The sequence below is a fragment of the Pseudomonas sp. lyk4-TYG-107 genome, assembly GCF_030209055.1.
GTDB lineage: Bacteria > Pseudomonadota > Gammaproteobacteria > Pseudomonadales > Pseudomonadaceae > Aquipseudomonas > Aquipseudomonas putida_A.
Window position 1 is genome coordinate 1 of the sequence record NZ_JARVST010000040.1, and the last position, 55293, is coordinate 55293.

A 55293-nucleotide genomic window follows, 5' to 3' on the forward strand; every position below is an offset into this window, starting at 1 on the left:
GGCACAGAGTGGCGGTGACGAACGGTGGCAGTAAGACAGTTGCTCCCACATTTGATCAGCGGCGGGCACGTACCCTGTGGGAGCGGGCTTGCTCGCGAAGGGGCCGGAACAGGCGCCATAAAAGATCGCAGGCAACAAAAAAGCCCGCAGACAATCACTTGTCTGCGGGCTTCTGTGTTTCAGGCCTAAGGCTTACGCCCGGCGCTCATGCATCCGCGCCAGTTGCCGCTCGAGCATCGACGGATACGGCTCCATCAACCGCTCGACACAGCAAGCCCCCTCAGGGCTGGCGATCGGGCGGATCCGCGCACGCTGGCGAATCAGCGCATCGTCTCCGATCTTGCGCTCGACCAGCAGCAGGTTGCGACTGTGTTGCGACAGGGCCAGGGCATCCTGAGCCGAATCGGTCAGCAGCAGGTCGATCTGGCTCAGGCCGAACAACTCGTCGCCCAGGGTCAGGCCCAGTTGCAATTGCAGGGTGATGCCGCTGTCGGCGACTTCGATCTGCAACTGATGGCCCAGCGCCCGCAGCAACTCGCCGCAGCAGATGGCGTTGGTCAGGTAGTCGTCACCGCTGTCTTCGGTGTGGAACAGCATCAGTGTGCTGCCATCGTTCAGGGTTTCGATTTCGCCCTGATACAGCGAAGCGGCCTGATCGAGACAATCGCGATAGCGCTCCAGCAACTCTTCCAGACGGGCGCGCGGCAGGCGCCGCAGTTGCTCTTGCGAACCCAGCTGGATCGCCAGCACCGCGCTGTGCTGCGGCACGCTTGGTGTCGCTTTACGCGGCGCCGGAACAGCTTCGGTCAGCGACTCGTCGCGCAGATCGGCAAACGGATCTTCGTCGTCATCATCGTCTTCAACGGTGCTGACCACGTGGCGCGGCGCCGGTTTTTGCGCGGCCATCGGGCGGGCTTCGTCAAAGCTCGGGTCACGCAGGTTGCGCACTTCGAACTCTGGCTCATCCTCTTCCTCGAACTCGGGTTCCGGCTCAGGTTCAGGCGCAGGCTCCGGAGCGTAGTTGGCGTGCAGCTGACGCGCCAGATCGCCGATTTCGTCCTGACGATCTATGCCCGGCGTGTGTTCGTCGATGCGCCGCAGCCAGACGCGCAATTGCAGCAACGGCGTCGATAGATAGCGCCCCATGCGCAGGCTCAGGGCCAGCGACAAGGCCAGCAGGATCGCACTGAGAATGCCCATGCTCTGCAGGCTGATGGTCATCGGCTGCTGGAACTGATCCATGTCCAGGCTGATGCGCAGTTGCCCGGCAGTCACGTCCTGGAAGGTGATCTTGCTCTCGTACATGCCCTCGGCTTCGCCCAGCAGGCTGTGCTTGGGGCGCTGACCGGATTCGGCGAGGATGCGGTTGTCCACGCTATAGATAGCGGCGTGTGCCACCAGCTTGTTCTTGGTCAGGTTGTTGAGCAGCACGTTGAGGCTGAGGATGTCGTTGGACACCAACAGTTCAGTGGCAGAGGTGGCGGTCTGCGTGGTCAGGCTTTCGCCCAGCGCATCGGCCTGCTCGTGCATGGCCTGCTTGAACTGCAGGCCCATCACCCCGGCATAGATCACCAGGGCCAGAGCGACCAGGATCACGTTATGGCTGGCAATGCGCAATGCAATCGGCACACGGCGGTGGCGCAGTGCACGGAAGATCAGCAGGAAGAAGTTATCGGTTTTAACTGGCGTGGGCCGGTTCACTGAGCTCGGCTCTTTTGTCCGTGAAGTTGACGCGCAGTATAGCGACAGGCCCTAGACCGGCAAAGCGCTCGCGGTGCCCGATGGTCACTGAAAGTGGGTAGAATGCGGTTTTTTTCCAGTTGCGGGGGTGCGCGTTGCGCGAAATCGTCCTGATTAACATCACGGGAGTCGACCGTCCGGGTCTGACTGCGGCCATTACCGGCGTTCTGGCACAAGGTGGTGTGAACATTCTCGACATCGGTCAGGCGGTGATCCACGACACCCTGTCGTTCGGCATCCTGGTCGAGATTCCCGACTCCGAGCAAGGCAAAGCCGTGCTCAAGGACATCCTGTTCAAGGGCTACGAGCTCGACCAGCAGGTGCGCTTCACCCCGGTGTCCGAAGAGGATTACCAGCAATGGGTGGGCAATCAGGGCAAGAAACGCCACATCGTCACCCTGTTGACCCGCAAGGTGACGGCCGGCCAATTGCAGGCGGTCAGCTCGATCACCGCCAAATATGGCCTGAACATCGACCATATCGACCGTCTGTCGGGTCGCATGCCGCTGGACACTCCGGCGGACAAGGGCAAGGGCTGCATTGAGTTCTCCGTGCGTGGTGAAGCGGCTGATCCGCAGGCGCTGCGTGCCGAATTCCTCAGCGTTGCGCAGGAGCTGAACGTCGACATCGCCTTCCAGGAAGATTCGCTGTTCCGCCGCAACCGGCGTCTGGCGGTGTTCGACATGGACTCCACGCTGATCGAAGCCGAAGTCATCGACGAACTGGCCAAGGCCGCCGGTGTCGGCGAGCAAGTCTCGGCCATCACCGAGCGCGCGATGGCCGGCGAACTGGACTTCCGCGCCAGCTTCAAAGAGCGCCTGGCGTTGCTCAAAGGTCTGGATGTCAGCGTGCTGGACTCGATCGGCGCTTCGCTGCGCCTGACCGAAGGCGCCGAAACCTTGTTCGCCGAACTCAAGCGCCTGGGCTACAAGACCGCGATCCTGTCCGGCGGCTTCACTTACTTCGCCAAGCAGTTGCAGGCCAAACTCGGCATCGACTACGTGTTCGCCAACGAACTGGAAGTGGTCGACGGCAAGTGCACCGGCGTGGCCATCGAGCCGATCGTCGATGCGCAGCGTAAAGCGGATCTGCTGAAGGAACTGGCGCACAAGGAAGGCTTGCGTCTGGAGCAGACCATCGCCGTGGGCGACGGCGCAAATGACCTGCCAATGCTGGCGATTGCCGGGCTGGGTGTGGCGTTCCGCGCCAAGCCGCTGGTCAAACAGTCGGCGAAGCAGGCGATTTCCACCCTTGGGCTGGATGGCGTGCTGTATCTGCTGGGCTTTCGCGATCGCGACGGGCAGCTCTGACATCTCTATCGTCTGACTGGCCTCTTCGCGAGCAGGCTCGCTCCCACAGTTGAAATGCATTCCAGTGTGGGAGCGGGCTTGCTCGCGAAGGTAGCGCCGCCGATCCATCGGCGGGTACTTAAAGCGATTTCCACAACGAATCAAAATCCTCCTCGCCCCCGCCATTCTGCGCGGCCTCCAGCGAGCGATAGGCAAACTGATTGAAACTGTGCGTACTCGCCACCCGTCGATCCAGCCCGGCGCGGTGTTCTTCGCCGTGGGTGTTGATCAGCACTTTATTGCCTTCCTGAAACGGCAGGCGCGGGGCGAGCAAGGTCGCGGGCAAGTCGATGGCGCTGATCTCCGGTAGCAGCAGACCGCGCAAATACTGACTGTGATCATCTCGCGAGCGCACCAATTGCAAACCGCAAGGTTCGGCGTGTGGCGCCACCAGTTCTATGCCCATTTGCGGCCCGCTGCCGCGCACCTGACGAATCCAGCGCACCACCGCAATGCTCCAGCCCTGATTCGCACTGTCCTGAATCCCGAGCATTTCCCCGGCCTGCAATTCGGCGGGTACTTCGCTTGGCCACGCCAGACAATAGCCGCCGGGACTGTGGTTGATCACCGGCAAGCTGTAGGTCGGATAGTGCGGAGGGCTGTCGGTGTTGCTTTCGTCCTCGCCCAGATGGTCGTACTGGATTTCTTCGTACGGCAGCAACTCTTCAGTTGCGCCCTGCGGTGCGGCGTCGAAGGCCTGGCTCCAGCTGTCCTTTTCGCCCTGGACCACCACGCGACTGAAATTGGCCGCGCGAGCACCGGGATGTTTCAGCAGTTCGCTGAAGCTGCGTTCGCCGCCCAGGTAAAAGTGCAGGGCGCTCATGCCGACGCACACGGTCAGGCTGCCTTGACCGGCGGTGCGCTGAAAACTGCGCTCAGCGGCCTGGCCCCAACTGGCGTGCAAATGTTGTAGGGTATCGAGGCTCAGTCCTGCCGGGATCGGCAACGGCGTCGACGTCTCCTGCTGCAGTAAATGCGCTTCGATCACGTTCACCAGCGGTTGCGGATCGAAGCCCAGCAGTGCGCCCTGTTGTTCTTTGCGAAACATGCTGCGGTAGCGCGGGCCGGCGTCCAGTTCAGCGCTGATGGCGAACAGTCCATCCTGCGGACTGCCGGGATGCAACTTGAGCAGGGCACTCCACGGCTCCAGCACTTCGGCCAGCCGAGCGATCTGGTTCTGGCGCAATTGATTGCAACGGGCGCTACCCAGCAGCAGGGCGGCGATATAGGTCTGTTCCAGGCTCAGTTCGCTGCTCAGGCTCGCCAGATCGTCATGCACCCGACGCTGTTGCAACTGCAAGGCGCAAGCGCAGAGATACAACTGATGCAGCTCGAACCACAGATGTTCCGGCGGCGGGCTGTACAGCTGCGTCGCCCGCAGCAGTTGCCCCTTGAGCGCATGCGCGGCCCGTTGCAGGGCCTGACTGACCAGCGCCGCCCGCTCTTTGTGGTACTTGGGGACAATGCGCAGAACAATCTGCTTGTAGCCAATGGCCAGATGACTTTGCAGCGCCTGACACAGGTTGCTGATCTTGCGCGAGCGGTCATCGAGCATGATTGCCTGATGCAGGAAGTGCCGCTCCAGATGCTGGCAGACGAAGTAAACCTCAGGGCGCAGCAGTTCGAGGAGTTGCAGGCGATTGTCACTGGGGGTGAGCAATTGGTTAAGTTCGCCCAGGCCTTGGTACAACTGGCGGGCGGTTTCGCCGATGTTGGCCTTGGGCAGGCCGGCGATCCAGCGCTTGAGGTCGCGCGGGGTGGCTTCACAGAACGACAGTCGCGTTTGCGTCGGGATCGGGGCGCGCAGGGAGGGTTGGGGGCGTGACTCACTCATGCCGTGACTGGCTCCAGCGGCGAAATTGGCAACACCAAGAACTCTAGCAGCTGTGGTCTGTTTCGCCGGATGGTGTCAGGCTTTTTGACCGCTGGTCTACTGGCCGGATGCCATTCAACAAGCCCTACTAGTCTCTCAGACGTGCGATCGGAAACGCACGGTTGCACGGCCTGTCCGTCAACCTCGGGCAGGTCTCCCGAAACTTCAAGGAGATGAGGTTCATGTCTAAATATGCAGTGGCAAATCAATGGGGCGGTAGTTCGGCACCGTGGCATCCGGGTGGAACCTGGGTGCTGGGCGGGCGGGACAACCAGCAAGTCGTCGCCATCGAGATCAAGTCGGGCGATGGCGGCAAAAGCTTCACCGGCACCATGACTTACGCCGGCGAAGGCCCGATTGGCTTCAAGGCGCAGCGCACCGGTCAGAATCAATACAACGTCGAGAACCAGTGGGGTGGCAATGATGCCCCATGGCATCCGGGCGGCAAGTGGGTGATCGGTGGCCGGGACAATCAGAACGTTGTCGCGTTGAGCGTCACTTCCAGCGATGGAGGGAAAAACCTCAGTGGCACCAATACCTACGCCAACGAAGGGCCGATCGGCTTCCGTGGGCAGATAGAGTAACGGCGCTTCCCAGGTCGTGTCCGCCCCTTCACAGACGTGTGAAAGGGCGGATCAGCCGGCTCAGGCCGTCGGCAGGGCCAGGGCCTGGCCCATTTGCACTGGCGAACCCGCCACCAGTTCTTCAGCCCATTTCACTTGATCCGGGCCAAACAGCACGATCGCCGTCGAACCCAGTTTGAAGCGCCCCAGTTCCGCACCTTTTTCCAGATGAATCGGTGCTCGGGCGGCTTCGTCGTAGCGGAAGGTTTTCAGTTCGCGCTTCGGTGGGGTGACCAGACCGGCCCACACGGTTTCGATCGAAGCGACGATCATCGCGCCGACCAGCACCACGGCCATCGGCCCGCGCTCGGTGTCGAAAATGCACGCCACACGCTCGTTGCGGGCGAACAGCTCCGGAACGTTTTCCGCGGTGGTCTGGTTGACCGAAAAGATTCGGCCCGGGATGTAGACCATCTCGCGCAGAGTGCCGGCCAGCGGCATGTGCACGCGGTGGTAATCCTTCGGCGACAGGTAAATGGTGGCGAAGTCGCCGCCCATGAACGGCGCGGCATTCGCCGTGTCACCGCCCAGCAGTTCCAGCACGCTGAAGCTGTGGCCCTTGGCCTGGAACACGCGACCGTGTTCGATCGGGCCGAGCTGGCTGACCGCACCGTCGGCCGGGCTGAGGATCGCGCCCGGCGTCTGGTCCAGTGGCCGCGCGCCGTCTTTCAGGGCACGGGTGAAGAACGCGTTGAAATGCTCGTAGGCGGTCAGGTCTTCGACCAGCGCTTGCGACATGTCCACCTGATAACGCTTGGCGAACCACTGGGTGAAGGCATTCTTGAACCAGCGCACGCGGCACTCGGCGACGCAACCGGCCAGGCGCGACAGCAGGTGATGAGGCAGCAGGTACTGGCTGAGGATAAACAGACGCTCTTTCATTAGTTGTCCTTAGAACCTTGAATCTCGACAGGCGTATCAGGGTGGTTGCCCCATTCGCCCCAGGAACCGGCGTAGCCCTTGACCCGCGGATAACCGAGGGACTTGGCCACCAGATAAGTGAAGCCCGACCGGTGATGGGTCTGGCAGTGGGTAATGATTTCTTTGTCCTTGGTGATCCCGAGGTCTTCGAGGATCTGCGGCATGTCCGTGCGAATCCGCAGCTGACGCGCCTTATCCATGCCGGCGGTCCATTCGAAGTTCACCGCGCCGGGGATGTGTCCACCCTTGGCGGCCAGGACTTTCTCACCGGAATATTCCAGCGGCCCGCGTGCGTCCCAGATCGCCAGATCGGCGGCGCCGAGACGGCTTTGCAGGTATTCGCGGGTTGCCGTCGGCTCGTCGTGCAGGGTCAGCGCCACCGGGCCGCCGACCGCAGGCGGCACCTGGATCGACATCGGCATGCCGGCTTCCAGCCACGCCGGCAGACCGCCGTCGAGGTAGTGGTATTTGTCGTGACCGATCACGTCGAGCAGCCAGATGAAACGCCCGGCCCAGCCACCGCCTTCGTCGTCATAGACCACGTAGACCGCGTCCCGGCGATGGCCTAGCTCACCGAACAACGCCTCCAGATCGGCTTTGGCCGGCAACAGCCCCGGCGCCGGTGGCTGGCCGAGCTGGGTGCGCTTGGGGTCGACAAAACGTGCGCCGGGCAGATGGCCCTCGGTATAGCGGGCGACACTGGTCAGGTCCACCAGAATCAGTTCGCTGGCATCCAGCCGAGGGAGCAGGTCGCTCGGTTCGATGACGAGCGGCAAGCCAGAGAAGTCAGACATGTGAGGTCTCCAGAGCACAAAGGGGGGGATTGTAGCGCAGCCTCATCGGCCACGGCTGCTAAAGCTGTGCAGGGCCTTTTCGATGCACTGTGCGGTTTTGCCAAAGGCTTGCACGCTGATGTCGGCGAACGGCCCACCGCCCTGGTCGGCGACGACGATCATGATCACCCGGCCGTTATTGACCAGCGAACGCAGGAACAGATGCTCGCCACGGAACAGCGCACGCAGGCCCGGCGGCAACAATGCGGAAAATTGTGCGTTGTTCTCGGGGGTGATCCGCACCTGTGCCTGTTGTGCGAGCAGGCGCTGCAAGACTTTGCTCTGACTGACGACAAAATTCAGCGCGGCGGCTTCCTTCGGCAAACCGAAGGTCTGGTTGACCCGCAGATTCGATTGCGTGCGGTCGGCCATCAGAATCATCACCCGGCGCATGCCGCTGGCGACCAGCGCATCACGGGCGGCGACGGTCAGGCTCATGGCATTGGTGAAGCGGCTCGGCTCGGCCAGCAGTTCGGCGCATTGCCGGCGCCATTGAGTCAGATCCTCGGCATTCGGCGCCGCCGCCGGCAGCATCCCGGCCGGCAAGCGATGGGTGCCCCATGGCCATAATAATGAAACGGCCGGGTGCCACAGATCGGGCATGGCATGCTGGCGCGCACTGTTGGCGGCTTGCTGGTGCAACTGCTGCTGCACTTCGTCCATCGAGATTTGCAGATAAAGGCTGGTCAGGTACTGCCAGCGCTCGCTGTGCGGACTGTCCCAGGCCTGTTGTGCCGACAGCGCCAGGCCGTTGGCCAGCAACACGGTGTTGGCCGGCTGGTTGAGCCAGCGGCGCAGGGTCGGATCGTCGTCGAGGCGATTCTGCTGGCGCAACGGATGTTCGCTGTCGCGGGCGATGCGCAGAACTTTCACCAGTTCGCGCTGTTCGCTGAGCAGCAGTTTATAACCCTGCTGCACCCAGATCGGCAGGTGCCAGACTTGTACCAGCGCTTCGGCGATCTTCAGCAGGCGCACGCCAAACAGTTGCTTCTCGACCGTGCGCGCCGATTCGCCCTTGTGGATAACCCGCAGCTCCCACTCTTCGAGCAATTCGGGAAACGTCAGCGCCAGCGGCCATAACGGCGACAGAAACAACAGGCTGCCCCAGTGAATGTCCTGCCACAGGCGCGCCAGGCGACTGGCAAAAAAACCGTTGGCCTGTTGTGTCGCGTGCTGGCTGATCATCTGCAGTTGGCGCAAGGCCTTGGGGATCTGCATCTGCGGTTCGACGGGCAGACGTGCGAGCAATTCTTCGGTACGCGCCAGGCCCAGGCGGTTGATCGCCACTTCGAGATTTTCCGCCGCAGCGGCCATGGTGCCGTGGGTGTGACGATTTGCCTCACGGATGATGCTCAAGGCCAGCGCCGGGCTGTCCTGCATCAGGTCGGCGATATCGCGCAACGAGCTGCGGTTGTCGCGGATCGCCCGGCAAACCTTGTCGTGCGCCTCTTGCGGCACGGGCAGGCGCACGCCATCGAGCAGTTTGACCCAGCCCTCAAGCGTGGTCGGTTTTGCGTGTGGGACGTTCGTTTCATTAGCCATGTCTGGACGAGATCTTCACTGACTGTAGACGCGCCCGGCATGGGCTAAATTGGCTTTTCGCCTGAACTGGCTATAGTCTGGCGCAGTTTTGCCGATAAGTAGAAGAAGAGATTTTTTAACTTCCGAATATGACCTTGAACCCGACTTAAATAAGTACTTTCTACCTATGGCTAAAATTATCGGCATCATCGTCGTATTCGCGAGCGTGCTCGGCGGATACGTGCTCTCCCACGGCAAAATTGCCGCCCTGATCCAGCCCTTCGAGGTGATGATCATCGGTGGTGCGGCCCTCGGTGCATTCCTCCAGGCCAACCCCGGTTACATGACGATGCACGTGCTCAAGAAATCCCTGAGCATGTTCAGTTCGCGCTTCAGCCACACGTTCTATCTGGAAGTGCTCGGCCTGATCTACGAGATCCTCAACAAGAGCCGCCGCGAAGGCATGATGGCCATCGAAGGCGATATCGAAGACGCTGCCGCGAGCCCGATCTTCGCCAAGTACCCGGCCGTGCTCAAAGACGAACGCATGACCGCGTTCATCTGCGATTACCTGCGCATCATGTCCTCCGGCAACATGGCTCCGCATGAGCTGGAAGGCCTGTTCGACATGGAACTCTACAGCCTCAAGGAAGACCTCGAGCACCCGTCCCATGCGGTGAACGGCATCGCTGACGCCATGCCCGGTTTCGGTATCGTCGCGGCGGTACTGGGTATCGTGGTGACCATGGCGTCGCTGGGTGAAGGCGATCAGAAGTCCATCGGTCTGCACGTGGGTGCGGCACTGGTCGGTACCTTCTTCGGTATTCTCGCGGCCTACGGCTTCTTCGGGCCGTTGGCGCATTCCCTGGCGCACGATGCCAAGGAAGAACTGAACGTCTACGAAGCCATCAAGGCCTCGCTGGTGGCGTCGGCTTCCGGCATGCCGCCATCGCTGGCCGTGGAGTTCGGGCGCAAGGTTCTGTACCCGGCGCACCGTCCAAGCTTTGCCGAGCTGGAACAAGCCGTTCGCGGTCGCTAAGCCATGGAAAATAATCAGCCGATAATCATCAAGCGCGTCAAGCGCATAGCCGGTGGGCACCACGGCGGGGCGTGGAAAATCGCCTTCGCCGACTTCGCCACGGCGATGATGGCGTTCTTCCTGGTGTTGTGGCTGCTGTCCACCGCAACGCCTGAGCAGAAGATCGCCATCGCCGGTTACTTCAAGGATCCGGTCGGCTTCTCCGAAAGTGGCACGCCGTACATCATTGATCTGGGCGGCACGCCGACCCTGGCGCCGGAAAACACCCTCAACCCTGAGGTGAAGTCGCAGCCGCAACCGGACAAGGTCACGGTCGACACCGAGCAGGTCGAAGGCATGGCCGAGCAGGTCGAGAAAGAGCGCCTGGAGCTGTTGCTGCAAGAACTGCAGAACAAGGTCGACGAGAACCCGCAGCTGCAGAAGTTCAAGGATCAGATCCTGTTCGAGATCACCCCGAACGGCTTGCGCATTCAGATCATGGACGCGGAAAACCGGCCGATGTTCGACTCGGGCTCCGCGCGTCTGAAGCCGTACTTCGAAGACATCCTGCTGGCCATGGCCGACACCATCAAAGCGGTGCCGAACAAGATCAGCATCAGCGGCCACACCGACGCCAAGCCGTACACCGGCACCGGCGATTTCGGCAACTGGGAACTCTCGGCCAACCGTGCCAACGCCGCGCGGCGTGCGCTGGTGGCAGGCAGCTATCCGGATTCGCAGGTGGCGCGGGTGGTCGGTTATGCCTCGTCGGCGCTGTTCGACAAGGAAAACCCGTTCAACCCGGTCAACCGCCGCATCGACATTGTGGTCCTGACCAAAAAGGCCCAGGCCGCCATCGAAGGTTCGCAAGGTGCCGACGCGGCCAAGCCAGCCGCCGAAGGTCAGAACGGTGCCGCTCCGGCGACGCCGGTCGATCCGAACGCGCTGCCGGCGGATCAGCAACCTGTGCCGGCGCACGAGTTGCGCGAACGCTTGAACCTGTTCGACGACGCCGCACCGAAACCGGCAGTGCCGGGGACTGCGGCGCCAGCGCCAACAGCTCCGCCAGCCGCTGCACCGGCCCCTGCGCCGAAGCAGTGAGCGACAAAAAAGCCGACAGTGATGTCGGCTTTTTTGTGGCTGTCGATTGGCCTCAGAAACCGCGCCGAATTCGGTTCTTCAGTTGTTCATGGAAAAGATCGGCGTTGCGCTTATAGGTGCCGCTGAAGGATTCGTTGCTCGAATCCAGCGTCATCGAGCGCTTGCTCGATACTTCTTCACGATAGGCATCGATGAAGAAATTCAGATCACTGGCCGTGCTCAGCTTCGGCCACTTGTCCAGATACTCCGGCAGCTTTGCCGGCCCGGTGCGGAACGAGCAGATCCGGCGGTTGCTGATGGTCGCTTCGCCGATTTCGAACGGCACCCACCACGACAGTGCGGTTTTCTCCGAAACCACCGCCAGCAGGTGTGTGCATTCGGTGATGTTGCGGGTGATAACCCCGGTGATGTCGTCGGTGGTCTGCGATTCCGGGTCGAGTACGTCGAGGTAGGTCTTGATGTTGGCCTGCATCAATTGCGCATTGATTGCCATGGCTTGCGGGCGATCGATGTGGCGGTAGCTGATGAATACGGGCATCAGAAGTGTCCTTTTATGGCGAGTTCGCGGTAATAGGCGCCAAGTGCGGTGAGACGGCAGCCGGTGGAGTGGAGCGCGGCGTAGTACATGTGCTCGGCATCCACCGGTTCGATCAGGCTGTGGCGATTGCACATTTGCAGTTGCTTGAAGATGTCGCCGTGTTCGGGGTCGAACAGTGCTTCGGTGGGCTCGTAGCTGGGATCGAGTCTGAAAACGAAGCTCGGCTCCGGGAACCAGTCCTTGAGTTTGCGCAAGGTTTCCTCGGCAATCAGCGGCGCGACTTCGCGCAGCGGTACGAACTGCGAGACATTGGTCTTGAACACCGGACGCTGTTCCCAGGCGCCCAGCGCATTGTCGACAAACGAGTAAACGCTACCGGGGGTGACCTTGCCGAGTACGTTGGCAGCGCCACCGTGCAGCGCTTGCAGCAACAGATCCGTGAATACGCCATGACCGCGACTTTCCAGGGCGTACTGCTCTTTTTTGCAGGCCGTGAGAATGGTCATGCCTTCGCCGATCACACTGCTGCCGCCACGCAGATTGCGCATGGCGCCTGCTGCGCCGGCCTGGCAGCAATCGAGAATGATGATTTTGTTCTTGATGTGCGGGGCCTTGTCCGCCCACTCCAGAATGTCGCTGATGCGGATCCCGTCTCCGCCAGGCTGATAGTCCTGGGGAATCAGGAGTCCTTCGTCGATGCTGGTGTCAAACTGACCATGGCCGGCGAAGTACAGCAGTGCCACGTCACAATCGCCTGAGAACAGGCTCTGGATCTGCTGTTTCATGTGGCTGAGCGTGAGTTTTTCTTCGGCTGAAGTCAGCACTTTGCTGCTGAAGTTCGGTCGCCCGTTGGCATGACGTTCCAGCACCGACGCCATGGCCATGGCGTCGTTGTTACAGCCGCTCAAGGGCGAGACGTGGTCGTAGTGGTTGATGCCGATAAACAGTCCCTTGCGCATGGTTACACCGCCGTGTGCTGACGGATCGCACCGATGATGCTGTTGGTGTTCCACGCGCACTCGGCGTGCGCCGCGTCACGCACGACGCTGGAAATACGCTCGGCGCCGAACGGCTTGATCGCGATGATCACTTTGCCCATGCGCTTGGCGATCTCGATTTCCTTGTTGATCCACTTGCTGTAAGTCGAATACATCCCGGCCATGATCAGCACCGCCGAGCACGGGCGAATCTTGTTCTCGATGGCTTCTTCGAGTTGCTTGTCGGTCTGCGCGCCCATGATCGGGTTGTGCGGCGGCACGGAAAAATTCTTGAAACTGAAATCCGGTCTGGCGCCGAGCAGGCGTACCAGATTGTCGTGAGCGTGGGCGTAGTTCCACGAATGGCTGATGAACAAATGGTAGGTCTGCATGGGGTTCCTCGAAGGTCGCGAAGGTGCGAAGGAGGACCCCAATCTAGGCATCTGACGCGAGCCTACAAGGGCTGGGCGGTGAAAGAGAAATGTCCTGCAAACAGGTGCGAACGAGTCTGTCAGAAGAGTCTGACGTTTAACGGAATCGAGGATTTGTCAGGCGCGGTCCGACATCCGGCAGCCCTCGGGCGAGAGGCTGCCGGTGCAGATGTTTAGTAGCCGTTTTCCGGCAGGCTGGCGATGATCGAGCGGTAGCTGTTCATCCGCTGCTGCTGCACGCGGCCGTCTTCCAAGGCCTTGAGCAGTGCGCAACCGGGTTCGCGATCGTGCTTGCAGTCGCGGAAGCGGCAGGTGCCGAGCAGGTCGTTGAACTCGATGAAACCGGCTTCGACGTCGGCGCGGCTGACGTGGCCCAGACCGAACTCACGGATACCCGGGGAGTCGATCAACTCGCCGCCGCCCGGGAAGTGGAACAGGCGTGCGGTGGTCGTGGTGTGCGTGCCCTGACCGGACAGCTCCGACAACGGGCCGACGCGGGTCTCGACTTCCGGCAGCAGGCTGTTGACCAGCGACGACTTGCCGACGCCGGACTGGCCGACGAACACGCTGATGCGCCCGTCGAGCTGCTTCTGCAGCTGTTCCATGCCATTGCCGTGATGCGCCGAGACTTCCAGCACCGGATAACCCAGCGTGCGGTACACCGCCAGCAGGGCGTTGAGTGCCGGGGCGTTCTGCTCGTCGATCAGGTCGAACTTGTTCAGCAACAGCAACGGGCGGATGCCGGCGTGTTCGGCGGCGACCAGGTAGCGGTCGATCAGGTTGGCATGCGGCTCGGGCAGGGGTGCGAAGACGATGACGATCATGTCGACGTTGGCGGCGACCGGCTTGAGCTGGCCACGGCTGTCCGGGCGGCAGAGTTCGGTGTTGCGCGGCAATTGCGCGACGATCACCCCGATGCCCTGGTTGCCGGCGCGCCAGACCACCCGATCACCGGTCACCAGCGCCGGCAGGTTGGCGCGCAAGTGGCAACGGAAAACCTGGCCGGCCTGTTCGCCGTCCACAGCCTCGACTTCGACCTGCACACCGAAGTGGGCGATCACCAGGCCGTGTTGCTCGGGGCCGAGGTCGCCGCCCTCGAGGGCTTCGACCGCCGAGGACTCGCGTTTGGCGGCGCGGGCGGCGCGCTCGCCCTGAATCTTTTCGATGCGCCAGTTTTGACGACGATTGAGTTGGCGTTTGGCCATGGGTGTTCCGTCTGAAGAATGCAGCGATTAGGTAAAACGGCCGCGAGTTTAGCACGCCCGGGCACCGGCCTAGGCTAAACTGCGCAGCATTGCCTAGGAGCCCGAATATGCAAAACCCGCAGAACCTGATCTGGATCGACCTGGAAATGACCGGTCTGGATCCGGAAAACGACGTCATCATCGAAATGGCCACCATCGTCACCGACAGTGACCTGAACACCCTGGCCGAAGGCCCGGTGATCGCCATTCACCACAGTGACGAAGTGCTCGCCCGCATGGACGAGTGGAACACCCGCACCCACGGCAACTCGGGCCTGACCCAGCGCGTGCGTGACAGCCGTATCAGCATGGCCGAGGCGGAGGCCGAAACCATCGCTTTCCTGGAAAAATGGGTACCGAAAGGCAAGTCGCCGATCTGCGGCAACAGCATCTGCCAGGATCGCCGCTTCCTTTATACCCACATGAAGGCGCTGGAAAGCTACTTTCACTACCGCAACCTCGACGTGTCGACGCTCAAAGAGCTGGCCGCACGCTGGGCACCGGACGTGCGCGACAGCTTCAAGAAGGGCAGCACTCACCTGGCGCTGGACGACATCCGCGAGTCGATCGCCGAGCTGCAGCACTACCGCAAGCATTTCATCAAGTTCTGATTGAGGGGTGTCTGCCCTGACGTCTTCGCGAGCAAGCCCGCTCCCACCATTTGGAATGCGTTCCCCCTGTGGGAGCGGGCTTGCTCGCGAAGAGGGCGTCAGAGTCCCGTAAGATTCAAGTCAGAAATGCATCCCGGAGCGCGCCCCCTTCTGGTGCGGCGCTGAAATGGCTAGACTGCGCGCCTTCCTGCCAGGACCGCCGCCATGTTGCTGATGCTCTATCTGATCGCCATTACCGCTGAAGCCATGACCGGCGCGCTGTCTGCCGGGCGGCGCGGCATGGACTGGTTCGGGGTGGTGTTGATCGCCTGCGTCACGGCATTGGGCGGCGGTTCGGTGCGCGATGTGTTACTCGGGCATTATCCGCTGACGTGGGTCAAGCACCCGGAATACCTGGTGCTGACTTCGGCCGCCGCGATGCTCACTGTATTCACCGCACGCTGGATGCGTCATCTGCGCTCACTGTTTCTGGTGCTTGATGCGGTCGGTCTGGTGGCGTTCACCCTGATCGGCTGCATGACCGCTCTGGAAATGGGCCACGGCATGCTGGTGGCCTCGGTCAGCGGTGTGATCACCGGCGTCTTCGGCGGCATCCTGCGTGACATCTTCTGCAACGACATCCCGCTGATCTTCCGCCGCGAGCTGTACGCCAGCGTCTCGTTCGCCGCCGCGTGGTGCTACATGCTCTGCCTGTACCTGAATGTGCCGAGCGAACAGGCGATTCTGATTACCCTGTTCGGCGGTTTTCTGTTGCGGTTGCTGGCCATTCGTTTCCACTGGGAAATGCCCAAGTTCGTTTATAACGACGCACCTTGACGTCACGCTGGCGGGCGCGTGGAAATATTCTGTCGGGAATGTTGAATAGATGCTGCGCCTTTAAAAAAGGGTAAAAATAAAGCCTAAAAGGGGTATTTTGTCATGAAATACCCTATTTAAGTCTTTTTACCTCATTTAGACGGCTGCCTGAATCATGCACTCACTCACCCCGGAATTTCTTGACGCCTTGCGCTTCGACGGTCTTCAGATTGCGACGCTTCGTGCATTGGGAGAGTTTCGGGGTAAGCAACAACTGTTCGTTGCTCAATCGCCGCAGGTCCTCCAAGGGCTTACGCAGATAGCCGTAATCGAATCCACGGAGTCATCTAACCGACTGGAGGGTATAACTGTCGCGCCAGCGCGGCTGAAGTCACTGATGAGCAAAAACACTGATCCCAAGAGCCGATCCGAACAGGAAATTGCTGGCTATCGGGACGCACTGTCACTCATCCATGAATCTGCCGATGGGATGCCATTTTCCGAAGGTGTACTTAGACAATTACACAGTCTTCTTTACCGCTATCTACCTCAGGATGGTGGTGAATGGAAGGCGATGAACAACGACATCATCGAGCGTCATGCCGATGGTTCATCGCGGATTCGCTTCCAACCTGTTCCTGCTCATATGACCCCTATTGCGGTGACTGAAACCCTGGGGCATTACCACCGGGCGCTGGCATTGAATCTGGCTGACCCTTTGGTTTTAGTGCCGCTTACGGTCCTCGACTTCCTTTGCATACACCCCTTCTCTGACGGAAATGGTCGCGTCGCTCGTCTGCTGACATTGCTGCTGCTCTATCAATTTGATTACCGAGTCGGGCGATTTATCAGTCTTGAACGGATATTCGAGGAGTCAAAGGAGGGCTATTACGCAACACTCGAACTGAGTTCTCAGGGATGGCACGAGGGCACGCATGATGTTCGGCCATGGATGGATTATTTTTGGGGGGCATTGCTTAGAGCGTACAAAGAGTTCGAAGAGCGAGTGGGTACGATTGAGAAGCGTCGAGGTGGTAAAAGCGACCGAATCAGAGACGAAGCCTTGAAGCGAGTCCTCCCTTTTTCCATCTCGGAAATTGAAGAGTCCTGTCCGGGAGTCAGTCGCGATACAGTGCGCCTGGTTTTACGATCACTGAAAGCAGAAGGGCTGATTGAGCCGACAGGTAAGGGGCGCACAGCCAAGTGGAGAAAGCCGGCATAGCCTCAATTACGGCGTTCAGCGTGCTGTTTCAGCGCCCACTCAACATGTTCACGCACCAGCTCTGATGGGTAGTCACGGCGCGCCTTCAAGGCTTCCAGCACCGGAATGCTCGACGGCGCGTTGCCCAGCCCGACTGCCAGATTGCGTAGCCAGCGCTCGTAACCGGCGCGGCGCAGCGGTGAGCCTTCGGTGCTGCTGAGAAATTTGTCCTCGTCCCACATGAACAGCTCCGCCAGTTCGGCGTTGTCCAGGTTGTGCCGGGGCTTGAAATCGCTTTCCCCGGAGGGTCGGGCGAAGCGGTTCCACGGGCAGACGATCTGGCAGTCGTCGCAGCCGAATACGCGGTTGCCGATCAGTGGGCGCAGGTCTTCGGGGATGGCGTTTTTCAGTTCGATGGTCAGGTAGGAGATGCAGCGCCGGGCGTCCAGCACATAGGGGCCGACGAAGGCGTTGGTCGGGCAGATGTCCAGGCACGCCGTGCAGCGCCCGCAATGTTCGCTGCTGTGCGGTTCGTCCACCGGCAGCGGCAGATCGACAAACAGTTCGCTCAAGAAGAAATAGCTGCCGGCCTTGCGGTTCAGCACCAGGGTATTTTTGCCGATCCAGCCCAGCCCGGCCTGCTCGGCGATGGCTTTTTCCAGCACCGGGGCGCTGTCGACGAAGGCGCGAAAACCGAACGGGCCGATCTCGGATTGAATCCTGTCAGCCAATTGCTGCACACGTTTACGGATCAATTTGTGGTAATCGCGGCCCAAGGCATAACGCGAAACGTAGGCTTTCTCCGGTTGCGCGAGCATTTGCGCCATTTGCGTGTCGCCGGGCAGGTAGTCCATGCGCAGCGAAACCACGCGTAACGTACCCGGAACCAGTTGCTCCGGATGCGAGCGTTTACTGCCGTGGGCGCCCATGTAATCCATTTCGCCGTGGTAGCCGGCGGCGAGCCAGCGCTCCAGGTGCTGCTCATGCTCGGCCAGGTCCAGACCGCTGATGCCGACTTGCTGGAAGCCCAGCTCGCGGCCCCAATCCTTGATCGATTGGGCGAGGGCGGGCAGATCTGTGGTGATGGCGGACATGAGGCGAGAGAAACCGGAGCTGAGGTGCGTATAATTCTGCCAGACATCGGAGCCCGAAGACGCATGCCGCACACGAAAGATCAATTACCCGACGCGCTGTATGGCGCCGCACAGGTGCGAGCACTCGATGCGCGGCTGATCGCTGCGGGTACGCCGGGCTTCGAATTGATGCAGCGCGCCGCGCACGCGACCTGGCGCGCATTGGTGCGGCAATGGCCGTCGGCGAGCGAAATGACGGTGCTTGCCGGGCATGGCAACAACGCCGGCGATGGTTTTCTGATCGCCGCGCTGGCGCACCGGGCCGGGTGGGCGGTGCGGGTGCTCGCAGTCGGTGATCCGCAACGCTTGCAGGGCGACGCGGCGCAGGCTTATGCGCAGGCCATCAGCGATGGCGTCGCCGTGCAGAGCTGGGCTGCGCAAAGCGAGCTGCGCGGGGTGATTGTCGATGCCTTGCTCGGCACCGGGCTGGCCGGCGATGTCCGTGAGCCGTATGCCGCTGCGATCAAGGCGATCAATGCCAGTGGCCTGCCGGTGGTGGCGGTGGATATTCCTTCCGGGCTGTCTGCCGATACTGGACATGTCCTCGGCATTGCGGTTCACGCTGACCTTACCGTGACTTTCATCGGCTTGAAGCTCGGCCTGTTCACCGGGGATGCGGCGGATCAGGTCGGGGCGTTGGTGTTTAACGATCTGCAAGCCGCCGCCGACATCTACCGTGACATTCCTGTCAGCGCTCTGCGTCTCTCGGCGGCTAATCTTCCACGATTGGCCCCGCGTGCGCCCGCGGCACACAAAGGGCGCTTCGGGCATTTGCTGCTGATCGGTGGCGATCAGGGTTTTGGCGGGGCGATTCTGCTCAGTAGCGAAACGGCCTTGCGCAGCGGCGCGGGCATGGTGTCGCTGGCAACCCGTGCGGAACATGTCCCGGCAGCGCTGACGCGGATGCCGGAAGTCATGGTGCTCGGCACGTCGTCGGCCAATCAGTTGATGGGGCTGCTGGAAAAGGTTTCGGTGCTGGTGGTTGGTCCGGGACTCGGACAGGCGAGTTGGGGGCGGGCACTGTTGTCCGCTGCCGCCAATGCGCCGCTGCCACAGGTGTGGGACGCCGACGCATTGAATCTGCTGGCGAGCGGATTTGTCAGTCTGCCCAAGGAATGCGTGATCACCCCGCATCCGGGCGAGGCGGCGCGCCTGTTAGGGATCAGCACTGCCGAGGTGCAGGCAGATCGTCCGGCCGCCGCGCGGGCGTTGAGCAAAAAATACTCGGCCGTCGTCGTGCTCAAAGGCGCCGGCAGCCTGATCGCCCACCCCGATGGGCGTCTGGCGCTGTGTCATCAAGGCCATCCGGCAATGGCCACTGCTGGCTTGGGTGATGTGCTCGCCGGCTTGACCGGGGCGCTGTTGGCGCAGGGTATGAACGGCTTCGATGCCGCGTGCCTGGCAGTCTGGCTGCACGCCAATGCCGGCGCGCAACAAGGTAAATTCGGCCGTGGACTGGCGGCCAGTGATCTGATTCCAGTCATTCGTCAGTTGTTGGAGGAGCATGCACCGTGTCTGAAGTAACCCTGTACCTGGCCGATGAACAGGCCATGAGCGACTTTGGCGCACGGATCGCCCGCATTACCCAGGGCCACGGCCTGATTTTCCTGGAAGGCAATCTGGGCATGGGCAAAACCACCCTGTCGCGGGGCATCATTCGTGGGTTGGGGCATGTCGGCGCGGTAAAAAGTCCGACCTTCACCCTGGTCGAACCCTACGAGATCGGCGACGTGCGTGCCTTCCACTTCGACCTGTATCGCCTGGTCGATCCGGAGGAGCTGGAGTTTCTCGGCATCCGCGACTATTTCGAAGACGATGCCCTGTGCCTGATCGAGTGGCCCGATAAAGGTGCAGGCTTTTTGCCAAAGCCTGACCTGACCATTACCATTAGCCCGCAAGACAGCGGGCGTTCGCTGAAAATTTTATCCCAGGGCTCGCGTGGCGAGGCCTGGTGTGCCGCTTTGGCATTGGAATCCAATTAAATGATGGGGTTAGGTATGCGCTTTCGCGCGTTGGTGGCTGCCGTTGGACTGATGTTGATGGCAGTAACCGTCAACGCTGTGGCCGAGACAAAGGTCAACAGCGTGCGCCTGTGGCGGGCGCCGGACAACACGCGACTGGTCTTCGACCTGAGCGGTCCGGTGCAGCACAGCGTCTTCACCCTGACCGCACCGGATCGGCTGGTGATCGACATCAATGGCGCCACCCTGGGGGCGCCGTTAAAGGTCTCGACTGCTAACACGCCGATCACCGCGATGCGCTCGGCCCAGCGCACGCCGACCGATCTGCGGGTGGTCATCGACCTGAAAAAAGCCGTCACCCCGAAAAGTTTCTCGCTGGCGCCGAACGCGCAATATGGCAACCGTCTGGTGGTCGACCTGTTCGACAATCCGGCTGATGCCGCGCCACCGCCTGCCCCGACGCCATCGGTCGCCACCGTGCCGGCAGTGCCGGTGACACCGTCTGAACCGGCGATCAAGTTGCCACCGGCCCCGGCCGGCAAGCGCGACATCATTGTGGTGATCGACGCCGGTCACGGCGGCGAAGACCCGGGTGCGTCCGGCTCGCGCGGCCAGCGTGAGAAAGACGTGGTGCTGCAGATCGCCCGCGAGCTGCAGCGTCAGGTCAACGGCATGAAAGGTTTCCGCGCCGAGCTGACCCGTACCGGTGACTACTTCATCCCGTTGCGCGGCCGTACCGAAATTGCCCGCAAGAAGGGCGCCGACCTGTTTGTTTCGATCCATGCTGACGCCGCGCCGTCTGCAGCAGCCTTCGGTGCCTCGGTGTTTGCACTGTCTGATCGCGGCGCGACGTCGGAGACTGCCCGTTGGCTGGCCGACAGCGAAAACCGTTCCGACCTGATCGGTGGTGCCGGCAATGTCAGCCTCGACGACAAGGACCGCATGCTCGCCGGCGTACTGCTTGACCTGTCGATGACCGCTTCGCTGACCTCCAGCCTCAACGTCGGCCAGAAAGTCCTGACCAACATCGGTCGCGTGACTCCGTTGCACAAGCAGCGCGTGGAGCAGGCCGGGTTCATGGTGTTGAAGTCGCCGGACATCCCGTCGATCCTCGTCGAAACCGGATTCATCTCCAACGCCAACGAAGCGAACAAACTCTCGGCTTCAAGCCACCAGCAGGCGCTGGCGCGTTCGATCAGCAGCGGCGTGCGCCAGTTCTTCCAGCAGAATCCGCCACCGGGCACCTACATCGCCTGGCTGCGTGACTCCGGCAAGATCGCCCAAGGCCCGCGCGATCACCGCGTGAGCCCGGGCGAGACGCTGGCGATGATCGCCGTGCGTTATCAGGTGTCCCCCGCGACGCTGCGCAGTGCCAACAACCTCAGCAGCGATGAGCTGAAGATCGGCCAGCACCTGACCATTCCCGGCACCGAACTGGCGTCCAAAGAATGAATCAGGTGTTGAACGCCGCACGCATCGAACTGCTCAGCCCGCGGCTGGCGAACCAGATCGCCGCCGGCGAGGTGGTCGAGCGCCCGGCTTCGGTGATCAAGGAGTTGCTGGAAAACAGTCTCGACTCCGGTGCCAAACGCATCGATGTCGATGTCGAGCAAGGAGGCGTCAAGCTGCTGCGGGTGCGTGACGATGGCAGCGGCATTTCCGCCGACGACCTGCCGCTGGCGCTGGCGCGTCACGCCACCAGCAAGATTCGCAATCTCGAAGATCTGGAGCAGGTGATGAGCCTGGGCTTCCGTGGTGAAGCACTGGCGTCGATCAGCTCCGTGGCGCGCCTGACCCTGACCTCGCGCACCCGCGACGCCGATCAGGCCTGGCAGGTCGAAACCGAAGGTCGCGACATGGCGCCTCGGGTGCAGCCGGCGGCGCATCCGGTCGGTACGTCGGTGGAAGTGCGCGACCTGTTTTTCAATACGCCGGCGCGGCGCAAGTTTCTCAAGACCGAAAAAACCGAATTCGATCACCTGCAAGAAGTGATCAAGCGTCTGGCGCTGGCGCGTTTCGACGTGGCCTTCCATCTGCGCCACAACGGCAAGACCATCCTTAGCCTGCACGAGGCCCACGATGATGCGGCCCGCGCCCGGCGTGTGGCGGCGATCTGCGGTTCGGGCTTCCTTGAGCAGGCGCTGCCGATCGAGATCGAGCGCAATGGTATGCACTTGTGGGGCTGGGTCGGGTTGCCGACCTTCAACCGCAGTCAGGCGGACTTGCAGTATTTCTTCGTGAACGGCCGTGCGGTACGCGACAAACTGGTGGCCCACGCGGTGCGTCAGGCTTATCGCGATGTGCTGTTCAATGGCCGTCATCCGACCTTCGCGCTGTTTTTCGAGGTCGATCCGGCGGCGGTGGACGTCAACGTGCACCCGACCAAGCACGAAGTGCGCTTCCGTGACGGACGCATGGTGCATGACTTCCTTTACGGCACATTGCACCGCGCGTTGGGCGATGTGCGTCCGGAAGATCAACTGGCCGGCTCTGTCACCACCGCTGTGGTGCGTCCAAGCGGCATCGAGGCCGGCGAGTTCGGCCCGCAGGGCGAAATGCGTCTGGCGGCCAACGCGCTGCTGGAACAGCCGCAGGCGCAACCGGTGTTCAACACCTCGTCGGGCGCCAGCGCTGGCGGCGCTTATCAGTATCAGTACACGCCGCGTCCGCAGTCGGCTGTGCCGGCCGCCGAGGCACAAGCTGCTTACCGCGAGTTCTTCGCACCGTTGCCGGAAGCGAATGCCAACGCGCTGCCAGCCGGTCAGGAAGATATTCCGCCGCTCGGTTACGCGCTGGCGCAGCTCAAGGGCATCTACATTCTGTCCGAGAACGCTCAGGGGCTGGTGCTGGTGGACATGCACGCCGCGCACGAGCGGATCATGTACGAACGCCTGAAAATCGCCATGGCCAGCGAAGGTCTCAGCGGTCAGCCGCTGTTGGTGCCGGAGTCGCTGGCGGTCAGTCAGCGAGAGGCCGATTGCGCTGAAGAACACGCTGCATGGTTCCAGAAACTGGGCTTCGAGCTGCAGCGTCTGGGCCCGGAAACATTGGCGATCCGCCAGATTCCGGCGCTGCTCAAGCAGGCCGAGGCCAATCGGCTGGTGGGTGACGTGCTGTCGGACCTGATGGAATACGGCACCAGCGACCGGATTCAGGCACACCTGAACGAACTGCTCGGGACCATGGCCTGCCACGGCGCGATCCGTGCCAACCGGCGCCTGGCTTTGCCGGAAATGAACGGCCTGCTGCGCGACATGGAAAACACCGAGCGCAGCGGACAATGCAACCATGGCCGACCGACCTGGACCCAGCTGGGCCTGGACGATCTGGACAAACTGTTCCTGCGCGGTCGTTGATGAGCCAGCTTCCTCCAGCGATTTTCCTGATGGGCCCGACCGCTGCGGGCAAGACCGACCTGGCCATCGAGTTGACCAAGGTGCTGCCGTGCGAGCTGATCAGTGTCGACTCGGCGCTGGTCTATCGCGGCATGGACATCGGCACCGCCAAACCTTCCAAAGAATTGCTGGCCGAGTTTCCGCACCGGTTGATCGACATTCTTGATCCGGCCGAGGCCTATTCGGCTGCGGATTTCCGCCGCGATGCCCTGCAAGCCATGGCTGAAATCACCGCACGCGGGAAAATTCCGCTGCTGGTTGGCGGCACCATGCTCTATTACAAGGCGTTGGTTGATGGCCTGGCGGACATGCCGGCGGCGGATCCCGAGATCCGTGCGCAGATCGAAGAAGAGGCTGCACGCCTTGGCTGGCAAGCCCTGCACGATCAACTGGCGATCATCGATCCGGTGTCGGCGGCACGCATTCATCCGAACGATCCGCAGCGCCTGAGTCGGGCGCTGGAGGTTTATCGGGTCAGCGGTCAGAGCATGACTGCCCTGCGTCAGCAACAATCTGCGCAAAGTACTGAAGCAGCCGCTTCGGGACGGCAACAATTGCCCTATACTGTCGCGAACTTGGCCATTGCTCCGGCAAATCGTCAGGTACTGCACGAGCGCATTAAACAAAGATTCACAAATATGCTGGAACAGGGGTTCATCGACGAGGTCGTAGCCCTGCGTAAAAGAAGTGACCTGCATTCCGGGTTGCCGTCTATACGTGCGGTAGGCTACCGCCAAGTCTGGGACTACCTGGATGGCAAGCTGTCGTTAGCTGAAATGCAGGAACGCGGCATCATTGCCACGCGTCAATTGGCCAAGCGCCAGTTCACCTGGCTGCGCAGCTGGGAAGAACTGCACTGGCTGGACAGTCTTGATTGCGACAATCTGCCACGCGCCTTGAAATACCTTGGGACCATCTCCATATTGAGCTGAGTCCTTGCAATTGCCGTCTATCCTTGGGGGTGTGGCGGCCAAAGCCATCTGAATTACCTATTTTTATTATTGAATCCTTAAAGGAGTGCGGCACATGTCAAAAGGGCATTCGCTACAAGACCCTTACTTGAATACTTTACGTAAAGAGAAAGTTGGGGTTTCCATCTACCTGGTCAACGGTATCAAACTGCAAGGCACGATCGAGTCGTTCGACCAGTTCGTTATCCTGCTGAAAAACACCGTCAGCCAGATGGTTTACAAACACGCTATCTCGACAGTCGTGCCAGTACGTCCAATTCGTCTGCCTAGCGCAACCGAATCCGATGCGGGTGACGCTGAGCCAGGTAACGCCTGATAGGAGCCTCCTTTGTTCTTTGAGCGCCACGGTGGTGGTGAGCGAGTCATCCTCGTTCACTTGGAAGGTCAGGACCCTGAGGCGCGCGAAGATCCGCAGGAGTTTCAGGAATTGGCTAATTCGGCGGGCGCCGAGACCGTTGCGTTTTTTAACGTACCGCGTCATCGGCCAACCGCCAAATTCCTGATTGGCAGCGGCAAGGTCGAGGAATTACGCGACCTGGTCCATGCCGAAAAGGCTGATCTGGTGATTTTCAATCACATTCTCACGCCCAGTCAGGAACGTAACCTCGAACGTGTTTTCGAGTGTCGCGTGATCGACCGTACCGGCCTGATTCTCGATATCTTCGCTCAGCGCGCCCGTACCCATGAAGGCAAGCTCCAGGTAGAACTGGCCCAGCTTGATCACATGAGCACCCGCCTGGTTCGCGGCTGGACTCACCTTGAGCGTCAGGGTGGCGGTATCGGCATGCGTGGCCCGGGTGAAACCCAGCTCGAAACCGACCGGCGCCTGCTGCGGGTTCGTCTGCGTCAGATCAAGGGTCGTCTGGAAAAAGTGCGCAGCCAGCGCGAGCAATCGCGACGCGGTCGTTCCCGCGCGGATATCCCTACCGTGTCTCTGGTGGGCTATACCAACGCCGGCAAATCCACGCTGTTCAATAACGTGACCAAGTCCGAGGTGTACGCGGCCGACCAATTGTTCGCCACCCTCGACCCGACCCTGCGCCGTCTGGAACTGGACGACCTGGGGCCGATCGTTCTGGCGGACACGGTAGGGTTCATTCGACACTTGCCGCACAAGCTGGTCGAAGCATTTCGGTCTACGCTCGAAGAGTCGAGCAATTCCGACCTGCTGTTGCACGTGATCGATGCGGCCGAACCGGATCGCATGTTGCAGATCGAGCAGGTGATGGTGGTACTGGGCGAGATCGGAGCCCAGGACTTGCCGATCCTCGAGGTATACAACAAACTCGATTTGCTTGAAGGCGTTGAGCCACAGATCCAGCGCGATGCCGATGGCAAACCGCAGCGGGTCTGGCTGTCGGCGCGCGATGGCGCAGGTCTGGAATTGCTTGAGCAAGCCATTGCCGAGTTGCTGGGCAGTGATTTGTTTGTGGGGACATTGCGCTTGCCGCAACGGTTCGCTCGACTGCGTGCGCAGTTCTTCGAACTCGGTGCGGTACAGAAAGAAGAGCATGACGAAGAAGGCATCTGCCTGCTGGCCGTTCGTTTGCCCCGTGTCGAGTTGAATCGACTGGTAAGCCGCGAAGGATTGCAGCCGATGGAATTCATCGAGCAACACACTTTGCAATAAAAGCCTGGCAAAGCGGTTGTGCCGCAACGGCAGGCATTCTGTAGCATTGGTCGGCGCGCCGTGGGTGCGTCTTTGCTTTATCAGATGGAGAGCGCTATGGCTTGGAATGAGCCGGGTGGCAACTCGAATAATCAGGATCCTTGGGGTGGCAAGCGCCGCAATAACGGCGACCGCAAGGGGCCACCGGATCTCGACGAGGCCTTCCGAAAGCTGCAGGAAAGCCTGAACGGGTTGTTCGGTGGTGGTAAAAAACGCGGTGGTGATGACGGCGGTGGTTCGGGCAGGAGTGGTGGCGGCTTCGGCGGTCTGCTCGGCATCGGCCTCGTCGTGCTGGCGGCTGTCTGGCTGTACAGCGCGGTCTATGTGGTCGACGAGCAGGAGCAAGCCGTGGTGCTGCGCTTCGGCAAGTACTACGAGACTGTCGGCCCCGGCCTGAACATCTACTTCCCGCCGATCGACAAGAAGTACATGGAAAACGTCACGCGTGAGCGTGCCTACACCAAGCAGGGCCAGATGCTGACCGAAGACGAGAACATCGTCGAAGTGCCGCTGACCGTGCAGTACAAGATCAGCAACCTGCAGGACTTCGTGCTGAACGTCGATCAGCCGGAAATCAGCCTGCAGCATGCGACCGACAGCGCCCTGCGCCACGTGGTGGGTTCAACCGCCATGGACCAGGTGCTGACCGAAGGTCGTGAATTGATGGCCAGCGAAATCAAGGAGCGTCTGCAACGTTTCCTCGATACCTATCGCACTGGTATCACCGTCACTCAGGTCAACGTACAGAGCGCAGCGGCACCGCGTGAAGTGCAGGAAGCCTTCGACGACGTGATCCGCGCCCGTGAAGACGAGCAGCGTTCGCGCAACCAGGCGGAAACCTACGCCAACGGTGTCGTGCCGGAAGCCCGTGGTCAGGCCCAGCGTATCCTCGAGGATGCCAACGGTTACCGCGACGAAACGGTTTCGCGCGCCAAGGGTGAGGCGGATCGCTTTACCAAACTGGTCGCCGAGTATCGCAAGGCCCCTGAAGTCACCCGTCAGCGTCTGTACCTGGACACCATGCAGGAAGTCTTCAGCAATACCAGCAAGGTACTCGTGACCGGCAACAAAAACGGCCAGAGCAATCTGCTTTACCTGCCGTTGGACAAAATGATCCAGAACAGTTCGGGCAGCAATGCACCGGTAACCGGTTCTGCCGCCGCCAGCAACAACACGGACGTCGCGCCGCATGTCAGTGACCTGCCGCAGACACGTACAAGGGAGACCCGCTGATGAGCAATAAATCGCTGATCGCCCTGATCGTTGGCGTTGTCGTGGTGCTGGTGGGCTGGAACTGCTTCTATATCGTGGCTCAGACCGAGCGCGCGGTGCTGCTGCAATTCGGTCGTGTGGTTCAGGCCGATGTCCAGCCGGGCCTGCATGTGAAAGTGCCTTACGTTAACCAGGTGCGTAAATTCGACGCACGTCTGATGACGCTGGATGCACCGACACAGCGCTTCCTGACCCTGGAAAAGAAAGCCGTGATGGTCGATGCCTACGCCAAGTGGCGGGTGAAAGATGCCGAGCGCTTCTACACCGCGACTTCCGGCCTCAAGCAGATCGCCGACGAGCGTCTGTCCCGACGTCTGGAATCCGGTCTGCGTGACCAGTTCGGCAAGCGCACCCTGCACGAAGTGGTGTCGGGTGAGCGTGATGCGCTGATGGCTGACATCACCGCGTCGCTGAACAAGATGGCGGAAAAAGAGCTGGGTATCGAAGTCGTCGATGTCCGGGTCAAGGCCATCGATCTGCCGAAAGAAGTGAACCGCAGCGTGTTCGAACGTATGAGCACCGAGCGTGAGCGTGAAGCTCGCGAGCACCGCGCCAAGGGTAACGAGCTGGCCGAAGGCATCCGTGCCGACGCCGATCGTCAACGCCGCGTGCTGCTGGCTGAAGCCTATCGTGAGTCCGAAGAGATTCGCGGTGATGGCGATGCCCAGGCCGCTGCGATCTACTCCAAGGCCTACGGTCAGGATCAGGAGTTCTACGGTTTCTACCGTAGCCTGCGTGCCTACCGTGAAAGCTTCGCGAACAAATCCGACGTCATGGTTCTCGACCCAAGCAGCGACTTCTTCCATTACCTGGAAAAGTCCAAGCCTTGATACGATGTTGACCTGAATCATTCCGCCCGGCGGCTAAAACCTCGGGCGGGGTGATCCTTTGGGAAAACGTGTGTATGATGCGGCAGCCGGGAAATTCCCGGCTTTTTTGCGTCTGCACGTTTGATTGCTGTTTTTTGTTGCAGGCATCGGGTTGAATGGCCCGAGCGTTTTTCGAGGAAAGTGATGGGCGAAGCCGGTAACAGGCCTTTCGCCGCGTCGTTCATGCGCGTGCGTTTTGAACGGATCGGTCATTTTCTGCTTCACTCAAGGCTCGCCCGCAGGCTGGCCGCCCGGATCAAAGGGGAATGGCGTAATGGCAACGGTAGACCGCTGGCTGCTGCCAGATGGCATCGAAGAAGTACTGCCACCGGAAGCGGCGCGCATTGAAGTCGCGCGTCGTCAGGTGTTGGATCTGTTCCAGAGCTGGGGTTACGAGTTTGTCGTGACTCCCCATATCGAGTACCTGGAATCCCTGCTGACCGGTGCGGGCCAGGACCTGGATCTGCGTACCTTCAAGGTCATCGACCCGCAGTCGGGTCGGCAGATGGGGTTCCGTGCCGACATCACGCCGCAAGTGGCGCGCATCGATGCGCACACCCTGCGTCGCGAAGGTCCGAGCCGTCTGTGCTACGCCGGCAGCGTGCTGCATGCCCAGCCGCGTGCACTGTCGTCCTCGCGCAGCCCGATTCAACTGGGTGCCGAGCTGTACGGCGATGCCAGCCCGAGCAGCGACGTTGAAGTCATCAGCCTGATGCTGGCCATGCTGCAACTGGCCGATGTGCCGGATGTGCACATGGACCTTGGCCATGTCGGCATCTACCGTGGTCTGGCGCGTGCCGCCGGTCTGTCCGGTGAAGTCGAGCAGCAGTTGTTTGATGCGTTGCAACGCAAGGCCATCGACGAGGTCATTACCTTGACCGAAGGCCTGCCGGCCGATCTGTCCGGCATGCTGCGGGCATTGGTCGACCTGTGTGGCGGCCGTGAAGTACTGAGTGCGGCCCGTGAGCGTCTGGCCAATGCACCGGCGCCGGTGCTGGCGGCGCTGGAAGATTTGCTGGAGATCGCCGATCGTCTGGCGACGCGTTTCCCGGAGTTGCCGCTGTACTTCGACCTGGGCGAGCTGCGCGGCTACCACTACCACACCGGTGTGGTGTTCGCGGTGTTTGTCCCGGGCGTGGGCCAGTCCATCGCTCAGGGCGGTCGTTACGACGACATCGGCGCCGACTTCGGTCGTGCCCGTCCGGCGACCGGTTTCTCTACCGATTTGAAAACCCTGGTGACCCTGGGGCGTGCTGAGATCGAGCTACCGTCTGGCGGTATCTGGATGCCTGACAGTACGGATGCGGCACTCTGGCAGCAGGTTTGCCAGTTGCGCAGTGAGGGTCAGCGTGTCGTTCAGGCATTGCCTGGACAACCTTTGGCCGCCGCCCGTGATGCGGACTGCGACCGGCAATTGATTCAGCAGAACGGGCTTTGGCAAGTATCGCCACTGGCTTCTTGAGTTTTCCTGCCGGCCATCGCCGGCACCAAGTTTGCGCGAATGAGGACAAGTGTTATGGGTAAGAATGTCGTAGTCCTGGGCACCCAATGGGGTGATGAGGGCAAAGGCAAGATCGTTGATCTGCTGACCGAACATGCTGCCGCCGTAGTGCGCTACCAAGGTGGCCACAACGCTGGCCACACCCTGGTGATCGACGGCGAGAAAACCGTCTTGCACCTGATCCCGTCGGGCGTGCTGCGCGAAGGCGTGCAGTGCCTGATCGGCAACGGCGTGGTGGTTGCACCTGACGCGCTGCTGCGTGAGATCACCAAGCTGGAAGAGAAAGGCGTACCGGTGCGCGAGCGCCTGCGTATCAGCCCGTCCTGCCCGCTGATTCTGTCCTTCCACGTGGCGCTGGACCAGGCCCGTGAAAAAGCCCGTGGCGAGCTGAAGATCGGTACCACCGGTCGCGGCATCGGCCCGGCTTACGAAGACAAGGTTGCACGTCGTGGCCTGCGCGTGGGCGACCTGCTGAACATGCCGCGCTTCGAAGACAAGCTGCGTGAACTGGTGGATTACCACAACTTCATGCTGGTCGGTTACTACAAGGAGCCGGCCATCGAGTTCGAAAAGACTCTGGCCGAGTGCAAGGAATACGCCGAGCTGCTCAAGCCGCTGATGCTCGACGTGACTGCCGAGCTGCACGACCTGCGTCGCGCCGGCAAAGACATCATGTTCGAAGGCGCCCAAGGTTCGTTGCTCGACATCGACCACGGTACCTACCCGTACGTGACCAGTTCCAACACCACCGCAGGTGGCGTGGCGACCGGTTCGGGCGTTGGCCCGATGTTCCTCGACTACATCCTGGGCATCACCAAGGCTTACACCACTCGCGTCGGTTCGGGTCCATTCCCGACTGAGCTGTTCGACGACGTGGGTGCGCATCTGGCCAAGCAAGGTCACGAGTTCGGCGCTACCACCGGCCGTGCCCGTCGTTGCGGCTGGTTCGACGCCGTCATCCTGCGTCGCGCTATCGATGTGAACAGCATCTCGGGCATCTGCCTGACCAAGCTGGACGTACTCGATGGTCTGGAAACCATCAACATCTGCACCGGCTACAAGGACGCGCAAGGCAATGCCGTGGCGCCGACCGACGCTGACAGCTACGTGGGCCTGCAGCCTGTGTACGAAGAAGTGCCGGGCTGGACCGAATCGACCGTGGGTGCCAAAACCCTGGAAGAGCTGCCAGCTAACGCTCGTGCCTACATCAAACGCGTTGAAGAGTTGATCGGCGCGCCGATCGACATTATTTCGACGGGCCCGGATCGCAACGAAACCATCGTTCTGCGTCATCCGTTCGCTTGATAAGTCGTTGATGTAAAAAACAAAGGCCCCTTAATCGGGGCCTTTGTCGTTTATGCCTGTTGGACGGCATGACCTTTGCTGTAAATCTTCCTACAAGAGTGCCATCAAATTAATGGCGTCAGAAGTAGAGGGATTCACAGTGTCGGCCGTTCTCTCACTGTTACAAAGCCGTTTGTTGCGGCCCGTGTTCGTTACCCTTGGTATCGCCCTTTTGGTGCAAGTGCTGGTGGCAGTCGCCCTGACACGAAGCACGGTCACGGCGCTGGAAGCCGATCTCGGCGCTCGTCTGGGCGCTGACAGCCAAAAGCTCTCCGGCGAGCTGGAGCAGGCCGGGCGTGAAGTCACCTCAAGCCTCGATAACCTTTCCTCAAGTACCCGGCAGCGCCTGACCGCCGGCCTGTCTTCCCGTCTGAAGGAAGAGCAGGCGCAACTGCGTACGACACTGGAAAAAGATCTCAAGGACTCGGCCAATGACATGGCTCAGTTGCTCGCCTCGGTGGCGCCGCGCGCCATGTGGGACAGCGACGTGCCGACCCTGTCCGAATTTGCTCGTCGCGCCCAGCGCAATCCCAACGTGTTGTTCGTGGTTTACGACGATGCCACCGGACAGCACCTGACGCGTTATCTCAACCGCGAAAACCCGATCAACAAGGCCTTGCTGGAAAAGGGCCAGGGCGAACGCGCGCTGGATAAAGTGCTGGACGCGGCGAAAAACGATCCGTCGGTCTACTACCTCGAGGCCTCGATCAATCCCAACGGCGTGGAAATCGGCAAGGTGCTGATGGGCGTATCGACGGCTTCGGTGGACACCGATCTGGCGGCGCTCGACCAGCGCTTCTCGGCGCTGATCGCCAGCAGCGATCAACTGGTCGGCGATAGCCTCAAGGGTGCCGCTGCCGATAGCGCGACGGCAATGCAGGCGCGCCTGCAGTCGGCGCAATCCACCGCGACCGAGATGAAAGCCAATACCAGCAGCACCGTGCAGGAAGCCGCCGCGACCTTGCGCTGGCGCATCGGCATGGGCCTGGCACTCGTCGGTTGCGGCGTGCTGCTGTTGCTGGCGGTGGTGCTGGGGCACCGGGTGGTCAATCGCTTGAAGATGCTCAACGCGGCGATGGACGATCTGGCGGCAGGCGAGGGCGACCTGACCAAGCGCGTGCAGATCAACAGCAAGGACGAGATCGGCGACATGGCCTCGGCAGTCAATCGCTTTGTGGATAAGTTGCAGCCGATCGTGCGCGAGGCGGGCGACGTGGCCCAGCGTACCGGTGTGGAAATCGGCGCCATGACCCTGCGCAATGCCGGTGCCGACGCAGCGGCCGGGATGCAGCGTGACGAAGTGGCGGAAAGCCTGCGCGCGCTGTCGCAAATGGCTGACGAGGCGCAATCGGAAAGCCATGCCATGCAGGCGGCGTTGAAGCAGGTGGTGGATATTCGCCAGGCCACCGATGAAAACACTCGTACCTCGGCGAAAGTCGGCAGCCTGATCGAGGCGCTGGCAGGACAGGTCGACACCGGGGCGAAAGTCATCGAGCGGCTGGCGCAACAAAGTGAACAGATTGAAGTGGTGCTGACGGTGATTCACGGCATCGCCGAGCAAACTAACCTGCTGGCCTTGAATGCGGCGATCGAAGCGGCGCGCGCCGGTGAGACCGGGCGCGGTTTTGCCGTGGTCGCGGATGAAGTGCGTGCGCTGGCGAGCAAGACGCAGAGCTCGACCGGCGATATTCAGGCGCACATCGTCGCGTTGCAGCAGGGCGCGCGTGAAGCGGTAGAAGCGATCGGTCAGGCGGGGCGTCAGGCCAGCGAAGGTTTGCTGGTGTTACGCGACAGCGCACGGTTGCAGCAGTCAGTGCAGGCCTCGGTCGAGCAGGTGCATGCGGCGATCGGTCTGGCAACGCAGGCAGCGGCGCATCAGGCGCAGGGCGCGCAGGCAGTGCGTGGGCGGGTCGAAACGATTCATGCCCAGGCCGAGAAAGCGGCGCAGGCGGTGGTGGAAACCACGGCCAGTGGCAAGGTACTGGATGGGCTGGCGGCGCAGCTGAAGGCCAGTCTGGGACAGTTCAGGGCCTGATGTTTCCCCCTTCGCGAGCAGGCTCGCTCCCGCATTCGATCGCATTCCTCTGGTGGGACTCGGTCAAACTGTGGGAGCGGGCTTGCTCGCGAAGGCGATTTCAGCGGCTCAGATACATCCGCGTCGTCAGCAGATACACCGGCAACCCCGACACCACAATCAACAACGCCGCATAAGGCGCTGCCGCCGCGAACTCGACATTTGCCGTATGCGCCCAAACCTCGGTCGCCAGCGTGTTCAGCCCGGTCGGACTGAGCAACAGCGTCGCCGTCAATTCCTTCATCGCATCCAGAAACACCAGCGCAAACGCCGCACCCAGTGCCGGGAAGATGATCGGCAGGGTCACCCGGCAAAACGCGGTGAATGACGATGCCCCCAACGTGCGTGCCGCTTCCTCCAGCTGCGGCGCAGCCTTGTTCAGTGCCGTGCGAATCGGCGCCTGTGCCAATGGCAGGAACAGCAGCGCATAAGCGATCAGCAGCAATGCCGAGGTCTGGTACAGCGCCGGCACGTAGTGCAGGGCGAAATACACCAGCGTCAGCGCGATTACCAGGCCCGGCAAGGCGTGGAGCAGATACGGCAAGCGTTCGGCCCAGATCGCTAGTTGGCCCTTGTAACGCACCACCAGCAGCCCGACCGGCACCGCCAGCAGCAGGCACAGCGCTGCGCCACCCAGCGACAAGGCCAGCGAAGACAGCAGGGCTTCGCTGATCGCCGCGACCGGGAAGGCTGCCGATGAGCCCACCGCCAGCCAGTACGCGAGCATGCCCAGCGGAATCCCGCTGCCGACAATCGCCAGCAACAGGCAATACAACTGACCGGCAACCGCCCACGGCCCCAGCCGCACTTGCTCGGCCTGACGCGCTGCGCCCTGGCCGGTGCGCACATGGCGACCCTTGCCGCGTACACGCAGCTCCAGCCACAACAGCATCAGACATAGCGCGAGCAGCACCGCCGAAAGCATCGCCGCGTTGGCGTTGCTGAATTCCAGTTCGAATTGCTGATAGATCGCGGTGGTGAAGGTTTGCAGGCCGATGATCGACAGTGCGCCGAACTCGACCAGCATGTGCAGGGCAATCAGCAGCGAACCGGCCAGCAGCGACGGCCAGAGCAGCGGCAGGGTGACGCGGAAAAACACGCCCCAGCGATTCTGTCCCAAGGTGCGGGCGGATTCTTCAAGGGACGGATCGAGGTTGCGCAGGGTCGCCGCGACCGGCAGAAAGATCAGCGGATACTTCGACAGGCTCATCACCAGAATCGCCCCGCCGAGGCCTTCGAACTGCGCGCTCAACGACACCCAGGTGAAGCTGCTGACAAACGCCGGCACCGCAAATGGCAGGCACAGAATCACTCCCCACGGGCGTCGGCCCGGCAGATTGCTGCGCTCCAGCAACCACGCCAGTGACAGGCCGATCACACCGCAAGCCAGCGTCACGCCAACCATCAATGCCAAGGTGTTGCGCAGCAGACCGAAAACGTACGGGCGCCACAACAAGTGCAGCGCTTCGGCCCAACCGGCCTGCCAGGCTTTCAGGCCGACATAGGCCAGAGGCAACAGGCTCATGACCACCAGCAATAAAACCGGCAGCACCAACCAGATCGACGGGCGCTTGCGTCGTGGCACGTAACCCCCGCTCGCGGCGGGGGCGGATAACGATGTGGCCATCAGTTCAGGCCAACTTCACGTTCCAGGTCCAAGGCTTCTTCGGCGTTGCCCAGATCGGCCGGGGTCACGTTTGGCGCTTGCAGTTCGCTGAACGGCTTGAGCCCGCGATCCGATTCCATACCTTTGTGCAGCGGGTATTCGGCGGTGGTCTGAGTGATCACGCGCTGGCCTTCCTCACTGGCCATGTAGGCAAGGAATTGCTGGGCTTCTTTTGGATGTTTGCTGGATTTCAGCACGGCAGCGCTAGATACAGTGATCAGTCCGCCGACGTCGCCGCCGGTGAAGTAATGCAGTTTCGAGTCGAGTTTGCCTTTTTCGCGTTGCAGGGCGAACCAGTAGTAGTTGTTCACCAGCACGGTGGCGACTTCGCCGTTTTCCACGGCTTTGAGCGCGACCATGTTGTTGCTGTAGGTCTTGCCGAAAGCGCGCAGGCCGGTCAGCCATTCTTCGGCGGCGTCGCGACCGTGCATCTTGATGATCGCCACGGCCTGTTCCTGAAATGCGCCGCTGGTCGGGACGAAGCCGACTTTGCCTTGCCACTTCGGATCGGAGAATTCCATCACCGACTTCGGCAGGTCTTTCTCATCGACCAGTTTCGGGTTGTAGGCAACTACGCGAACCCGCGCGGTGACACCGATCCAGGTGCCGTTGCCGGCGACGTATTGCTTGGGCAGCACCGCCAGCGTGGCGTCGTCAGTCTTGGCCAGCAGGCCTTGCTCGCCGAGGTTGTTCAGCGGAGGAGATTCTTCGGTGTAGATCACGTCGGCGGGGGAACGGTCGCCTTCTTCGATGACCTGGCTGGCGAGCTGGTTGCTGCTGCCCTTGCGTACGTTGACGTGAATGCCGGTCTTGGCCTCGAAAGCCTTGGCGATCGCATCGCCGACTTCCTTGTGTTGACCGTTGTAGAGCGTCAGGGAAACCGCATCGGCTGCCTGGGTGAGGGGAGTGGCGAGTGCCAGGCCGAGCAGGGTGAAGGTCAAGCCGCGGCGCAGGGTATTTCGAAACATCATTCGCAGGGTTCCTCACTGTCGCATTGCAAAAACTTGCAACAATGATAAACGATATTGTTTCTCAAGTGCGCCTTGCGGGTCGGTTGAGTGTTTGCTAGAGGCTGGTCGCCACAAGGTTTTGCAGGTTTTCAAACGCCATAAACACAAAAACCCGCTTTCGCGGGTTTTTTGGGAAACTCAACGTCGTAACCTTGAGTTTGAATTGGTGCCCAGAAGAAGACTCGAACTTCCACGACCGTAAGGTCACCAGCACCTGAAGCTGGCGTGTCTACCAATTTCACCATCTGGGCATTCATCGCGAGCGTTGCCGCTGTTGATGTGGCGCACTATACGGAGCGCTTTTTGATCTGTAAACCCCTGATTTAATTTTAATTAATCAGTTTTAACAAACCCGTTCCTTAGAATGCAAAAAACCCGCTTTCGCGGGTTTTGTGTGAGCCTTGAAACTGATCTAGTCTCAAACTCGAAATTGGTGCCCAGGAGAAGACTCGAACTTCCACGACCGTAAGGTCACCAGCACCTGAAGCTGGCGTGTCTACCAATTTCACCACCTGGGCATCTCGTCAACGTGTGTACGTCGTCGATGGCGCGCACTATACGGAGCGCCTTTTTAACTGTAAACCCCTGTCAGCAAAAAAAATGAATTTTTTTACCAGCGGTGTTCAAAAGGGCTTTCAGGCGTCGATACAAGGCTCCAGAAGGGCCTTATATAGTCGGAAATTTCCCGTTTGATGGCGCCTATGCCAAACTAACCCGCATATAGACAAGGTGAAAACTCTCTAATGGCCGATTGGCAGTCCCTCGATCCCGAGGCCGCTCGTGAAGCGGAAAAATATGAAAACCCTATTCCCAGCCGCGAACTGATCCTGGCGCATCTCGCCGATCGGGGTTCGCCTGCTGCCCGCGAGCAACTGGTCGAAGAGTTTGGTCTGACCACAGAAGACCAGATCGAAGCCCTGCGCCGCCGCCTGCGCGCCATGGAGCGCGACGCTCAATTGATCTACACCCGCCGTGGCACCTATGCGCCGGTGGACAAGCTCGACCTGATCCTCGGCCGCATTAGCGGTCACCGTGACGGTTTCGGCTTCCTGGTGCCGGACGACGGCAGCGATGACCTGTTCATGAGCCCGGCGCAGATGCGTCTGGTATTCGATGGCGATCGTGCGCTGGCCCGCGTTTCGGGTCTCGACCGTCGTGGTCGCCGTGAAGGCGTGATCGTCGAAGTGGTGTCCCGTGCCCACGAAACGATCGTCGGTCGCTACTTCGAAGAGGGCGGTATCGGTTTCGTCGTTGCCGACAACCCGAAGATCCAGCAGGAAGTGCTGGTTACGCCAGGCCGTAATGCCAACGCGCAGATCGGTCAGTTCGTCGAGGTGAAGATCACCCACTGGCCGACGCCGCGCTTCCAGCCGCAAGGCGATGTGGTCGAAGTGGTCGGCAACTACATGGCGCCGGGCATGGAAATCGATGTCGCGCTGCGTACCTACGACATTCCGCACGTCTGGCCTGAAGCGGTACTCAAAGAAGCCGCCAAGCTCAAGCCGGAAGTCGAAGAGAAAGACAAAGAAAAGCGTGTCGACCTGCGCCATCTGCCGTTCGTCACCATCGACGGCGAAGATGCCCGCGACTTCGACGACGCGGTCTACTGCGAAGCCAAGCCGGGCAAGTTGCGCCTGTTCTCTGGCGGCTGGAAGTTGTACGTGGCGATTGCCGACGTTTCCAGCTACGTGAAGATCGGTTCGGCGCTGGACAACGAAGCCCAGGTACGCGGCAACTCGGTGTATTTCCCCGAGCGCGTGGTGCCGATGTTGCCTGAACAGCTGTCCAATGGCCTGTGCTCGCTGAACCCGCACGTCGATCGTCTGGCCATGGTTTGCGAGATGACCATCTCCAAGTCCGGCGAAATGACCGACTACTGCTTCTATGAAGCGGTGATCCATTCCCACGCCCGCCTGACCTACAACAAGGTCAGCGCGATGCTGGAAACCCCGAAAGCCACCGAAGCGCGCAAGCTTCGCGGCGAATACACCGACGTGGTGCCGCACCTCAAGCAGCTCTATGCGCTGTACAAAGTGTTGCTGGCTGCCCGTCACGTGCGTGGCGCGATCGATTTCGAAACCCAGGAAACCCGGATCATCTTCGGTTCCGAGCGCAAAATTGCCGAAATCCGTCCGACCACCCGCAACGATGCGCACAAGCTGATCGAGGAATGCATGCTGGCGGCCAACGTGGCCACCGCCGAATTCCTCAAGAAGCACGAAATCCCCGCGCTGTACCGTGTCCACGACGGTCCGCCACCGGAGCGTCTGGAAAAGCTGCGCGCGTTCCTCGGCGAGCTCGGCCTGTCCCTGCACAAAGGCAAGGACGGCCCGTCGCCGAAGGACTATCAGGCCCTGTTGGCGAGCATCAAGGACCGTCCGGATTTCCATCTGATCCAGACCGTGATGCTGCGCTCCCTGAGTCAGGCGGTGTACAGCGCCCAGAACGAAGGCCACTTCGGCCTGAATTACGAGGCCTATACCCACTTTACCTCGCCGATCCGTCGTTACCCGGACCTGCTCACGCACCGCGCCATCCGCAGCGTGATCCATTCGAAACAGGACACTCCGCACGTTCGTCGTGCCGGGGCGATGACCATTCCGAAGGCGCGCATCTATCCCTACGACGAAGCGGCGCTGGAGCAACTCGGCGAGCAGTGCTCGATGAGCGAGCGCCGTGCCGACGAAGCCACCCGCGACGTGGTGAACTGGCTCAAGTGCGAGTTCATGAAAGATCGTGTGGGCGAATCGTTCCCGGGCGTTATCACCGCCGTGACCGGTTTTGGCCTGTTCGTCGAGCTGACTGATATCTACGTCGAAGGCCTGGTGCATGTCACCGCGCTGCCGGGCGACTACTACCACTTCGACCCTGTGCATCACCGCTTGGCGGGCGAGCGCACCGGTCGCAGCTTCCGTCTCGGCGATACCGTTGAAGTGCGCGTGATGCGCGTCGACCTCGACGAGCGCAAGATCGACTTCGAGATGGCAGAAAAAACCATCAGCGCGCCGATCGGTCGCAAGAAACGTGGCGCCGATACCGCAGCACCTGCGAGCAAGGCTGTGGAAGACAAGGCTCCGGCGAAAACCGCCAGCCGTCGTCCGGCCAAGGAAAAAGCCGTCGAGGCCTATCGCCCGAGCGATGCCGTGGCGAAAAACGCCGAGCTGCGCAAAAGCCGTGAATTGAAGAAGGCCTTGCTGGCCGAAGCCAAAAGCGGTGGTAAAGCGGCGTCTGGGGGAAAGACCGGACGGTCGGCGCCGGAGAAGGCCGTCGGCGGCAAGCCAGCCAAACCGAGCAAACACCGTAAAGGCCCGTCGAAAGCGGGTTCGGCTCCAGCCAAAAGTGGCGGGTCGCGTAAACCGAAGGCGAAGTCATGAGTCAGTTGGAAAAAATCTACGGCGTTCACGCGGTAGAAGCGTTGCTGCGTCACCACCCGAAACGCGTCAAGCAGATCTGGCTGGCCGAAAGCCGCAACGATCCGCGCGTGCAGACCCTGATCGAGCTGGCCAACGAAAATCGTGTGCAGATCGGTCAGGCCGAGCGCCGCGAAATGGACGCCTGGGTTGAAGGCGTACACCAGGGCGTGGTCGCGGACGTCAGTCCGAGCCAGGTCTGGGGCGAGGCGATGCTCGACGAGCTGCTCGACCGCACCGAAGGCGCACCGCTGTTGCTGGTGCTCGACGGCGTGACCGACCCGCACAACCTCGGCGCCTGCCTGCGGTCGGCGGATGCTGCCGGCGCGCTGGCGGTGATTGTGCCCAAGGACAAGTCGGCTACCCTGACGCCGGTGGTGCGTAAAGTGGCCTGCGGCGCGGCGGAAGTGATTCCGCTGGTGGCGGTGACCAACCTGGCGCGCACTCTGGAAAAGCTCCAGCAGCGCGGTCTGTGGGTTGTCGGCACGGCGGGTGAGGCCGAGGTCAGCATTTATGACCAGGACCTGACCGGCCCGACCATCCTGATCATGGGCGCCGAAGGCAAAGGCATGCGTCGCCTGACTCGCGAGCACTGCGACTATCTGGTGAACCTGCCGATGGCCGGCAGCGTCAGCAGTCTCAACGTGTCCGTGGCCACCGGTGTGTGCCTGTTCGAAGCACAGCGTCAACGCGGCGCCAAGGCCAAAGCTGCCGCGAAGAAGTAGTCTTGAGCTGAAATCGGTTCAAATGTGGGAGCGAGCCTGCTCGCGAAAGGGGTGTGTCAGCTGACAATAATGTTGCCTGATATATCGCATTCGCGAGCAGGCTCGCTCCCACAGTGTTTTGTGTCAGGTCGAAGATCGGTGGTTGTTCAAATAATCACCAATTGCCTTGCACCTGCGCAGTCCCTTCTCTACAATTGCGCCCCTTGCTGTGACGGCAGGCACGCATGTGCCCCGCGCCAGCAAGTCCATAAGTGTCATTCACTCCTTGTCTGACCGTTTTTGAGCGGCAGGCTACAACCCGTAAGGAGCATTCATGCGTCATTACGAAATCATCTTTCTGGTCCACCCTGACCAGAGCGAGCAAGTCGGCGGCATGGTTGAGCGTTACACCAAGCTGATCGAAGAAGACGGCGGCAAAATCCACCGTCTGGAAGACTGGGGCCGTCGTCAACTGGCCTACGCAATCAACAATGTTCACAAGGCTCACTACGTGATGCTGAACGTTGAGTGCACTGGCAAGGCCCTGGCCGAGCTGGAAGACAACTTCCGCTACAACGATGCTGTGATCCGTAACCTGGTCATCCGTCGCGACGAAGCCGTTACCGGCCAGTCCGAGATGCTCAAGGCTGAAGAAAACCGCAGTGAGCGCCGTGAGCGTCGCGACCGTCCTGAGCACTCCGACGCTGATGGCGTTGAGGGTGATGACAGCGACAACAGCGATAACGCTGACGAGTAATCCACGGACCTTTTAAGGAGCCTATCAAATGGCACGTTTCTTCCGTCGTCGTAAATTCTGCCGCTTCACCGCTGAAGACGTGAAAGAGATCGATTACAAAGATCTCAACACTCTGAAAGCCTACGTATCCGAGACCGGCAAAATCGTTCCAAGCCGCATCACCGGTACCAAAGCTCGTTATCAGCGTCAGCTGGCCACCGCTATCAAGCGCGCCCGCTTCCTGGCCCTGCTGGCCTACACCGACAGCCACGGCCGCTGAGACCGGGCAGTCGACAAGTAGCAAAGGATTGAATGCATGCGTGCCTTAGCTGAGTTCATCATGCGAGGCCGTATGCAGGCCACTCTCGTGGTGGCCGGATGTGCAACATTGCCGTTGTTGTATTGGTTGGGTGCTGCCGCCGGGAGCCTGGTGCTTCTGCGGCGCGGACTGACGGACGCCCTGGGTGTTCTGTCTCTGGGGCTGCTGCCGGCTTTGGTCTGGTGGCTTTATGCCGATGATCCACGGGCACTTCTGGTGCTGCTGGGGTCTTCGGGGCTTGCGTTGGTGTTGCGCGCAAGCGAGTCCTGGGTTCGCACGCTGCTGGTCAGCGTAGTGATTGGAGTGGTGTTTTCAGTGGTGCTCGGGGCAGCGTTTGCGGCCCAGATCGAGATGCTCGCGCAGGCCTTGATAAAGGTCATGCCGGCGCTTCTTGGTGAAACCTACAAGCAATTGTCGGTCGATGAGCAAGCGCGCTTCGCGTCCCTGATTGCACCAGTCCTGACCGGACTGATTGCGGCTCTGTTGCAGATCGTCAGCGTGCTGAGCCTGATTGTCGGGCGGCATTGGCAAGCGTTGTTGTACAACCCGGGTGGTTTTGGTCGCGAGTTTCGCGCCATCCGGATCCCGCTGGGGCCGGCGATGTTGCTGCTGGCGTTGATGCTTCTGGGCCCGAATCTCGGTGCACAGATGGCCATGTTGACGCCGTTGTGCAGTGTACCGCTGGTGTTCGCCGGACTGGCCCTGATTCACGGGCTGGTCGGGCAGAAGCGACTGGCCGGTTTCTGGCTGGTGGGGTTGTACGTGACACTGCTGCTGTTCATGCAGCTGATCTATCCGTTGCTCGTGGTTCTGGCCATTGTCGACAGCCTGATTGATTTTCGCGGTCGTCACGTGTCGAAAGACACCGATAACGCGAACGGTGAAGGTTAAAAGTTAAGAGGATTTCCACATGCAACTGATCCTTCTGGAAAAAATCGCCAACCTGGGCAACCTGGGCGACAAAGTAAACGTTAAGGCCGGTTACGGCCGTAACTACCTGCTGCCTTTCGGCAAAGCTACCGCTGCGACCGCTGCCAACCTGGCTGCGTTCGAAGAGCGTCGTGCCGAGCTGGAAAAAGCTGCCGCAGACCGTAAAGCATCGGCGGAAAGCCGTGCTGCCCAACTGGCCGAGCTGGAAGTGACCATCACTGCCACCGCTGGCGACGAAGGCAAGCTGTTCGGTTCGATCGGTACTCACGACATCGCTGACGCACTGACCGCCTCCGGCGTTGAAGTGCAGAAGAGCGAAGTTCGTCTGCCGAACGGCACCATCCGCAACGTGGGTGAATTCGACGTGGCTGTGCACCTGCACGCCGAAGTTGAAGCCACCGTACGCGTTGTCGTGGTAGCAGCTTAAGCAATACTTGTCGGCTGGCACCCTCGGGTGCTTGCCGGTAACATCGGGCACGATCCTGTTTACAGGTCGTGCCCTTTGTCTTTCTGGTACTCCCGTTTTCAAACCTGACTCCAAGTGGCCATGAACGAAATCACCGCTCCCGAGCAATACGATCTGCAAACCGCTGCCCTGAAGGTGCCGCCGCACTCCATCGAGGCCGAACAGGCCGTACTCGGTGGTCTGATGCTGGACAACAACGCCTGGGAACGCGTGCTCGATCAAGTCTCCGACGGCGATTTCTACCGACATGACCACCGTCTGATCTTCCGTGCGATCGCCAAACTGGCCGATCAGAACATGCCGATCGACGTCGTGACCCTTGCCGAGCAACTGGACAAGGAAGGTCAGACGTCCCAGGTCGGCGGCCTCGGTTACCTCGGCGAGCTGGCGAAAAACACGCCGTCCGTCGCCAACATCAAGGCCTATGCGCAGATCGTTCGCCAGCGGGCGACGTTGCGTCAGTTGATCGGTATCAGCACCGAAATTGCCGACGCCGCGTTCAATCCTGAGGGCCGTACTGCCGAAGAGATCCTCGACGAGGCCGAACGGCAGATCTTCCAGATCGCCGAGGCGCGGCCGAAGACCGGCGGCCCGGTGGGGGTCAACGAACTGTTGACCAAGGCCATCGATCGCATCGACACCCTGTTCAACACCGCCGACGCAATCACCGGTCTGTCCACCGGTTATACCGACCTCGACGAGAAGACCAGTGGCCTGCAGCCGTCCGACCTGATCATCGTCGCCGGCCGTCCGTCGATGGGTAAGACCACCTTCGCGATGAACCTGGTGGAAAACGCCGTACTGCGCAGCGACAAGGCGGTGCTGGTGTACTCCCTCGAGATGCCAGGCGAATCGCTGATCATGCGTATGCTTTCGTCCCTGGGTCGTATCGACCAGACCAAGGTGCGTTCCGGCCAGCTCGAGGACGACGACTGGCCGCGCCTGACCTCGGCGGTCAACCTGCTCAATGATCGCAAACTGTTCATCGACGATACCGCCGGCATCAGCCCGTCGGAAATGCGTGCGCGAACCCGACGTCTGGTGCGTGAGCACGGCGACATCGGCCTGATCATGATCGACTACCTGCAGTTGATGCAGATTCCGGGTTCAAGCGGTGACAACCGGACCAACGAGATTTCCGAGATCTCCCGATCCCTGAAAGCCCTGGCCAAAGAATTCAACTGCCCGGTGGTGGCGCTGTCGCAGCTCAACCGTTCCCTGGAACAACGTCCCAACAAGCGTCCGGTGAACTCCGACTTGCGGGAATCCGGAGCGATCGAGCAGGACGCCGACGTCATCATGTTCGTGTACCGGGACGAGGTGTATCACCCGGAAACCGAGCACAAGGGCATCGCCGAAATCATCATCGGCAAGCAGCGGAACGGCCCGATCGGCTTTATCCGCCTGGCCTTTATCGGTAAGTACACCCGCTTCGAAAACCTCGCGCCGGGCAGTTACAACTTCGACGACGATGAGTAAATTCTTCATCGTTTGAGCTGACGCCTTCGCGAGCAAGCCCGCTCCCACACCTGGAATGCATTCAAATGTGGGAGCGGGCTTGCTCGCGAATGGGCGTGGCGCAATTTCCGACCACAGCCGTCGGAATTGGTCAAAATTTGTGCTATATTCCGCGCCCGCGAAATTCAATGAAAGCCAACACCGGTTATCGACATGCAAGCAGCCAAGCCGTTATTTGACTATCCGAAGTACTGGGCCGAATGTTTCGGGCCAGCGCCATTCCTGCCAATGAGCAGGGAGGAGATGGATCAGCTCGGCTGGGATTCCTGCGACATCATCATCGTCACCGGTGATGCCTACGTCGATCACCCGTCGTTCGGCATGGCGATCATCGGCCGGCTGCTGGAGTCCCAGGGCTTCCGCGTCGGGATCATCGCCCAGCCGAACTGGCAGTCCAAAGACGACTTCATGAAGCTCGGCGAGCCGAACCTGTTCTTCGGCGTCGCGGCCGGCAACATGGACTCGATGATCAACCGCTACACCGCAGACAAGAAAATCCGTTCCGACGACGCATACACCCCGGGTGGCATGGCGGGCAAACGTCCGGATCGCGCGAGCCTGGTCTACAGCCAGCGCTGCAAGGAAGCCTACAAGCATGTGCCGATCGTCCTGGGCGGCATCGAAGCTTCCCTGCGCCGCATCGCCCACTACGACTACTGGCAGGATCGTGTACGCAACTCGATCCTGATCGACGCCAGCGCCGACATTCTGCTGTACGGCAACGCCGAGCGCGCCATCGTCGAAGTGGCCCAGCGTCTGTCCTACGGGCACAAGATCGAAGACATCACCGACGTGCGCGGCACCGCGTTCATCCGTCGTGACACGCCGCAGGGCTGGTACGAAGTCGACTCCACGCGTATCGACCGTCCGGGCAAGGTCGACAAGATCATCAACCCGTACGTCAACACCCAGGACACCCAGGCCTGCGCCATCGAGCAAGAGAAGGGCCCGGTGGATGATCCCGAGGAAGCCAAGGTCGTACAGATCCTGGCCAGCCCGCGCATGACTCGCGACAAGACCGTGATCCGCCTGCCGTCGATGGAAAAGGTGCGTAACGACCCGGTCCTGTATGCCCACGCCAACCGCGTGCTGCACCTCGAAACCAACCCGGGCAACGCCCGCGCGCTGGTGCAGAAACATGGCGAGATCGACGTCTGGTTCAACCCGCCGCCGATTCCGATGACCACTGAAGAAATGGACTACGTGTTCGGCATGCCTTACGCACGGGTTCCGCACCCGGCGTACGGCAAGGAGAAGATCCCGGCCTACGACATGATCCGTTTCTCGGTGAACATCATGCGTGGCTGCTTCGGCGGTTGTACCTTCTGCTCGATCACCGAGCACGAAGGCCGGATCATCCAGAACCGTTCCGAAGAGTCGATCATTCGCGAAATCGAAGAGATCCGCGACAAGGTTCCAGGCTTCACCGGCGTCATCTCCGACCTCGGCGGCCCGACCGCGAACATGTATCGCATCGCCTGCAAGAGCCCGGAGATCGAATCCGCGTGCCGCAAGCCGTCCTGCGTATTCCCGGGCATCTGCCCGAACCTGAACACCGACCACTCGTCGCTGATTCAGCTGTACCGCAGCGCCCGTGCCCTGCCGGGTGTGAAGAAGATCCTGATCGCCTCCGGCCTGCGTTACGACCTCGCGGTCGAGTCGCCGGAGTACGTCAAAGAGCTGGTGACCCACCACGTTGGCGGTTACCTGAAGATCGCCCCGGAACACACCGAGGAAGGTCCGCTCAACCAGATGATGAAACCGGGCATTGGCAGCTATGACAAGTTCAAGCGCATGTTCGAGAAGTACACCAAGGAAGCAGGCAAAGAGCAGTACCTGATCCCGTACTTCATCGCCGCGCACCCGGGCACCACCGACGAAGACATGATGAACCTGGCGCTGTGGCTCAAGGGCAACGGTTTCCGTGCCGACCAGGTGCAGGCGTTCTATCCGTCGCCGATGGCCACTGCGACCGCGATGTACCACTCGGGCAAGAACCCGCTGCGCAAGGTCACCTACAAGAGCGACGGCGTGACCATCGTCAAGAGCGAAGAGCAGCGCCGCCTGCACAAGGCGTTCTTGCGTTATCACGACCCGAAAGGCTGGCCGATGCTGCGCGAAGCGTTGATTCGCATGGGCCGTGGTGATCTGATCGGTCCGGGCAAGGATCAGTTGATTCCGCTGCACCAACCTGCCACCGACAGCTACCAGAGCGCCCGTCGCAAGAACTCGACGCCGGCCGGCAGCCACAAGGTCGCGAAAGAGAAGACCACCAAGATTCTCACCCAGCACAACGGCCTGCCGCCGCGTGCCAGCGACGGTGGCAATCCTTGGGACAAGCGTGAACAAGCCAAGGCTGCGGCATTCGCCCGCAACCAGCAGGCGGCCAAGGAGCGCAAGGAAGCGGCCAAGGGCAAGGGGCCGAAACCGGCTCGCAAGCCAGTCGTTCCGCGCTAAGTCGCTTTTTGTTTCAACAGAACGCCAACCTTCGGGTTGGCGTTTTTCATTTCAAAGTCGCTGAAATTCATGTGGCGAGGGAGCTTGCTCCCGCTCGGCGGCGAAGCCGTCGTAAAGTCGGATCCCTCGATCCTCCTGAAACATCCAGTTGATGATTTTAGGACCGCTTCGCGCCCCAGCGGGAGCAAGCTCCCTCGCCACACAAGAATTCCTTCGCCACATTTAGGCGCAACTTCACTAAGGCATTTTCCCGCATCGCCCGATTTTGGTGCTGTACTGCCCTGAGCATTCCGGGAAAGCGCCCAAGCCCTTGCATGGCATAAGTCTTGCGCGCTTTCGAATACGCTTAGGCTCGCAGGAGGCACGCCGTGTCGATTCATGTCGCATTGCATCACGTCACGCATTACCGCTACGACCGCGCTGTCGAACTCGGCCCGCAGATCGTACGCCTGCGCCCGGCCGCCCACAGCCGCACGCGGATCCTCTCGTATGCGCTGAAGGTCTCGCCCGAGCAGCATTTCATCAACTGGCAGCAAGACCCGCAGGGCAACTACCTCGCGCGGCTGGTGTTCCCCGAGAAAACCGATGAGTTGCGCATCGAGGTCGATCTGCTGGCCGAGATGGCGGTGTTCAACCCCTTCGACTTCTTCCTCGAACCCTATGCCGAGAAAATCCCCTTCACTTACGCCGCAGATGAACGCAAGGAATTGGCGCCGTACCTCGAAACTCTGCCGCTGACCCCGGCATTCAAAGCCTATCTGGACGGGATCGACCGTACGCCGCTGCCCGCCGTGGATTTCCTGGTGATGCTCAACCAGCGTCTCAGCGAAGACATCCGCTACCTGATCCGCATGGAACCGGGCGTGCAAACTCCGGAACACACCCTCGAACATGCCTCCGGCTCCTGCCGCGACTCGGCGTGGCTGCTGGTGCAACTGCTGCGCAACCTCGGGTTGGCCGCGCGGTTTGTCTCCGGTTACCTGATTCAACTGACTGCCGACGTGAAGAGCCTCGACGGCCCGTCCGGCACCGAGGTGGATTTCACCGACCTGCACGCCTGGTGCGAGGTGTACTTGCCAGGCGCAGGCTGGATCGGTCTGGATGCTACGTCCGGATTGTTCGCCGGCGAAGGGCATATCCCGCTGGCCTGCAGCCCTGATCCATCCTCAGCCGCGCCGATCAGTGGTCTGGTCGAGCCGTGCGAATGCCAGTTCAGCCACGAAATGTCGGTGGAGCGGATCTGGGAAGCGCCACGGGTGACCAAGCCCTACACCGATGAGCAGTGGCTGGCGATTCAGGCGCTGGGCCGGCAGATCGATGCCGACCTGCTGGAAGGCGATGTGCGCCTGACCATGGGCGGCGAGCCGACCTTCGTCTCCATCGATGACCCGGACGGCGCCGAGTGGAACACCGCCGCGCTGGGCCCGGACAAGCGCCGCCTCTCCGCCGAACTGTTCCAGCGCATGCGCCAGCACTATGCGCCGAAAGGTCTGGTGCATTTCGGTCAGGGCAAGTGGTACCCGGGCGAGCAATTGCCGCGCTGGTCGCTCAACTGCTATTGGCGCCGCGATGGCGTGCCGATCTGGCACAACAGCGCGCTGATCGCCGATGAGCAGCAGGACTACGGCGCCGATGGCGAACTGGCGGGACGCTTTCTCGCGAGTGTTGCCGAACGCCTGAAACTGCCGGCACGTTTCGTGTTTCCAGCCTATGAAGACAATTTTTATTACCTCTGGCGTGAGGGCGCATTGCCGAGCAACGTCAGCGCTGAAGACTCGCGTCTTGAAGAACCGCTGGAGCGTGCGCGTCTGCGCAAGGTTTTCGCGCAGGGCCTGGATAAAGTGATCGGCCAGGTGCTGCCGCTGGCCCGCACCGCCAAGGGTGATCAATGGCAGAGCGGGCGCTGGTATCTGCGCGACGAGCATTGCCGACTGGTGCAGGGGGATTCGCCGTTGGGTTATCGCTTGCCACTCGGCTCGCAGCCGTGGGTGAAGGCCGCCGAGTATCCGTTCATTCATCCCAACGATCCGAATCAGGACTTTCCCGAGCTGCCGGACACCGCGCAGCTCAACAGTCATGCCGAACCCGCCGCAGCCGCCGAACGTGCGCCGAAAATCGACGAGTCCGCCGACTGGCTGACCCGCACCGCCTTCTGCGCCGAGGCCCGCGAAGGGCGTCTGTATCTGTTCATGCCGCCGCTGGAGCGGGTCGAGGACTATCTGGAACTGGTGGCGGCCATCGAAGCCACCGCCGAAGAGCTGCATTGCCCGGTGCTGCTGGAAGGTTACGAGCCGCCGAGCGATCCGCGCCTGAGCAACTTCCGCATCACCCCGGATCCGGGCGTGATCGAGGTCAACGTGCAGCCATCGGCGACCTGGGACGAACTGGTCGAACGCACCGAGTTTCTCTATGAACAGGCGCGACAAACCCGCCTGACCACCGAAAAATTCATGATCGACGGGCGCCATACCGGCACCGGCGGCGGCAACCATTTCGTCCTCGGTGGCGCGACCCCGGCGGACTCACCGTTCCTGCGTCGCCCGGACCTGCTGCGCAGCCTGATCAGCTACTGGCACAACCATCCGTCACTGTCCTACCTGTTTTCCGGCTTGTTCATCGGCCCGACCTCGCAGGCGCCACGGGTCGATGAAGCGCGCAACGACGCCCTGTACGAACTGGAAATCGCCTTCGCGCAGATGCCTGAACCGGGCGAAGCGTGCGCGCCGTGGCTGGTGGATCGACTGCTGCGCAATTTGCTGATCGACGTCACCGGCAACACTCACCGCGCCGAGTTCTGCATCGACAAACTGTATTCGCCGGATGGCGCTACCGGGCGTCTGGGCCTGCTGGAGCTGCGCGCCTTCGAAATGCCGCCGCATGCGCGGATGAGCCTGGCTCAGCAGTTGTTGCTGCGTGCGCTGGTTGCGCGATTCTGGCGCGAGCCATATGCGCCGCCGAAACTGGCGCGCTGGGGCACCGAGCTGCACGACCGCTTCATGCTGCCGCACTTTATCGAGCAGGATTTCGCCGACGTCATCGTCGAACTGAACAACGCCGGTTATCCGTTGCGCGCCGAATGGTTTGCCGCGCATCTGGAGTTCCGTTTTCCCAAGGTCGGCGATTACGCGGTCAGCGGCATCGAGATGGAGCTGCGCCAGGCGCTGGAACCTTGGCATGTGCTGGGCGAGGAGGGTACGGCGGGCGGCACGGTGCGTTATGTCGATTCGTCGCTGGAGCGTTTGCAGATCAAGCTCAGCGGCTTGCCGCCGCAGCGCTATCTGCTGACCTGTAACGGTATTCCGCTGCCGCTGCAACCGACCGGGCGCATCGGTGAGTTCGTCGCCGGCGTGCGCTTTCGGGCCTGGCAACCGGCCAACTGCCTGCAACCGACCATCCCGGTGCACGCGCCGCTGGTGTTCGACCTGCTCGACACCTGGATGCAGCGTTCGCTGGGCGGTTGCCAGTACCACGTGGCGCACCCGGGCGGGCGCAATTACGAGACGTTACCGGTCAATGCCAACGAAGCTGAGAGCCGGCGCATGGCGCGGTTTTTCCGCATCGGACACACGCCGGGGAAACTTCCGATACCGAACCTGACAATCTCCGACGAGTTGCCGATGACGCTCGATTTACGACGTTTCTAAGTCCTGCACGACATGCGGATTTTTCGTATATCCGCACGTCATGTGCCTGCGTTAGTCTGACCGTTCCTTGCTGTCTGCCGAGCTTTCCATGCCTGACCTGCTAGACCGCTACCCGCTGACCGCGGGCACTTATCACGAACTGCTGAATGACAGCGGGGAAGTGCGCCCGCACTGGCGGCGGCTGTTCGATCAATTGCAGCGCAGCACCCCGGCGCAACTGGTGCAGCGGCAGGCGTTGCTGGCCCGGCAGATTCAGGAAAACGGCGTGACCTACAACGTCTATGCCGATCCCAAGGGCGCTGACCGCCCGTGGGAGCTGGACCTGCTGCCGCACGTGATCGCTGCTGACGAGTGGCAACAACTCTCGACGGGGATTGCCCAGAGAGCACGCCTGCTCAATGCGGTACTGGCTGATCTGTATGGGCCACAGCGATTGATCAGCGAAGGGTTGTTACCGGCGGAGCTGGTGTTCGGCCACAACAATTTTCTCTGGCCCTGTCAGGGCATCGCACCACCGGAAGATGCCTTTCTGCATCTGTACGCCGTGGATCTGGCGCGCACGCCGGACGGGCGCTGGTGGGTCACGGCGGATCGTACTCAGGCACCGTCGGGCGCGGGCTATGCGCTGGAAAATCGCACCATTGTGTCGCGCGCCTTTCCCGAGTTGTACCGCGATCTGAAAGTGCAGCATCTGGCTGGGTTCTTCCGCACCCTGCAGGAAACCCTCGCGCGTCAGGCGCCGTGTGCCGATGATGCGCCGCTGGTGGTGTTGCTGACGCCCGGACGCTTCAACGAAAGTTACTTCGAACACCTTTATCTGGCACGCCAGCTCGGTTATCCGCTGGTGGAGGGCGGCGACCTCACCGTGCGCGATGCCACGGTGTACCTGAAAACCCTCAGTGGTCTGCGCCGGGTGCACGCGATCATGCGCCGGCTCGACGATGACTTCTGCGATCCGCTGGAGCTGCGCACCGATTCGGCACTTGGTGTGCCTGGCCTGCTGGAAGCGGTGCGTCAGGGCCGGGTGCTGGTGGCCAACGCCTTGGGCAGCGGCGTGCTGGAGTCGCCGGGGTTGCTTGGATTTCTGCCGAAGATCAATCAGTACCTGTTCGGCGAAGAACTGCTGCTGCCGTCCATCGCCACCTGGTGGTGCGGCGAGGCGCCGGTGCTGGCGCAGGCGTTGGAAAAGCTTCCCGAGCTGCTGATCAAACCGGCGTTCCCCTCACAAAGCTTCGCCCCGGTATTCGGCCGCGATCTGAGCGAACAACAGCGCCAGGCGCTCGCCGAGCGCATGCAGGCGCGGCCATACGCGTATGTCGCGCAAGAGTTGGCGCAGCTGTCCCAGGCGCCGATCTGGCAGGCCGAAGACGGCCAACTGCAACCGCGAGCGATCGGCATGCGCGTGTACGCGGTGGCCAGTGGTGACGGTTACCGCATATTGCCCGGTGGGCTGACCCGGGTCGCTGCCGAGGCCGATGCCGAAGTGGTGTCGATGCAGCGCGGTGGGGCGAGCAAGGACACCTGGGTGTTGGGCGAGCGTGCGCCGAGTGGCGAACAATGGAAAACCCAGCGCAACGTCGGCGTACACGATCTGGTGCGCCGCGATCCTTATCTGCCCTCGCGGGTAGTGGAAAACCTGTTCTGGTTCGGTCGTTACTGCGAGCGTTGTGACGACAGTGCGCGACTGCTGCGGATCATGCTCGCGCGGTATGTCGATGGCGATGATCCGCAAGCCTTGCAGGCGGCCGTGGAGCTGGGCGAGCGGCTGATGTTGCTGCCGGAGGAGGGTGAGCTGCCGGAGCGGCTGCTGGCGGCGCTGCTCGGCGAGGACTGGTCGTTCAGCCTGCGCTCCAACCTGCAGCGCTTGCAGTGGGCGGCCTCGCAGGTGCGCGGCAAGCTTTCACGGGAAAACTGGCAGGCGTTGGTCGAGTTGCAGCGCGAGGCGCTGGAACTGGACACCGAAGAGCCGGACTTCGGCGAGTTGCTGGATTTCCTCAACCGGCTGGTGATGTCACTGGCGGCGCTCTCGGGGTTCGCGCTCGACGACATGACGCGCGACGAAGGCTGGCGCTTTCTGATGATCGGCCGGCGCATCGAGCGGTTGCAGTTTCTCAGCAGCAGTCTGGCGGCGTTTCTGCGCGGCGCCGGGGCGTTCGATCAAGCGGGGCTGGAATGGCTGCTGGAGTTGGGCAACAGCAGCATCACCTACCGTTCGCGGTATCTGGCGGTGGCGCAGTTGATTCCGGTGCTCGACCTGTTGCTGCTGGATGAGCAGAACCCGCACGCGGTGTTGTTCCAGTTGAAACTGGTGACCCGCACTTTGAAACGCTTGAACGATGATTTCGGCGTACCTCGCGAGGCCGGGCTGCCGCAATTGGTCGAGCGTCTGGCGCGGTTCGATCTGGGCTGTCTGGAGAACCCGCTGTTCGGGGAAAACAGTGTGCGTGCCGCGCTCGATGGTCTGGCGGATCTGCTGCAAGAGATTGCCGAAGCCAGCGGTCAGGTGTCCGATCGACTGGCGCTGCGCCACTTTGCCCATGTCGATGATGTCAGCCAGCGCACGGTGTCCGTCTGATGAGCGCGCACTACCAGATCTTCCACGACACCTGTTACCACTACGACAGCCCGGTGTCGCTGGCGCAGCAACTCGCGCACCTGTGGCCGCGTGAGTGCACGTGGCAACGCTGCACCGAGCAGCAATTGCTGATCAGCCCGGACCCGACCACGCGGCGGGATGAACTGGATGTGTTCGGCAATCCGCTGACCCGACTGGCCTTCGAGCGCCCGCATGACGAGTTGCAGGTCAACGCCCGGCTCACGGTTGAGGTGCTGGCGCGGCCACCGGCGGATTTCAGTCTGTCCCCGGCGTGGGAGCAGACGCGTGATGCGCTGACCTACAGCAGCCAGCCATTGTCCGCCGAAATGCTGGAGGCTTGTCGCTATCGGTTTCAATCACCCTACGTGCATTTGAAACGCAGCTTCGTCGAGTTTTCCGAAAGCTGTTTTCCTCCAGGCAGGCCCTTGTTGCTGGGCGTGCAGGCCTTGATGCAGAAAATTTTCAGCGAATTCACCTTCGATGCCGAGGCCACGCAAGTGGCGACGCCGCTGGTCGAGGTGCTGGAGCGCCGGCGTGGCGTTTGTCAGGACTTCGCGCATCTGATGCTCGCTTGCGTGCGCTCGCGAGGGCTGGCAGCGCGTTACATCAGTGGTTATCTGCTGACCCAGCCGCCGCCGGGACAGCCACGGCTGATCGGCGCCGATGCGTCGCATGCCTGGGTCTCGGTGTTCTGTCCGGTATTGGGCTGGGTGGATTTCGATCCGACCAACAACGTGCAGCCGGCGCTGGAGCACATCACCCTGGCGTGGGGTCGGGACTTTTCCGATGTGTCGCCGTTGCGTGGGGTGATTTTGGGGGGCGGCAGTCACGACCCGGAGGTCCGCGTCACGGTGATGCCATTGGACTAACGCTGATCAGCGGTGGGAGCGAGCCTGCTCGCGAAGGCGTCAGGTCAATCAGCATACAAGCGGCTAATACACCGCTTTCGCGAGCAGGCTCGCTCCCACATGGGAATTGGGTGTATTTGGGAGGGCTGTGAGAGCCAGCGGCTGAGCCGCCAGCCCCGTCACAAATCCGCAGGGTCTGACTCGATCATCAAACCCGGTGGGGCTCAGGCGTCAGGTGCCTGGTCTTTCGGTGCATCAACAACTTCATCATCGTTGTCAGTCGCCACTTCACCGTCAGGGTTCAGTGCCGCTTCTTCAGCCTGTTGTTTCTTGCGCTGAAGCTTTTCCTCTTTCTTCTTTTCCTTTTCCAGGTCTCGTTGACGTTTGGCGAAGGAGTAATTGGGTTTGGCCATGGGCGATCCTCTGGGGTCGAAGGTGAGGTTGAGCGGCGCGTATTCTGCCCTGTATCGGTGCCCGGCGGTTAGCCGGGTTTTTGGTCGACCCACTTGGGCGTGACGGTCGGCTTCCAGTTATCCAGGGCGTCGAGCAGCGATTGTGCTGATTCGCTCACTTGCAGCATGTCACGGTGTTGGGCGCGAACGAAGCCTTCGCCGACGATATGGTCAAGAAAAGCCGTGAGTTTGCTGTAAAAACCGTTCACCTCAAGCAGCCCCAGCGGTTTGCCGTGGTAACCGAGCTGGCCCCAGGTCCAGACTTCGAACAGCTCTTCCAGCGTGCCGAGACCGCCGGGCAACGCGATGAACGCATCGCTCAGCTCGGCCATGCGTGCCTTGCGCGCGTGCATGCCATCGACGACTTCGAGGCGCGTCAGGTTTTTGTGGCCGATCTCCTTGTCCATCAGGCTTTGCGGAATGATCCCGATCACTTCGCCGCCGGCGGCCAGCGCGGCGTCCGCCACCAGGCCCATCAGACCCACGGCACCACCACCGTAAACCAGCGTCAGTTGGCGCTCGGCGAGTGCCCGGCCAAGGGCTTGGGCGGCTTCGGTGTAAGCCGGATCAGTGCCGGCGTTGGCACCGCAAAATACACAAACGGATGTGAGAGACATGCCTTCCTCCTGGGTCAATCCGTCACAGGGTAATGGCTGGCACGCCTTGATCCAAGGGCTAAGCTTCGCGTTCTGGCGATTCGAAGGTACCGCTGGCGCCACAGGCGTAAGCGGCGAGCAAACTGCACAACAGGCCGTTAAAGAACATGATCGGTACTCCGTTTCAGTAGATGCGCCGATCATAGGCCCGGCCCGGGATTATCGCCGGTAGATTGTTTCGATAAGTGTCATAGCCTGAAAGTTGTATACAATTTTTGACTCAAGTCATAGGAACTTGCGAAGATTTCAGGCAGTCTTTCCACCATTAGTGTTTTTGTTAACCCTGCCTTGGAGATTCACCATGTTTTCCAAAGTTGTTGCGGTATCCCTGCTGGCGCTGGCCAGCAGCCAATTGATGGCTGCCGAGTGCAAAACCACCGTTGATTCCACCGACCAGATGTCCTTCAACACCAAAGCCATCGAAATCGACAAGAGCTGCAAGACCTTCACCGTCGAGCTGACCCACTCCGGCAACCTGCCGAAGAACGTCATGGGCCATAACCTGGTGATCAGCAAAGAAGCCGACATGCAGCCGATCGCTACCGACGGCCTGGCTGCCGGCATCGACAAGAACTACCTGAAAGACGGCGACGAGCGCGTTATCGCCCATACCAAGATCATCGGCGCCGGCGAGAAAGACACGCTGACCATCGACGTTTCGAAGCTGGCCGCTGGCACTGACTACGGCTTCTTCTGCTCCTTCCCGGGCCACATCTCGATGATGAAAGGCACCATTGCTGTGAAGTAAGCAGGTTCACCGCGTTATCGTTCTTCGCGAGCAGGCTCGCTCCCACAGGTTCGCGCCGTCAATGTGGGAGCGAGCCTGCTCGCGAAGAGGCCATGAGCATCGACAGGTGAACTGTGTCTAGTCCTGAAATAGGTTTACACCTGTTTCAGTCTCAAAATGCCCGATGCA

General features: G+C 61.1%; 45 protein-coding genes and 2 tRNA genes. 31 read left to right on the forward strand and 16 right to left on the reverse strand.

Going from position 1 to position 55293, the window contains the following annotated elements; all coding sequences use genetic code 11:
- Positions 1–192: 192 nt before the first annotated feature.
- Positions 193–1701 carry an AhpA/YtjB family protein gene (locus QRN61_RS26915; protein ID WP_285376316.1) on the reverse strand — a complete coding sequence of 503 codons (1509 nt, stop codon included), beginning with the start codon at positions 1699–1701 and terminating at the stop codon, positions 193–195.
- Between the two features lie 134 nt (positions 1702–1835).
- On the opposite strand from QRN61_RS26915, the gene serB reads away from it, so the two are divergent.
- A complete protein-coding gene (gene serB, locus QRN61_RS26920; protein WP_007967407.1) occupies positions 1836–3050 on the forward strand; it encodes a phosphoserine phosphatase SerB in 1215 nt (404 codons plus the stop codon).
- 118 nt (positions 3051–3168) lie between these two features.
- Here the strand turns inward: serB and QRN61_RS26925 are convergent, their stop codons facing one another.
- Positions 3169–4923: a cyclic-di-GMP receptor FimW-related protein gene (locus QRN61_RS26925; protein WP_285376319.1), complete on the reverse strand. Its 1755-nt coding sequence runs from the start codon at positions 4921–4923 to the stop codon at positions 3169–3171.
- 221 nt (positions 4924–5144) lie between these two features.
- Between QRN61_RS26925 and QRN61_RS26930 the strand changes: the two genes are divergently transcribed.
- On the forward strand, positions 5145–5546 hold the full coding sequence (locus QRN61_RS26930; RefSeq protein ID WP_027611401.1) for a lectin OAA family protein: 402 nt from the start codon (positions 5145–5147) through the stop codon (positions 5544–5546).
- Positions 5547–5606: 60 nt separating this feature from the next.
- Here QRN61_RS26930 and asd read toward each other — a convergent pair whose 3' ends face one another.
- The 3 genes from asd to QRN61_RS26945 are packed head-to-tail and all read right to left on the reverse strand — an operon-like array spanning position 5607 to position 8881.
- A complete protein-coding gene (gene asd / locus QRN61_RS26935; protein ID WP_027611402.1) occupies positions 5607–6467 on the reverse strand; it encodes an archaetidylserine decarboxylase in 861 nt (286 codons plus the stop codon).
- Positions 6467–7300 carry a thiosulfate sulfurtransferase gene (gene rhdA / locus QRN61_RS26940; protein ID WP_247268683.1) on the reverse strand — a complete coding sequence of 278 codons (834 nt, stop codon included), beginning with the start codon at positions 7298–7300 and terminating at the stop codon, positions 6467–6469. The genes asd and rhdA overlap by 1 nt, the downstream gene beginning before the upstream one ends.
- Before the next feature lie 42 nt (positions 7301–7342).
- The gene (locus tag QRN61_RS26945; protein WP_115988339.1) at positions 7343–8881 is read right to left on the reverse strand and encodes an HDOD domain-containing protein; all 1539 of its coding nucleotides are present in this window, start codon (positions 8879–8881) and stop codon (positions 7343–7345) included.
- A 166-nt stretch (positions 8882–9047) separates the two neighbouring features.
- Here QRN61_RS26945 and motA point away from each other — a divergent pair, with 166 nt between their 5' ends.
- Together motA and motB are read left to right on the forward strand one after the other, a co-directional pair.
- Complete coding sequence (motA, locus tag QRN61_RS26950; protein WP_007952169.1) at positions 9048–9899, forward strand: flagellar motor stator protein MotA; 852 nt, start codon at positions 9048–9050, stop codon at positions 9897–9899.
- Between the two features lie 3 nt (positions 9900–9902).
- Positions 9903–10979 carry a flagellar motor protein MotB gene (gene motB, locus QRN61_RS26955; RefSeq protein WP_134785299.1) on the forward strand — a complete coding sequence of 359 codons (1077 nt, stop codon included), beginning with the start codon at positions 9903–9905 and terminating at the stop codon, positions 10977–10979.
- 52 nt (positions 10980–11031) lie between these two features.
- Here the strand turns inward: motB and QRN61_RS26960 are convergent, their stop codons facing one another.
- The 4 genes from QRN61_RS26960 to rsgA all read right to left on the reverse strand — a co-directional run bounded on the left by QRN61_RS26960 (position 11032) and on the right by rsgA (position 14130).
- Entirely contained in the window at positions 11032–11517 is a 486-nt protein-coding gene (locus QRN61_RS26960) for a toll/interleukin-1 receptor domain-containing protein (RefSeq protein ID WP_134785300.1), read from the reverse strand.
- On the reverse strand, positions 11517–12476 hold the full coding sequence (locus QRN61_RS26965) for a caspase family protein (protein WP_285376327.1): 960 nt from the start codon (positions 12474–12476) through the stop codon (positions 11517–11519). Before QRN61_RS26965 ends, QRN61_RS26960 begins: the two co-directional genes overlap by 1 nt.
- Before the next feature lie 2 nt (positions 12477–12478).
- Positions 12479–12886 carry a TIR domain-containing protein gene (locus QRN61_RS26970; RefSeq protein ID WP_103368233.1) on the reverse strand — a complete coding sequence of 136 codons (408 nt, stop codon included), beginning with the start codon at positions 12884–12886 and terminating at the stop codon, positions 12479–12481.
- A 212-nt stretch (positions 12887–13098) separates the two neighbouring features.
- Complete coding sequence (gene rsgA / locus QRN61_RS26975; RefSeq protein ID WP_095138114.1) at positions 13099–14130, reverse strand: small ribosomal subunit biogenesis GTPase RsgA; 1032 nt, start codon at positions 14128–14130, stop codon at positions 13099–13101.
- A 107-nt stretch (positions 14131–14237) separates the two neighbouring features.
- On the opposite strand from rsgA, the gene orn reads away from it, so the two are divergent.
- The 3 genes from orn (at position 14238) to QRN61_RS26990 (ending at position 16797) form a co-directional block, all read left to right on the forward strand.
- On the forward strand, positions 14238–14780 hold the full coding sequence (gene orn / locus QRN61_RS26980; RefSeq protein ID WP_003221098.1) for an oligoribonuclease: 543 nt from the start codon (positions 14238–14240) through the stop codon (positions 14778–14780).
- 204 nt (positions 14781–14984) lie between these two features.
- Positions 14985–15596: a trimeric intracellular cation channel family protein gene (locus QRN61_RS26985; RefSeq protein WP_003221099.1), complete on the forward strand. Its 612-nt coding sequence runs from the start codon at positions 14985–14987 to the stop codon at positions 15594–15596.
- Positions 15597–15750: 154 nt separating this feature from the next.
- Positions 15751–16797 (forward strand): Fic family protein, encoded by a 1047-nt coding sequence (locus tag QRN61_RS26990; protein ID WP_285376330.1) that lies wholly within the window; start codon positions 15751–15753, stop codon positions 16795–16797.
- 2 nt (positions 16798–16799) lie between these two features.
- Here the strand turns inward: QRN61_RS26990 and queG are convergent, their stop codons facing one another.
- Positions 16800–17870: a tRNA epoxyqueuosine(34) reductase QueG gene (gene queG / locus QRN61_RS26995; protein ID WP_096794762.1), complete on the reverse strand. Its 1071-nt coding sequence runs from the start codon at positions 17868–17870 to the stop codon at positions 16800–16802.
- 63 nt (positions 17871–17933) lie between these two features.
- On the opposite strand from queG, the gene QRN61_RS27000 reads away from it, so the two are divergent.
- The 12 genes from QRN61_RS27000 (at position 17934) to QRN61_RS27055 (ending at position 32926) form a co-directional block, all read left to right on the forward strand.
- Complete coding sequence (locus QRN61_RS27000) at positions 17934–19433, forward strand: NAD(P)H-hydrate dehydratase (RefSeq protein WP_285376332.1); 1500 nt, start codon at positions 17934–17936, stop codon at positions 19431–19433.
- Positions 19421–19891, forward strand: coding sequence for a tRNA (adenosine(37)-N6)-threonylcarbamoyltransferase complex ATPase subunit type 1 TsaE (gene tsaE, locus QRN61_RS27005; RefSeq protein ID WP_098966932.1), 471 nt, complete (start codon positions 19421–19423; stop codon positions 19889–19891). Before QRN61_RS27000 ends, tsaE begins: the two co-directional genes overlap by 13 nt.
- Before the next feature lie 51 nt (positions 19892–19942).
- Positions 19943–21322: an N-acetylmuramoyl-L-alanine amidase gene (locus QRN61_RS27010; protein WP_371260346.1), complete on the forward strand. Its 1380-nt coding sequence runs from the start codon at positions 19943–19945 to the stop codon at positions 21320–21322.
- Between the two features lie 5 nt (positions 21323–21327).
- Positions 21328–23226: a DNA mismatch repair endonuclease MutL gene (mutL, locus tag QRN61_RS27015; protein ID WP_285376352.1), complete on the forward strand. Its 1899-nt coding sequence runs from the start codon at positions 21328–21330 to the stop codon at positions 23224–23226.
- Entirely contained in the window at positions 23226–24197 is a 972-nt protein-coding gene (miaA, locus tag QRN61_RS27020) for a tRNA (adenosine(37)-N6)-dimethylallyltransferase MiaA (protein WP_097089867.1), read from the forward strand. The genes mutL and miaA overlap by 1 nt, the downstream gene beginning before the upstream one ends.
- A 94-nt stretch (positions 24198–24291) precedes the next feature.
- Positions 24292–24552: an RNA chaperone Hfq gene (gene hfq / locus QRN61_RS27025; protein WP_003221112.1), complete on the forward strand. Its 261-nt coding sequence runs from the start codon at positions 24292–24294 to the stop codon at positions 24550–24552.
- 12 nt (positions 24553–24564) lie between these two features.
- The gene (gene hflX / locus QRN61_RS27030; RefSeq protein WP_097089868.1) at positions 24565–25866 is read left to right on the forward strand and encodes a ribosome rescue GTPase HflX; all 1302 of its coding nucleotides are present in this window, start codon (positions 24565–24567) and stop codon (positions 25864–25866) included.
- 96 nt (positions 25867–25962) lie between these two features.
- The gene (gene hflK, locus QRN61_RS27035) at positions 25963–27138 is read left to right on the forward strand and encodes an FtsH protease activity modulator HflK (RefSeq protein WP_285376335.1); all 1176 of its coding nucleotides are present in this window, start codon (positions 25963–25965) and stop codon (positions 27136–27138) included.
- Positions 27138–28007, forward strand: coding sequence for a protease modulator HflC (hflC, locus tag QRN61_RS27040; RefSeq protein WP_007967437.1), 870 nt, complete (start codon positions 27138–27140; stop codon positions 28005–28007). Before hflK ends, hflC begins: the two co-directional genes overlap by 1 nt.
- Positions 28008–28320: 313 nt before the next feature.
- Positions 28321–29508 carry an ATP phosphoribosyltransferase regulatory subunit gene (locus QRN61_RS27045; protein ID WP_047600701.1) on the forward strand — a complete coding sequence of 396 codons (1188 nt, stop codon included), beginning with the start codon at positions 28321–28323 and terminating at the stop codon, positions 29506–29508.
- Between the two features lie 54 nt (positions 29509–29562).
- Entirely contained in the window at positions 29563–30852 is a 1290-nt protein-coding gene (locus QRN61_RS27050) for an adenylosuccinate synthase (RefSeq protein ID WP_003221122.1), read from the forward strand.
- Between the two features lie 139 nt (positions 30853–30991).
- On the forward strand, positions 30992–32926 hold the full coding sequence (locus QRN61_RS27055; RefSeq protein ID WP_097089869.1) for a methyl-accepting chemotaxis protein: 1935 nt from the start codon (positions 30992–30994) through the stop codon (positions 32924–32926).
- Between the two features lie 100 nt (positions 32927–33026).
- On the opposite strand, the gene QRN61_RS27060 is transcribed toward QRN61_RS27055, so the two are convergent.
- The 4 genes from QRN61_RS27060 to QRN61_RS27075 form a co-directional block, all read right to left on the reverse strand.
- Positions 33027–34592, reverse strand: a complete 1566-nt coding sequence (locus QRN61_RS27060) for an ABC transporter permease (RefSeq protein WP_285376338.1) — start codon at positions 34590–34592, stop codon at positions 33027–33029.
- Positions 34592–35602: an iron ABC transporter substrate-binding protein gene (locus tag QRN61_RS27065; RefSeq protein WP_003221127.1), complete on the reverse strand. Its 1011-nt coding sequence runs from the start codon at positions 35600–35602 to the stop codon at positions 34592–34594. The genes QRN61_RS27060 and QRN61_RS27065 overlap by 1 nt, the downstream gene beginning before the upstream one ends.
- Before the next feature lie 203 nt (positions 35603–35805).
- Positions 35806–35892: transfer RNA gene (locus tag QRN61_RS27070), tRNA-Leu, on the reverse strand.
- Between the two features lie 180 nt (positions 35893–36072).
- Positions 36073–36159 (reverse strand) — tRNA-Leu (locus tag QRN61_RS27075).
- Positions 36160–36384: 225 nt separating this feature from the next.
- Between QRN61_RS27075 and rnr the strand changes: the two genes are divergently transcribed.
- The 11 genes from rnr (at position 36385) to QRN61_RS27130 (ending at position 53290) form a co-directional block, all read left to right on the forward strand.
- The gene (rnr, locus tag QRN61_RS27080; protein WP_103368239.1) at positions 36385–39015 is read left to right on the forward strand and encodes a ribonuclease R; all 2631 of its coding nucleotides are present in this window, start codon (positions 36385–36387) and stop codon (positions 39013–39015) included.
- Positions 39012–39776, forward strand: a complete 765-nt coding sequence (gene rlmB, locus QRN61_RS27085) for a 23S rRNA (guanosine(2251)-2'-O)-methyltransferase RlmB (protein WP_003221131.1) — start codon at positions 39012–39014, stop codon at positions 39774–39776. The genes rnr and rlmB overlap by 4 nt, the downstream gene beginning before the upstream one ends.
- Positions 39777–40089: 313 nt before the next feature.
- Complete coding sequence (rpsF, locus tag QRN61_RS27090) at positions 40090–40512, forward strand: 30S ribosomal protein S6 (RefSeq protein WP_003221133.1); 423 nt, start codon at positions 40090–40092, stop codon at positions 40510–40512.
- Between the two features lie 28 nt (positions 40513–40540).
- Positions 40541–40771 carry a 30S ribosomal protein S18 gene (gene rpsR, locus QRN61_RS27095; RefSeq protein ID WP_002551829.1) on the forward strand — a complete coding sequence of 77 codons (231 nt, stop codon included), beginning with the start codon at positions 40541–40543 and terminating at the stop codon, positions 40769–40771.
- A gap of 36 nt (positions 40772–40807) precedes the next feature.
- Complete coding sequence (locus QRN61_RS27100) at positions 40808–41701, forward strand: hypothetical protein (RefSeq protein WP_115985406.1); 894 nt, start codon at positions 40808–40810, stop codon at positions 41699–41701.
- 19 nt (positions 41702–41720) lie between these two features.
- The gene (rplI, locus tag QRN61_RS27105; protein ID WP_003221136.1) at positions 41721–42167 is read left to right on the forward strand and encodes a 50S ribosomal protein L9; all 447 of its coding nucleotides are present in this window, start codon (positions 41721–41723) and stop codon (positions 42165–42167) included.
- Positions 42168–42287: 120 nt separating this feature from the next.
- On the forward strand, positions 42288–43685 hold the full coding sequence (gene dnaB, locus QRN61_RS27110) for a replicative DNA helicase (RefSeq protein ID WP_003221138.1): 1398 nt from the start codon (positions 42288–42290) through the stop codon (positions 43683–43685).
- Between the two features lie 192 nt (positions 43686–43877).
- On the forward strand, positions 43878–46181 hold the full coding sequence (locus QRN61_RS27115) for a YgiQ family radical SAM protein (protein WP_007967456.1): 2304 nt from the start codon (positions 43878–43880) through the stop codon (positions 46179–46181).
- 368 nt (positions 46182–46549) lie between these two features.
- Positions 46550–49825 (forward strand): transglutaminase family protein, encoded by a 3276-nt coding sequence (locus tag QRN61_RS27120; protein WP_097089874.1) that lies wholly within the window; start codon positions 46550–46552, stop codon positions 49823–49825.
- An 88-nt stretch (positions 49826–49913) separates the two neighbouring features.
- The gene (locus QRN61_RS27125) at positions 49914–52400 is read left to right on the forward strand and encodes a circularly permuted type 2 ATP-grasp protein (protein WP_285376341.1); all 2487 of its coding nucleotides are present in this window, start codon (positions 49914–49916) and stop codon (positions 52398–52400) included.
- Complete coding sequence (locus QRN61_RS27130) at positions 52400–53290, forward strand: transglutaminase family protein (RefSeq protein ID WP_285376344.1); 891 nt, start codon at positions 52400–52402, stop codon at positions 53288–53290. Before QRN61_RS27125 ends, QRN61_RS27130 begins: the two co-directional genes overlap by 1 nt.
- 203 nt (positions 53291–53493) lie before the next feature.
- Here QRN61_RS27130 and QRN61_RS27135 read toward each other — a convergent pair whose 3' ends face one another.
- Together QRN61_RS27135 and QRN61_RS27140 are read right to left on the reverse strand one after the other, a co-directional pair.
- Positions 53494–53682: a hypothetical protein gene (locus tag QRN61_RS27135; RefSeq protein WP_097089877.1), complete on the reverse strand. Its 189-nt coding sequence runs from the start codon at positions 53680–53682 to the stop codon at positions 53494–53496.
- A gap of 68 nt (positions 53683–53750) precedes the next feature.
- Positions 53751–54338: a cytokinin riboside 5'-monophosphate phosphoribohydrolase gene (locus QRN61_RS27140; RefSeq protein ID WP_285376347.1), complete on the reverse strand. Its 588-nt coding sequence runs from the start codon at positions 54336–54338 to the stop codon at positions 53751–53753.
- A 340-nt stretch (positions 54339–54678) separates the two neighbouring features.
- On the opposite strand from QRN61_RS27140, the gene azu reads away from it, so the two are divergent.
- On the forward strand, positions 54679–55125 hold the full coding sequence (azu, locus tag QRN61_RS27145; protein WP_285376349.1) for an azurin: 447 nt from the start codon (positions 54679–54681) through the stop codon (positions 55123–55125).
- Positions 55126–55293 lie beyond the last annotated feature (168 nt).

Coding starts and splice junctions, on each gene's coding strand:
- hfq (WP_003221112.1), top strand. CDS start 24,292: ATGTCAAAAGGGCATTCGCTACAAGACCCTTACTTGAATACTTTACGT.
- QRN61_RS27010 (WP_371260346.1), top strand. CDS start 19,943: ATGTTGATGGCAGTAACCGTCAACGCTGTGGCCGAGACAAAGGTCAAC.
- QRN61_RS27065 (WP_003221127.1), bottom strand. CDS start 35,602: ATGATGTTTCGAAATACCCTGCGCCGCGGCTTGACCTTCACCCTGCTC.
- QRN61_RS27140 (WP_285376347.1), bottom strand. CDS start 54,338: ATGTCTCTCACATCCGTTTGTGTATTTTGCGGTGCCAACGCCGGCACT.
- QRN61_RS26925 (WP_285376319.1), bottom strand. CDS start 4,923: ATGAGTGAGTCACGCCCCCAACCCTCCCTGCGCGCCCCGATCCCGACG.
- QRN61_RS27100 (WP_115985406.1), top strand. CDS start 40,808: ATGCGTGCCTTAGCTGAGTTCATCATGCGAGGCCGTATGCAGGCCACT.
- motA (WP_007952169.1), top strand. CDS start 9,048: ATGGCTAAAATTATCGGCATCATCGTCGTATTCGCGAGCGTGCTCGGC.
- hflC (WP_007967437.1), top strand. CDS start 27,138: ATGAGCAATAAATCGCTGATCGCCCTGATCGTTGGCGTTGTCGTGGTG.
- queG (WP_096794762.1), bottom strand. CDS start 17,870: ATGTCCGCCATCACCACAGATCTGCCCGCCCTCGCCCAATCGATCAAG.
- QRN61_RS26985 (WP_003221099.1), top strand. CDS start 14,985: ATGTTGCTGATGCTCTATCTGATCGCCATTACCGCTGAAGCCATGACC.
- orn (WP_003221098.1), top strand. CDS start 14,238: ATGCAAAACCCGCAGAACCTGATCTGGATCGACCTGGAAATGACCGGT.
- QRN61_RS26960 (WP_134785300.1), bottom strand. CDS start 11,517: ATGCCCGTATTCATCAGCTACCGCCACATCGATCGCCCGCAAGCCATG.
- QRN61_RS27000 (WP_285376332.1), top strand. CDS start 17,934: ATGCCGCACACGAAAGATCAATTACCCGACGCGCTGTATGGCGCCGCA.
- rpsF (WP_003221133.1), top strand. CDS start 40,090: ATGCGTCATTACGAAATCATCTTTCTGGTCCACCCTGACCAGAGCGAG.
- QRN61_RS26965 (WP_285376327.1), bottom strand. CDS start 12,476: ATGCGCAAGGGACTGTTTATCGGCATCAACCACTACGACCACGTCTCG.
- QRN61_RS27045 (WP_047600701.1), top strand. CDS start 28,321: ATGGCAACGGTAGACCGCTGGCTGCTGCCAGATGGCATCGAAGAAGTA.
- QRN61_RS27060 (WP_285376338.1), bottom strand. CDS start 34,592: ATGGCCACATCGTTATCCGCCCCCGCCGCGAGCGGGGGTTACGTGCCA.
- rhdA (WP_247268683.1), bottom strand. CDS start 7,300: ATGTCTGACTTCTCTGGCTTGCCGCTCGTCATCGAACCGAGCGACCTG.
- rsgA (WP_095138114.1), bottom strand. CDS start 14,130: ATGGCCAAACGCCAACTCAATCGTCGTCAAAACTGGCGCATCGAAAAG.
- QRN61_RS27130 (WP_285376344.1), top strand. CDS start 52,400: ATGAGCGCGCACTACCAGATCTTCCACGACACCTGTTACCACTACGAC.
- QRN61_RS27115 (WP_007967456.1), top strand. CDS start 43,878: ATGCAAGCAGCCAAGCCGTTATTTGACTATCCGAAGTACTGGGCCGAA.
- rlmB (WP_003221131.1), top strand. CDS start 39,012: ATGAGTCAGTTGGAAAAAATCTACGGCGTTCACGCGGTAGAAGCGTTG.
- motB (WP_134785299.1), top strand. CDS start 9,903: ATGGAAAATAATCAGCCGATAATCATCAAGCGCGTCAAGCGCATAGCC.
- QRN61_RS26930 (WP_027611401.1), top strand. CDS start 5,145: ATGTCTAAATATGCAGTGGCAAATCAATGGGGCGGTAGTTCGGCACCG.
- azu (WP_285376349.1), top strand. CDS start 54,679: ATGTTTTCCAAAGTTGTTGCGGTATCCCTGCTGGCGCTGGCCAGCAGC.
- dnaB (WP_003221138.1), top strand. CDS start 42,288: ATGAACGAAATCACCGCTCCCGAGCAATACGATCTGCAAACCGCTGCC.
- QRN61_RS26970 (WP_103368233.1), bottom strand. CDS start 12,886: ATGCAGACCTACCATTTGTTCATCAGCCATTCGTGGAACTACGCCCAC.
- rpsR (WP_002551829.1), top strand. CDS start 40,541: ATGGCACGTTTCTTCCGTCGTCGTAAATTCTGCCGCTTCACCGCTGAA.
- QRN61_RS26990 (WP_285376330.1), top strand. CDS start 15,751: ATGCACTCACTCACCCCGGAATTTCTTGACGCCTTGCGCTTCGACGGT.
- QRN61_RS27125 (WP_285376341.1), top strand. CDS start 49,914: ATGCCTGACCTGCTAGACCGCTACCCGCTGACCGCGGGCACTTATCAC.
- miaA (WP_097089867.1), top strand. CDS start 23,226: ATGAGCCAGCTTCCTCCAGCGATTTTCCTGATGGGCCCGACCGCTGCG.
- asd (WP_027611402.1), bottom strand. CDS start 6,467: ATGAAAGAGCGTCTGTTTATCCTCAGCCAGTACCTGCTGCCTCATCAC.
- QRN61_RS26945 (WP_115988339.1), bottom strand. CDS start 8,881: ATGGCTAATGAAACGAACGTCCCACACGCAAAACCGACCACGCTTGAG.
- hflK (WP_285376335.1), top strand. CDS start 25,963: ATGGCTTGGAATGAGCCGGGTGGCAACTCGAATAATCAGGATCCTTGG.
- rnr (WP_103368239.1), top strand. CDS start 36,385: ATGGCCGATTGGCAGTCCCTCGATCCCGAGGCCGCTCGTGAAGCGGAA.
- rplI (WP_003221136.1), top strand. CDS start 41,721: ATGCAACTGATCCTTCTGGAAAAAATCGCCAACCTGGGCAACCTGGGC.
- QRN61_RS27135 (WP_097089877.1), bottom strand. CDS start 53,682: ATGGCCAAACCCAATTACTCCTTCGCCAAACGTCAACGAGACCTGGAA.
- QRN61_RS27050 (WP_003221122.1), top strand. CDS start 29,563: ATGGGTAAGAATGTCGTAGTCCTGGGCACCCAATGGGGTGATGAGGGC.